The sequence below is a fragment of the Armatimonadota bacterium genome, from assembly GCA_013359125.1.
In the GTDB taxonomy this organism is placed as follows: domain Bacteria; phylum Armatimonadota; class Fimbriimonadia; order Fimbriimonadales; family GBS-DC; genus JABWCR01.
This window is the reverse complement of the sequence record JABWCR010000015.1, coordinates 1-57,671: the sequence shown is the minus strand read 5'-3', so window position 1 is coordinate 57,671 and position 57,671 is coordinate 1. Positions and strand designations below refer to the sequence as shown.

43 protein-coding genes and 1 tRNA gene (1 of these 44 running past the window's edge) are annotated in these 57,671 nt (G+C 58.5%); 19 read left to right on the top strand and 25 right to left on the bottom strand.

What is annotated here, in order from left to right; translation table 11 throughout:
- The 7 genes from HUU60_08310 to HUU60_08280 form a co-directional block, all read right to left on the bottom strand.
- Positions 1-1,136, bottom strand: partial view of a PQQ-dependent sugar dehydrogenase gene (locus tag HUU60_08310; protein ID NUL82706.1) — the 5' portion only. It extends 472 nt beyond the left edge of the window; 1,136 of the gene's 1,608 nt are visible here — the first part of the coding sequence; the start codon lies at positions 1,134-1,136; its stop codon lies off the left edge, out of view.
- A gap of 195 nt (positions 1,137-1,331) precedes the next feature.
- Entirely contained in the window at positions 1,332-3,008 is a 1,677-nt protein-coding gene (locus HUU60_08305) for a PQQ-dependent sugar dehydrogenase (GenBank protein ID NUL82705.1), read from the bottom strand.
- 74 nt (positions 3,009-3,082) lie between these two features.
- Entirely contained in the window at positions 3,083-4,762 is a 1,680-nt protein-coding gene (locus tag HUU60_08300) for a PQQ-dependent sugar dehydrogenase (protein NUL82704.1), read from the bottom strand.
- Positions 4,763-4,774: 12 nt separating this feature from the next.
- Complete coding sequence (locus HUU60_08295) at positions 4,775-6,472, bottom strand: PQQ-dependent sugar dehydrogenase (protein ID NUL82703.1); 1,698 nt, start codon at positions 6,470-6,472, stop codon at positions 4,775-4,777.
- A gap of 68 nt (positions 6,473-6,540) precedes the next feature.
- A complete protein-coding gene (locus HUU60_08290; GenBank protein NUL82702.1) occupies positions 6,541-8,220 on the bottom strand; it encodes a PQQ-dependent sugar dehydrogenase in 1,680 nt (559 codons plus the stop codon).
- 13 nt (positions 8,221-8,233) lie between these two features.
- A complete protein-coding gene (locus HUU60_08285) occupies positions 8,234-9,079 on the bottom strand; it encodes a methyltransferase domain-containing protein (GenBank protein NUL82701.1) in 846 nt (281 codons plus the stop codon).
- Positions 9,080-9,140: 61 nt separating this feature from the next.
- Positions 9,141-15,437, bottom strand: a complete 6,297-nt coding sequence (locus tag HUU60_08280; GenBank protein NUL82700.1) for an Ig-like domain repeat protein — start codon at positions 15,435-15,437, stop codon at positions 9,141-9,143.
- Positions 15,438-15,541: 104 nt separating this feature from the next.
- On the opposite strand from HUU60_08280, the gene HUU60_08275 reads away from it, so the two are divergent.
- From HUU60_08275 to HUU60_08235, 9 genes are read left to right on the top strand one after another with little or no spacing between them, the layout of a single operon-like run.
- Positions 15,542-16,765 (top strand): hypothetical protein, encoded by a 1,224-nt coding sequence (locus tag HUU60_08275; protein NUL82699.1) that lies wholly within the window; start codon positions 15,542-15,544, stop codon positions 16,763-16,765.
- Positions 16,766-18,421 (top strand): GAF domain-containing protein, encoded by a 1,656-nt coding sequence (locus HUU60_08270; protein ID NUL82698.1) that lies wholly within the window; start codon positions 16,766-16,768, stop codon positions 18,419-18,421.
- A gap of 57 nt (positions 18,422-18,478) precedes the next feature.
- Positions 18,479-19,687: a Gfo/Idh/MocA family oxidoreductase gene (locus tag HUU60_08265; GenBank protein NUL82697.1), complete on the top strand. Its 1,209-nt coding sequence runs from the start codon at positions 18,479-18,481 to the stop codon at positions 19,685-19,687.
- Between the two features lie 16 nt (positions 19,688-19,703).
- Positions 19,704-20,951, top strand: a complete 1,248-nt coding sequence (locus HUU60_08260) for a Gfo/Idh/MocA family oxidoreductase (GenBank protein NUL82696.1) — start codon at positions 19,704-19,706, stop codon at positions 20,949-20,951.
- Between the two features lie 16 nt (positions 20,952-20,967).
- Positions 20,968-21,630 (top strand): DUF1080 domain-containing protein, encoded by a 663-nt coding sequence (locus HUU60_08255; GenBank protein NUL82695.1) that lies wholly within the window; start codon positions 20,968-20,970, stop codon positions 21,628-21,630.
- Between the two features lie 3 nt (positions 21,631-21,633).
- On the top strand, positions 21,634-21,954 hold the full coding sequence (locus tag HUU60_08250; GenBank protein NUL82694.1) for a hypothetical protein: 321 nt from the start codon (positions 21,634-21,636) through the stop codon (positions 21,952-21,954).
- Positions 21,955-21,957: 3 nt separating this feature from the next.
- Positions 21,958-23,094 carry a Re/Si-specific NAD(P)(+) transhydrogenase subunit alpha gene (locus tag HUU60_08245; GenBank protein ID NUL82693.1) on the top strand — a complete coding sequence of 379 codons (1,137 nt, stop codon included), beginning with the start codon at positions 21,958-21,960 and terminating at the stop codon, positions 23,092-23,094.
- Positions 23,091-23,375, top strand: coding sequence for an NAD(P) transhydrogenase subunit alpha (locus HUU60_08240; GenBank protein ID NUL82692.1), 285 nt, complete (start codon positions 23,091-23,093; stop codon positions 23,373-23,375). The genes HUU60_08245 and HUU60_08240 overlap by 4 nt, the downstream gene beginning before the upstream one ends.
- A gap of 1 nt (position 23,376) precedes the next feature.
- A complete protein-coding gene (locus HUU60_08235) occupies positions 23,377-24,756 on the top strand; it encodes an NAD(P)(+) transhydrogenase (Re/Si-specific) subunit beta (GenBank protein NUL82691.1) in 1,380 nt (459 codons plus the stop codon).
- On the opposite strand, the gene HUU60_08230 is transcribed toward HUU60_08235, so the two are convergent.
- On the bottom strand, positions 24,750-25,565 hold the full coding sequence (locus HUU60_08230) for a hypothetical protein (GenBank protein NUL82690.1): 816 nt from the start codon (positions 25,563-25,565) through the stop codon (positions 24,750-24,752). The two genes, HUU60_08235 and HUU60_08230, sit on opposite strands and share 7 nt — an antisense overlap.
- 49 nt (positions 25,566-25,614) lie before the next feature.
- Positions 25,615-28,026 carry a DUF1929 domain-containing protein gene (locus HUU60_08225; GenBank protein ID NUL82689.1) on the bottom strand — a complete coding sequence of 804 codons (2,412 nt, stop codon included), beginning with the start codon at positions 28,024-28,026 and terminating at the stop codon, positions 25,615-25,617.
- 83 nt (positions 28,027-28,109) lie between these two features.
- Here HUU60_08225 and glmU point away from each other — a divergent pair, with 83 nt between their 5' ends.
- Both glmU and HUU60_08215 read left to right on the top strand, forming a co-directional pair.
- Positions 28,110-29,474: a bifunctional UDP-N-acetylglucosamine diphosphorylase/glucosamine-1-phosphate N-acetyltransferase GlmU gene (gene glmU / locus HUU60_08220; GenBank protein ID NUL82688.1), complete on the top strand. Its 1,365-nt coding sequence runs from the start codon at positions 28,110-28,112 to the stop codon at positions 29,472-29,474.
- The gene (locus tag HUU60_08215; protein ID NUL82687.1) at positions 29,474-30,529 is read left to right on the top strand and encodes an ABC transporter ATP-binding protein; all 1,056 of its coding nucleotides are present in this window, start codon (positions 29,474-29,476) and stop codon (positions 30,527-30,529) included. Before glmU ends, HUU60_08215 begins: the two co-directional genes overlap by 1 nt.
- Here the strand turns inward: HUU60_08215 and HUU60_08210 are convergent.
- From HUU60_08210 to aroQ, 3 genes are read right to left on the bottom strand one after another with little or no spacing between them, the layout of a single operon-like run.
- Positions 30,526-32,865, bottom strand: coding sequence for a CocE/NonD family hydrolase (locus tag HUU60_08210; GenBank protein ID NUL82686.1), 2,340 nt, complete (start codon positions 32,863-32,865; stop codon positions 30,526-30,528). The genes HUU60_08215 and HUU60_08210 overlap by 4 nt on opposite strands.
- A gap of 16 nt (positions 32,866-32,881) precedes the next feature.
- Entirely contained in the window at positions 32,882-33,970 is a 1,089-nt protein-coding gene (locus HUU60_08205; GenBank protein ID NUL82685.1) for an aminopeptidase P family protein, read from the bottom strand.
- A gap of 3 nt (positions 33,971-33,973) precedes the next feature.
- On the bottom strand, positions 33,974-34,429 hold the full coding sequence (gene aroQ / locus HUU60_08200; protein NUL82684.1) for a type II 3-dehydroquinate dehydratase: 456 nt from the start codon (positions 34,427-34,429) through the stop codon (positions 33,974-33,976).
- Positions 34,430-34,512: 83 nt separating this feature from the next.
- Between aroQ and HUU60_08195 the strand changes: the two genes are divergently transcribed.
- From HUU60_08195 to HUU60_08175, 5 genes are all read left to right on the top strand, one after another.
- Positions 34,513-35,097, top strand: a complete 585-nt coding sequence (locus HUU60_08195) for a hypothetical protein (protein NUL82683.1) — start codon at positions 34,513-34,515, stop codon at positions 35,095-35,097.
- A gap of 2 nt (positions 35,098-35,099) precedes the next feature.
- Positions 35,100-37,358 carry a cadmium-translocating P-type ATPase gene (gene cadA, locus HUU60_08190; GenBank protein ID NUL82682.1) on the top strand — a complete coding sequence of 753 codons (2,259 nt, stop codon included), beginning with the start codon at positions 35,100-35,102 and terminating at the stop codon, positions 37,356-37,358.
- Positions 37,359-37,599: 241 nt separating this feature from the next.
- Positions 37,600-39,507, top strand: coding sequence for an alkaline phosphatase family protein (locus HUU60_08185; GenBank protein NUL82681.1), 1,908 nt, complete (start codon positions 37,600-37,602; stop codon positions 39,505-39,507).
- A gap of 2 nt (positions 39,508-39,509) precedes the next feature.
- On the top strand, positions 39,510-41,090 hold the full coding sequence (locus HUU60_08180; GenBank protein ID NUL82680.1) for a M28 family peptidase: 1,581 nt from the start codon (positions 39,510-39,512) through the stop codon (positions 41,088-41,090).
- 3 nt (positions 41,091-41,093) lie between these two features.
- Positions 41,094-41,858, top strand: a complete 765-nt coding sequence (locus HUU60_08175) for a sulfite exporter TauE/SafE family protein (GenBank protein NUL82679.1) — start codon at positions 41,094-41,096, stop codon at positions 41,856-41,858.
- A gap of 37 nt (positions 41,859-41,895) precedes the next feature.
- Here the strand turns inward: HUU60_08175 and HUU60_08170 are convergent, their stop codons facing one another.
- The 4 genes from HUU60_08170 to mqnC form a co-directional block, all read right to left on the bottom strand.
- On the bottom strand, positions 41,896-43,017 hold the full coding sequence (locus HUU60_08170; protein NUL82678.1) for a hypothetical protein: 1,122 nt from the start codon (positions 43,015-43,017) through the stop codon (positions 41,896-41,898).
- A gap of 78 nt (positions 43,018-43,095) precedes the next feature.
- A complete protein-coding gene (gene pfkA / locus HUU60_08165) occupies positions 43,096-44,058 on the bottom strand; it encodes a 6-phosphofructokinase (protein NUL82677.1) in 963 nt (320 codons plus the stop codon).
- Positions 44,055-45,050, bottom strand: a complete 996-nt coding sequence (locus HUU60_08160; protein NUL82676.1) for an ATP-binding cassette domain-containing protein — start codon at positions 45,048-45,050, stop codon at positions 44,055-44,057. Before HUU60_08160 ends, pfkA begins: the two co-directional genes overlap by 4 nt.
- Before the next feature lie 6 nt (positions 45,051-45,056).
- Positions 45,057-46,205 carry a dehypoxanthine futalosine cyclase gene (mqnC, locus tag HUU60_08155; GenBank protein NUL82675.1) on the bottom strand — a complete coding sequence of 383 codons (1,149 nt, stop codon included), beginning with the start codon at positions 46,203-46,205 and terminating at the stop codon, positions 45,057-45,059.
- A gap of 54 nt (positions 46,206-46,259) precedes the next feature.
- Here mqnC and HUU60_08150 point away from each other — a divergent pair, with 54 nt between their 5' ends.
- Positions 46,260-47,294 (top strand): peptide chain release factor 2, encoded by a 1,035-nt coding sequence (locus HUU60_08150; GenBank protein NUL82674.1) that lies wholly within the window; start codon positions 46,260-46,262, stop codon positions 47,292-47,294.
- Between the two features lie 6 nt (positions 47,295-47,300).
- Here HUU60_08150 and prfA read toward each other — a convergent pair whose 3' ends face one another.
- From prfA to HUU60_08125, 5 genes are all read right to left on the bottom strand, one after another.
- Entirely contained in the window at positions 47,301-48,383 is a 1,083-nt protein-coding gene (prfA, locus tag HUU60_08145) for a peptide chain release factor 1 (GenBank protein NUL82673.1), read from the bottom strand.
- On the bottom strand, positions 48,380-49,105 hold the full coding sequence (locus HUU60_08140) for a C40 family peptidase (protein ID NUL82672.1): 726 nt from the start codon (positions 49,103-49,105) through the stop codon (positions 48,380-48,382). Before HUU60_08140 ends, prfA begins: the two co-directional genes overlap by 4 nt.
- A complete protein-coding gene (locus HUU60_08135; protein NUL82671.1) occupies positions 49,105-50,085 on the bottom strand; it encodes a C39 family peptidase in 981 nt (326 codons plus the stop codon). Before HUU60_08135 ends, HUU60_08140 begins: the two co-directional genes overlap by 1 nt.
- The gene (locus HUU60_08130; protein ID NUL82670.1) at positions 50,082-51,317 is read right to left on the bottom strand and encodes a 2,3-bisphosphoglycerate-independent phosphoglycerate mutase; all 1,236 of its coding nucleotides are present in this window, start codon (positions 51,315-51,317) and stop codon (positions 50,082-50,084) included. Before HUU60_08130 ends, HUU60_08135 begins: the two co-directional genes overlap by 4 nt.
- A 310-nt stretch (positions 51,318-51,627) precedes the next feature.
- Positions 51,628-51,702: transfer RNA gene (locus HUU60_08125), tRNA-Thr, on the bottom strand.
- Positions 51,703-51,721: 19 nt separating this feature from the next.
- On the opposite strand from HUU60_08125, the gene HUU60_08120 reads away from it, so the two are divergent.
- Together HUU60_08120 and trpS are read left to right on the top strand one after the other, a co-directional pair.
- Complete coding sequence (locus HUU60_08120; GenBank protein ID NUL82669.1) at positions 51,722-52,363, top strand: site-2 protease family protein; 642 nt, start codon at positions 51,722-51,724, stop codon at positions 52,361-52,363.
- A gap of 22 nt (positions 52,364-52,385) precedes the next feature.
- Positions 52,386-53,369, top strand: a complete 984-nt coding sequence (gene trpS / locus HUU60_08115) for a tryptophan--tRNA ligase (GenBank protein ID NUL82668.1) — start codon at positions 52,386-52,388, stop codon at positions 53,367-53,369.
- Here trpS and HUU60_08110 read toward each other — a convergent pair.
- From HUU60_08110 to HUU60_08095, 4 genes are all read right to left on the bottom strand, one after another.
- The gene (locus tag HUU60_08110; GenBank protein ID NUL82667.1) at positions 53,366-54,181 is read right to left on the bottom strand and encodes a carbohydrate ABC transporter permease; all 816 of its coding nucleotides are present in this window, start codon (positions 54,179-54,181) and stop codon (positions 53,366-53,368) included. The genes trpS and HUU60_08110 overlap by 4 nt on opposite strands.
- Positions 54,178-55,200, bottom strand: coding sequence for an XdhC family protein (locus HUU60_08105; protein ID NUL82666.1), 1,023 nt, complete (start codon positions 55,198-55,200; stop codon positions 54,178-54,180). The genes HUU60_08110 and HUU60_08105 overlap by 4 nt, the downstream gene beginning before the upstream one ends.
- A 19-nt stretch (positions 55,201-55,219) precedes the next feature.
- Positions 55,220-55,951 (bottom strand): hypothetical protein, encoded by a 732-nt coding sequence (locus HUU60_08100; GenBank protein ID NUL82665.1) that lies wholly within the window; start codon positions 55,949-55,951, stop codon positions 55,220-55,222.
- Between the two features lie 184 nt (positions 55,952-56,135).
- Positions 56,136-57,590: a hypothetical protein gene (locus HUU60_08095; GenBank protein ID NUL82664.1), complete on the bottom strand. Its 1,455-nt coding sequence runs from the start codon at positions 57,588-57,590 to the stop codon at positions 56,136-56,138.
- Positions 57,591-57,671 lie beyond the last annotated feature (81 nt).

The window sequence follows — 57,671 nt, the reverse complement described above, 5'->3', positions numbered from 1 at the left end:
CCGTGCGCATGTCCTAGCAGGTACATGAAGCCGTCCGCTCCAAACTTGACGTCGGTGATCGTCCAGAACGTCGATCCTATGCGATTCATCTCGCGTTCTGCCAGGTTGTCGGCAACTTGGTCGCTAAGAGGGCCGTCAAGCAGAAAACCCTTGCGGTCTGGCCTCATCTTGAAGAGATAAAGGCCAGCTGTGTTGGTATCGGTCATGAAGAGGTTTTCCGACCAATCGCCCGAGAAGCGGGCGCTCGTGATGAATTTACATGCAATGGGGCCGATCGTGTTATACCAGCTGAACACAGGGTCTTGGTAGTAACTGTTTGGCAAGTTGACCAGGTTCGAGGCGTTAAATGCGGTCTGGTTGTTCTCGGGGTATCGGGCATCGCGGCTATCGGGCCCCATGATCAGGAGCCAGCCGCTGTTCATGCCGCCGCGCTCCACATAATTGATCTCGTCCCAAAAGTCGGGGCCGTTCTCCGTGTACCAGAGGATGCCAGTGCGCGGATCAAATTCGATGCCAAAGGAGTTGCGCAGACCGTATGTCCACATGCGGCGAATAGACTCCGCTGAGTGGCTGACAAACGGGTTGTCGCTTGGGGTTGTGCCGTCGTCGTTAAGCCTAAGGATGCCGCCAACGCCCGATGGAAGGGTTGCGTGAGTATTCTGCTCGATTCGACCGGCCCAGATGCGTCCTCGGTGGAGGTCGCCTGTTACGATATAGAGTTTGCGATCGGGGCCGAACGCCATGACGCCGCCCTGGTGCCAGTTGCCGTTGGGCTGGTTGGGATCGGTAAAGGTCTCCCAGATGAGCAGGGGGTTGATGAACTCGTCTCCGGTCCACTCAAATCGCACGACTCGATTAGAGAGCCAATCGGCGCCTTCGCCTGAGGGCGATGTCGAATAGTAGAGATAGACCCAACGATTCTGCTCAAAGTCGGGATGCTTGACGATACCGAGCAGCCCGCGGTCGGTGCTGTTTGAGACTTGCAGGTCTAGCACAATCCGGACGGTTCCGTTGAAGATGTGCTTTACGCGCCCGGTGTTCTTTTCCGTTACCCACATTTCGGTCGGGTTCTTGTCGCTGACGAACTCAAAGTTGATGGGGTTGGATAGGCCGGTTACAACGTTTTCCCAAGTCATCGATGTATCGACAAGGGTTTGAGAATTTGCGAGCAATGCGCCAGTTAGCAAAGCGAGCGCCGACATTCGGCGTAGAGCAATCCAAGCACGGGCTGTTGATGCACCCATAATCAGCACGACCTCCTTTTTTCAACATCATCGGACCAGGGGCAGAGCCCGCCGTCCGACTTTACTCAATCCCGCCGTTGCGGGAAATCAGTCCTCGCCTTGCAGTCCGAAGGCTTCGAGCACGATGCTCAAGTCCGTGTCGTCCACGATACCGTCGCCGTTTAGGTCTGCCGCGGCGTTGTCTGTGCCAAAGGCCTCCAACACAGCCCCCAGGTCGCTATCGTCCACGATGTTGTCTCCGTTGACGTCGCCGTTGGAGCCGCTGGCAAACTTGAGGTAAGCATAGCCGCCGGATGTGAGGCTAACGCCGAGAATCTTGTTGGCGAGCCATTTGGATGGCTTCACATAGGCCGTGTAGTTGCCCGGCGCTGCCACTCGCACAGAAAACTTGCCCCAGACATCGAGGGTTGTATTGAGCGTTTCGACGACCGTCTGCCCTTGGCGCAGTTCGATCGTCAAGGGTACGCCGATCATCGAGCCGACGTAGTTAGTTAATTCGATGCGGCCATTGATAACCGTTGGCGGATTGACAGGGCGCAGGCGGATAACGCGACCGTGCGCTAACGAGAGCAAGTAGGCGTATCCATCCGCCCCAATCTCGCTATCGGTGCACGTCCAGAAACCCGTACCGACTTTGAGCAGGAGCCTTTCTCCCCCATGGTCGGCCACCTTGTCGGCCAAGCCGCCAGTTAGCGCAAAGCCGTCGCGCTCATTGTTCATCAGGAGCCGATAGAGCTCGCTGTGGTTGCTGTCGTCAAAGATCGCATGGTCCCGCCAGTTGGCGTCGAATCGCTGGCTTCTTAGAAAGAGCATAGTGATCGGGCCGATCGGCTCAACCCAGCTGAACTCTGGATCGCGATAGATCGCTCCGGGCAGCATGGTCAGGTCGGCAGCGTTGTAGGCGGTGTTGTTATTTTCAAAGTATATCGCGTTACGGCTGTCGGGGCCGACGATTTTGAGCCATCCGCTGTTAAGCCCCTTGCGCGCGATATTGATCTCGTCGTACTTGTCTGGGCCGTTTTCAGTAAACCAGAGCAAGCCGGTAAGCGAATCAAACGCCATGCCGAAGCAGTTTCTAAGCCCATAGACCCACATGCGTCGGATCGCTTCGTTGGCGTGGTCGGCGAACGGGTTGTCGTCCGGCGTCGTGCCGTCCGGGTTAAGGCGCAAGATGCCGCCTACGCCCGCAACTGCCGAACCGTGCGTGTTTTGCTCGATTCGACCGTTGTCAAGCCGACCGCGATGCAGGTCGCCGGTGGGGAAGTACAGTTTTCTGTCGGGGCCGAACAAAAGCACGCCGCCCTGATGCCAATCGCCATTCGGCTGGCTGGGGTCGAACGGAGTCGACCAGATGATAACCGGGTCGACCATTGCTGTCCCGTTCCACGTATATCGTTCGATGCGGTTTTCGATCCAGGCGCCGCCATCGGCGATCGCGAAGGAGTAGAAGACGAAGACGTGTCCGGTCTGGTTAAAGTCGGGCGATTTGACCAAGCTCAGCAGACCGCGGTCTGCGGCGGTTGCAACGGGAAGGTCGAGCACGGTGTTTCCTATAACGCCGTTGCGAACGTGTCGAACCCTGCCGGTGTTCTTTTCGGTAACCCAAAACTCGTTAGGGTTGCTTTCGTCGATGAACTCGAAGGAGGTCGGCAAACTGAGGCCCGTAACGACGTTCTCCCACGTCATCGTGGCGTCGTCTAGTGTTTGGGCGACTGCCGTCAGGCAGATCAAAGCCGATAGAACTGCCGCGCAGGTCGTTTTCATAGGCTCTCCTTAAAGATCAATCGTTCCCTCGTTGAACAGATTATACAGCAAGTTTCGTTCCACGAAATCCCCGCTCATTCGCCCGAAAGTCCAAAGTTCTCCAGCAACAACGCCAAGTCTGTGTCGTCCACGATCCCGTCGCCGTTGAGGTCTGAGGCGGATTCTTCTGTACCGAAGTCGGTAAGAAGTTGGGCCAAATCGCTATCGTCAATGATGTTGTCGCCGTTAACGTCTCCGTTTACATCCATGTTGAAGCGCAGATAGGCCCAGCCCCCGTTGGAGAGCGAGACGCTGTTTTGTCTCTTGGATAGCCACGTGCCTGCTTTGGCGACTACGGAGTAAGAACCTGGAGTCTGTACGCGAACCGAGAACTTGCCATAGGCGTCGAGCGTCGTGTCGATCGTTTCGACGGTCGTATTTCCGTTCATCAACTTTAGGGTCAGCGGCACGCCCAGAGGGTAGGGGGTCCAGTTGGAAAGTTTGGCCCGACCGTTGAGCACGGTGGGCGGATTTTGCGGCCGTATTCTCCAGATGCGTTCGATCCAAAGCGCCGTCGTGTAGATGTTGCCGTCTGGTCCGATCTTGCAATCGGTCGGCGCGCTGCCTGAGTTTAGAAACGCTATCGTGTCGCCCTCTGCATTGGTGTCGGCGACGGTGTCTTCCAAGACGCCGGACAGTACGAAGCCGTCCCTCGCTTCGTTCATCAACAGTTTGTATTGCCTTCCATTGCCGTTGCTTTGGCCAATTAGCGTATGATCGCGCAGATTCGGCTCGAACCGGGCCGAGCGCACGAAACAGATGGTTGTGATGCCGATAGGGATCAGGAAGCTGAACTTTGGGTCTTCGTAGTAGGCACCTGGCAGATAGGTCAGATCCGAGGCGTTGAAAACGCGCAGATTGTTCTCTCCATAGGAGGCGTCGCGGCTGTCGGGCCCCATGATCTTGAGCCATCCGCCGTTGTAGCCCTTGCGCACTAGATTGACCTCGTCGTAGACAGAGGGACCGTTGTCGGTCATCCAGAGATGTCCGGTCAAAGGATCGAACTGGATGCCAAAGGTATTGCGCAATCCATAGGCATACAAGCGCTGGATCGATGGATGGGGATGGCTGACCCATGGATTATCGGCTGGGATGCTTCCGTCCGGGTTTAGACGGAAGATGCCGCCCGTGCCGGCCACGGCGGTCGTGCTGGTATTTTGCTCGATGCGCGGGTTACTGAATCGGCCTCGATGCATATCGCCGCACATACCGTACAGTTTGCCGTCCGGTCCAAAGACCATCGGGCCGGAGTTGTGCCGGTCGGCCAGAATCTGGCTCGGATCGAGGGGGAACGATAGAATGAGGGTTGGATTCACCAGTTGAGCGCCGTTCCAGGTGTACCGCTCCACCCGGTTGTCGGTCCATGTGCCTCCGTCTACGTCCGCATGAGAGTAGTAGACGTAGAGGTGGCCGGTCTCGTCGAAATCGGGCGATTTGACCATGCCGAGAAAGCCGCGCTCGGCGACGTTAGAGACGTTTACGTCCAGAACAGTCGCCACGACCGTGCCGTTCTGCACCCATTTGACCTTTCCGGTCAGCCACTCTCCCACTAGAACGTCGGAGATGCGGTCTTCGTGCAGGAACTCGAAACAGATCGGTCTTTGAACGCCTCCCACGAAGTGGGATTCGATCACAAAGCCCGATTCGGTAAAAGTTTGCGCATGGGCGCTTAAGGCGATCAGCGCGCCGAGTGTTAAGGATAGAAGTTTAGTCATAGTTTCCCTCTGTTAGGGCGATTCGCCCGATAGACCGAAATTCATGAGCAATACGCTCAGGTCAACGTCGTCTACGATTCCATCGCCGTTGAAGTCTGTCGTTGGCAGATTGGTGCCAAACGCTTCAAGAAGCATGGCAAGGTCGCTGTCGTCGATCAGATTGTCGTTGTTGGCATCTCCCAGGATATCGAAATCGATCAGCACATAGGCATAGCCGCCGCTGGGCAGCGTTACGCCCGTCAACCGCTTTGAAAGGGCTTGTGGAGACTTAGCGACGATTGTGTAGTTGCCGGGCGCGGCTGGACGAGTAGAGAACTTTCCGAACGCATCCGCCTCGACAACGATCGTCTCTACCAGCGTTGTGCCGTTAAAGAGGTCTAGTGTAACGGGAATGCCGAGTCGTTCTCCCAGGTAGCCGAGCCACCTGCATTCTCCGTTTAACACGGTTGGCGGATTGATCGGTCGAAGCCGATAGACCGCTCCATTCGAGAGCGAAGTCATGTACATGTATCCGTCTGCGCCGATGTCCATGTCGGTGATGACGCCCCAGCCCGTGCCCCATCGGTTCAGGTTGCGCTCGGTCGAGCTATCGGCCACTCGATCGGCCACGCCGCCCGTCAGAATCAGATCGTCTCGGTTCGCGTTGACGTCGAACTTGTAAAGGTTGCCCAGGTTGGCGTCCCCTGCCAGGGCAGCGTCACGAATGTTGGTCTCGTATCGCGCGCTGCGCAGAAAGTTGATGGACGTTACCCCGATCGGCGATCGCCAGGAATAGAGAGGATCGTAGTATTGGGAGTTGGGCAGGATGGTCAGTTGGTCGGCGTTGTAGGCAACGTTTCCGTTTTCGGTATAGGTCGCGTTGCGGCTGTCCGGGCCCATGATCTTGAGCCAACCGCTGTTCATGCCTTTGTGCGCGATATTGATCTCGTCGAACAGATTGGGCCCGTTCTCGGTAAACCAGAGCCGGCCAGTCAGCGAATCGAACATCATGCCGAAGCTGTTGCGGATACCGTAGGCCCAGAGGCGCCGCAACTGCGACGCTGTTTGAGCAAAAAACGGGTTGTCGGCAGGTATCGTCGAGTTGGTATTGATTCGAAAGATCCCGCCCACGTTGGCATACCGTCCGCTGGTGGCAGAGGCCGTGTTCTGTTCGATGCGGGTGTTGGTCAAAAATCCTCGATTGAGATCGCCGGTGATGCCGTACAGTTTGCCATCCGGGCCGAACTGGATGATACCGCCGTCGTGATTGGGACCGTTGTTTTGGGTCGTATCGCTAGGGAAACTGATAATCAAGGTCTCGCCGGTCAGCGTTGAGGCGCTCGGATTCCAAGTGAATCTAGACACTCGATTGTCGAGCCAGGTTCCACCGTCCGACGTAGAGCGCGAGTAGTAAATGTATACGTATCGATTGGTATCGAAGGCTGGGTCCATGGCAATGCCGAGCAGGCCCCGCTCGCTGTTGTTGGCTACGGGCAGATCGAGCGCGATGGCTTCGACGCTGCCGTTTCGAACGAGCTTGACTTGGCCGGATGCCTTTTCTCCTACCAGAAATTCGTTGGGATTGCCTCGGACGTGAAACAGAAGGCAGGTCGGCTGGCTGAGACCGGTTATCACGATATCGACCGTTAAGTTGGGGTCGGTAGTGGTCTGCGACCAGGCAAAAGTAACTGCGCACAACGCGGCAACAAAGGCTCGTTTCAGATAACTCATCCTTTAACCTCCGGCGATAGACGCCCGCTTATCTATTCCGCGAGCAACGCTATAGTATAACACGGGGCTTACTCCTGGCCAGCCTGGCCGAAGTTGGTCAAAACGATGCTCAGGTCGACGTCGTCAACGAGACCGTCGCCATTTTGATCGATGTCGTCGTCCTGGACTCCGAAAGCGGTAAGAATTAAGCTCAGGTCGGTGTCGTCGATTGTATTGTCGCCGTTGACATCGCCGTTATAGGCAAAGTTAAGCTTCAAGTAGATGTGTCCGCCGCTAGAAAGCGCGAGCGAATCGCGCGCTACCGATAGCCAGTGAGACGGTTTGGCAACGACCTTGATAGCGCCGGTCGTTTGAGCCCGCACCGAGAACTTTCCGAAGGCGTCTAGCTGCGTATCGATGGTTTCGACCAAGGCATCGTTCTGATAAATGTCGAGGCGCAAGGGCACGTTGAGCGGATGGGCGCCAAAGTCTGCCAAGGATGCCTCTCCGTTGATGACGGTCGGCGAATTGACCGGTCGAATGCGAACGACCAGCCCGTTGATATAATTGACGCAGTAGATATAACCGTCTGCGCCGATGTCCATGTCGGTCGAAGTGCGCCATCCCGTGCCCCAAAGCGACAAGTCGCGTTCGGCAGCCCCGTCGGCCACCAGATCGGCCAATGGGCCGGTCAGATTGAAGCCGTTGCGCTGGGCGTTCATAGGGAACAGATAAAGCGCGCTGTTGTTCCAGTCTCCCACGATGGCTTCGTCGATTACTCCCGGATCGTATCGGGCGCTGCGCGCAAAGGCGATGGAAGTTACGGCCGGCACGGGGTTGGTCCAAGAGAACTTCGGGTCGCCGTAATAGCTTCCCGGAAGGTGGACAAGTTCGTGCGCGTCCCAGTTTCGCTGTCCGTTTTCGCTGTAGGCCGCGTTGCGCGCGTCCGGCCCCATGATTTTAATCCACCCGCTGTTAAAGCCCTTGTCGATCAGATTAATTTCGTCGTAGTTGACGGGGCTGTTTTCCGTCTGCCAGAGGCGCCCTGTGAGCGGATCGAACGCAAGACCGAAGCTATTGCGAATTCCGTACGCAAACAGTCTTTGTATGTGCGGCGAGGAATGATCGACGAACGGGTTGTCGCCCGGGATGGAGCCGTCGTCGTTATAGCGAAAAATGCCTCCGACGCCGGACGGGTTGTTCGGGTCGGAGTTTTGTTCTATTCGAGGATTGGAGAACTTGCCGCGGTTCAGATCGCCCGTAACCCCATAAAGTTTGCGGTCTGGTCCAAAAAGCAAGATGCCGCCATGATGGATCGGACCGTTGGCTTGATTGGGATCGGGCAACACGTCCAAAATGATCAGTTCGTCTACCAGCGCCGTGCCGTTCCATCGAAAGCGCGAGACCCGGTTGCCCATCCATGGGCCGCCATCGTGCGTCGAAGGAGAATAAAAGAGGTAGATGAAGCCGTTCGTTTCAAAGTCTGGGTGCTTGGTCATGCCTAGAAGCCCCCGCTCGGTCTCGGTGTTCACCGCCAAATCCAGCACAATGCCCGCGACCGCGCCGTTGCGAACGAGTTTTACGCGGCCTGAAAATCGCTCGGTTACAAAGAACTCGCTGACCGAATCGTTTCGAAGAAACTCCATCGCGATAGGGAGCGCGAGGTTTCTAATGACCACATCGACCGTTAAATTAGGATCGACCACGGTTTGTGCGGGGGATAGTGGGACGGCAAAGAGCAGCGTTGCGGCGAGCAGGGCTTTCTTCATAGGGTCTCTCCTTTCACTTAGTCGCTACTAACTTAACGCTGATTCGCTTGCGGATTGGTTCCCATCGAGAGACCTTTTTTCGAAGTTTGAGCGGCAGCGCCAACAAGAAGCCTTCGAGAATCGAGTAGACCCAGAGCGGCGCGAGGATCAGCCGACCTTTAGCGCCGACGACGGGCTGCACCTTGCTAAAACCGGCTTGCCGCATCATTCGGCCTAACTCGGTCATGGAGTACTCCTTCATGTGGAAGCCTGTCGGCGTCTCGTCAAAGTACATGGAGACGTCGTATGGGCCCGAGATGCCGTTGGGCGTGATACAGACATACTGGCCGCCTGGCGCCAGCGCATCGCACACCTGCTTCAGATGATCTTTTGCGTCTTCTACATGGAGATGCTCGATCAGCTGATTGCTATAGGCGAGCGTGGCCGTGCCGTTGGGCACGGGAATGCTGCTGCCGTCCGAAAGCGCGAGTTCAAAGTTCTCCGGCGTCTGTTTGTTCTGCGTTACCTCGGCGGAAACCTCGACGGCGATCGCTTTCTTGGCGGTCTTGGCGACCTCGAACGTCAAGGCGCAATCGCCCGCGCCGATCTCTAGGAAAACGGTTTCAGGCGTAATAAAGTGTCGGAGCAGCTGCATTTGAAACGCTACGACCTTGCCCTGTTCGTCGCTGTCGGCCTTTCGAGAGAGCTGCGGATGGTGGGGCAGTCGGCGAAACAGTTCGTCGTACAGTTCGCTGTAAAGCCGAGCACGGTCCTGCTTGGGCGCTGCGCGCAATCGATCCGCGAGCTCCTTCTCGACCTCGTAATGCTCTCTCAGTTGTTCGGGCGTCCGCTTTTCGGACGCGGGCACAGGCCAGGGCATGGGTTCCTCCGTTCGCCAGGTTAGATATTATTCCCTACCGGCGAACGGAAGGCAAACTTCGTTAGCATCCCATGCCGAATTGGCCGAGCACGATGGCCAGGTCGGTATCGTCCACAATGCCGTCCTGATTGAGGTCGCCGCTTGGAGTCGTTCCTCCAAACTCGCCTAAGACGATGGCCAGATCGATGTCGTCCACGCAGCCGTCTCCGTTAGCATCGCCCTGGAATCTCGACACAAGCCTGACTTTAGCCATGTCGCTGATGAAGTTGAGCGCGTTGCGAGTGCGATACCAAAGTTCGGTCGTGCCTCGCACCGACGGCGTAAAGGTCAAGTTGGGCGGCGTGCCGCCCAATGCGCCGCCGCTTGGCAATCGCATAATATCGAATGTAAGCGGCGGGCTGATGGCGGTGAATCCTTTGAGCAAGACGTTGGCGGACTGGCCGACCCAGCAATTGACCGTGTCGATGTTAGCGCCCGACACTCGCCATACGAATGTGCCAAGGAGCAAGGCTTCGGGATTGTTTCCCGAACCATCGATCAGCGTCCCATCGCCTCGATCTTCCATCCGCCAAAGCCCCTTAAGACCTGGTTCGTTGCCGCGCAGTACGGCTCGCCAGTCGCGGGCGATCTCCTGCGCGGTTCGAGCGCGATTCCAGATTCTGACTTCGTCGATTTGACCTCGATAGCGGCCTAGCGCGTCCAAAGTCTGTCGCCAGCCGATGCGGAAGTCGTTCTGGGCTGGGGCAATGTCGCCGATGTTGCCAACACCCAGGCGCGTGTGCACGAGTTGGCCGTTTGCATAGAACCGTATCTGGCCGGCAGCGACATCGTACGTCAGCGCGATGTGCGTCCACTCTCCAGCGGGTGCGAAGTAACCGGTCGAGATCCATGCCCATCCCGGGTTGGAGTTGGCCAGAGCATATCGGATCGTTCCATCCCAGAACCGAGCAATCTCGTACTCGCCTTCTCGATTGACGATAATGCCGTACTCGTTGATATTCAATAGAGGCTGTGGGTTGATCCAAGCCTCTATGGTTAAGGCGTTCGTCATTTTTAGCGCATTGGAAGAGCCGACGTTCGCGTAGGCTCCTGCGGCGAGGTCGATGCTCAATCCGGCCAACGTTGCGGAAGGCACGCCGCCGTCAAAGTCGAAGATGGCGCCTGCCGCGGGGCTTTCGTTCATGCCATCGTTGGCCTTGAACTGGAACGGCGAAGTGCCGGATACGCCGTCCGGCGGAGTAAACGTAAACGAGGTCGGTCCGCCGTAGACTGATCCAAGGCCTGGCGGCGATGCGATGCCAAAGGACAGGGGGTCGTCGTTCACATCGAAGCCGGCAAACTTGACCGAGCGCGGCGCGTTGGCATGGGCGACCGCGCGATTGATAGTCGCACCGGAGAGTTGGAACCTGGGCGAACCGACGAACATCGCCGTGCGTCCGTTGCCGCTGGAGTCGGTCAGCGTATTGCCGTTCAGAGAATCGTCCATCCGCCAGTAGCCGATCAAGCCAGGTTCTGTGCCCTTCAAGGGCTGTCGGTAGCCTCGCTGGATTTCGAACTGTTCGCGCGCATAGTTCCAAACGCGAACGTCGTCCAATTCACCCAAGAATCCCGAACCGCCGATGAGCAGCGGCATATTGAGGTTTGCAAAAGGCGTCATACCGACCTTCTGGGCCTCAAGAACCCCGTTGCGGTAGATGCGCATGAAGTTGCCGTTTTGGCTGACGACCATGGCAAAGTGCTGCCACGTGCCGACGACGCTTTGGGGCGGGGTATAAGCGAGCCGCCCGCCGGTGAAGATGTTGCCGAAGTCCCAATAGACGACGCCATCGCTCCAAGGCGAGTGGATGACGATGCGGTTGGTGTTCGATCCGCCGTTCAAGGTGATTGGCGCTTGCTGGCGCACGGAGTCGGCCAATTGCCAGAACTCGATGGTCATTTCGGTCGTGGGTACGACCGTCCCGAAACCAGCAACTTCTGCCCGGTCGTTGATCCCCGGCGACCGAAAAGATTTTCCGGCCAGGCGAGCGATAGGCGGCGTGTTGTTGACGATGAAGGTTGTTTGGCTCGTTGCCGCATGGAAGTTCGCAGTGCCCGCGAATTCGGCCTTTAGCGAGTAGGTGGCTGCAGCCACGCCCGGGGGAACTGTATAGTTGAGCGTCGCCCAGCCATCCGCATCGGTAACGCCGCTGCCGACGATCGTATCGGCAATCTTAAACGAGATCGAATGGCCAGGCATCGGCGCATTGTTGGTGTTCAGCGTCAGCCTCGCTCTTAGTTGGACAGGAAGCCCCGATTCGGTGGCCACCGATTGAGGCGTAACGGTCGGTTGAGTGCGCAGAACGGTGAGGGTTCGAGCCAGCGTCGTGCCCGCATAGCCTCTAAATCCCGGAAATTCCATGTCGAGCGGGTAGTTTCCGACGTTCATGTTCATGGGGGCGGTGTATTGAACTGTCGCCTGGCCGATAACGTTGGTCGTACCCGAATCGATGGATTGGCCGTTCACAAAGAAGTGAACAGGCTGGTTGGCGATTGGAGTCTGGAGCGGACCGTATAGAAACGCGGACAGCGCCGCCGTACCGCCAATGTACACGGAATTATTGCCAGCGCTGAGCTGAGTCGCGGCGAAGGCGTTGATCTCGTCCGCGCCGACATCGACCGCAAGCCCAAAGAAGCGATCGTTGCCCTCGGCGTCTACAGGAATGATCAGCGCGTCTGGGCTGAATCCGCGATCGAAACAGGGCGATCCAGGCTGGATTCTAAAGTCGCCCAAAGATACGTTGACGTACAGCGGGTCGTCGGCAAAGTCAGAGGCTCCGGCGGCTTGGTTTCGATAGTTGGGCGAGGCGCCTCGCACCAGATTGTTGCGCAAGACGAACGCGGCCGTACCAACATTTTTGCGATCGATGTTCGGCCCGCCCGAGTGGTTGGTGAAGATGTTGTTGGCAAGCAAGATATTGGTGTTGTCGGATGCGAAGATCGCGGCTCCCGTCGGGGCATTCGTGCTCGTGTTGCCGTGTATGGTGTTATTGATGTACTGCGCGCCCGAACTGACGTTATAGATCACAGAGTGCGTGCTGGTGTTGGCATGGATGATGTTGTTCAGCACCTTGGGGTTGCCGGTGTTGACGTAGATGGCGGCGCCGATCGTCGCCCCGGTCGTGCCATTGTTGCGGATGACGTTGTTCGAGATGACGGGCGATCCGATAGTGATGTTGATGCCCGAGCCGTTAGCCGCCAATCCGTTGCGAATCGTAAAGCCGTCGATCATCGTTTCGGGCGTTGCTCCGGACGGCGAGGTAACGACCGATCCGCCCGCTTGTCCGTCCAGAATCGAGACGTTGGAGACGAGATTGCGCTGCCACAGGCTCGTCTCGTTGCCCGCGAAGCCGCCGAAGACTCGAACGCCCGATTTGAGCGTGATGCGCTCGTTGTAGGTGCCGTGCCGCACCCAGACTTGCTGCCCGGCAACGGCTGTGTTAATCCCGGCTTGGACGGTGCGCTTTGCGTTCTGCCAAGTATTGCCGGAAAAGGCATCGTTTCCCGTCGGCGAGACGTAGATCGTCGTCGCTTCGGAGATGGTAAACGGCAACCCGTTCGAATACTCGCTCGGGTAGTTCTGAACTTGAACATTGGCCATTCCGGGGTAGTTGAGATCGGCTGCCGGGATGCTGGCGTCGACTCTTGTACTGTTGACAAAGGTCGTGTTGCGCGGCTGGCCGTTCCAATAGACTCGGGCGCTGCTTTCGAAGCCGCTTCCCGTTACGATCAGGGTGAATGCGCTACTGTAGGCTTGCCGAGTGTTCGGGGTCAGGGTTGATATAGTTGGCTTAGGGTTGCGCACGGTGAACCACTCTTCGTTCGACCATTCGACCGCGCCTGTCGGTTGCAAGACTTGGATGACAACGGGCAGCACCGCGCCGTTAGTCATGTGGGAGGTGTTGGCGGTAAACCGAATTTCGTTAGGCGAAATAAACTGGTAGGCGTGCGAGAAGTTGTTGAAGAAGAGGGTCGTGTCGTTGCGGAATCCCTTTCCATACACTCTAACAGTCAGCGGGCCAGACGTGCCGCGAGGCACGATCGACGGATCGCAACGGTTGAGGAACGGTATGCCTTTGAGAACTCGGAAGGTCTGGCCAGAAGTGAATATGAACCCATCGCCAAGCAGGTTTGGCCCACGGATAACGACTTCCGCGTCGCCGATGACGTCCAATTGACTGGCAGGAATTACGGCATGGAGCTTGCCCGCATGTTCAAAGACGGTTTCCAGCGCCACGAACGATCCGGCGCCGGGCTTTTTGAACATCACCGTTGTCCGCGTTTCCGGCGTATGGCCGTTGACGAATCCGTTGCCTTGGACCGTAATCGTAAGGCCGTCGTCCCCAACGCTGCGCCCGGATGTCGGATTGAGGCGGTTGCTGGCGCTTTCGTGCCATTGCGGGCTGGGATAGCGGACAAATACTTGCTTGGGGTTCGATACTCCGCCGCCCGGCAGAGGCGTGCGCACAGTAACCCATATTTGGCCGCCAATGTTCAGAATCTCCTTAGGCACCGTTGCGTGCAAAACCGAGCCGGTAAAGGGCTGGGGATAGGTCGTCGGTATTGGCTGCTCGTTCCAATAGACGACTGATAAGCCATCTGAGTAAGTGTTTCCAGGGCTACTGACCTCTAGCTGCAGATCGACGTTCGTTGAGCCGATGTCGTACGTCGTGAACTCGATTCCGCCGTTTTTCAGTTGATCGATGATCGGAAGCTTATAACCCACTTCGAACTTGAGTATGTTCGAATCAGGGAAACCGGGCCTCTTGACCTGCACGTCGAAGCCGCTGAGGTTCAGCGTGTTCAGAATCGCATTGTGGGTCGGTCTCGTGAGCGTGCACTCTACGTAATTGTTCGTTGAATTGAACGTTGTGGCTATGGCGGTGTTGTTGACATAGATGACCGAGTTGGAGCCGAGGTAGCCCAATGGACGGCCTTCCAGCCGGATCGTCGCGCTGTTGTCGCCGAATCGAGCAAAGGTATCGCCTGGAAAGTTGACGCTATAGAATACGGCCGGGTCTGGGCTGGTGTTCGCACGGACGGGCATCGCCGTCGTCTGGGGAGTGTTGAAGCCTGCCAGCATGAACTGCCTGTCAAAAAGTTTGAACGGTATGGACGACTCTAACGCATAGGGGTCGAGCGGCTGTAGGTTGAAGCCGCCCAATGAAAAGGGACCGATCGATCCGCCGGCGTAGAACTCCATGGGGATAAAGTAGAGGCCCCCACCCAGAGTGAGAGACATGGTCGTCTTAAAGTCGTTGTCGAAGTAGATAATCGCTCGGATGTCCGCAGCGCCGGAAGTCGGCATCGTGAACGTGAGATTTTGACCTATGGGCCCCTCCGCCAAAAATGTGCCGCTCGCCAGCTCCAATCGAATCCTGGGCCTGGGCAAAAACTCCACGTCCTTCTGAAAACCTACCACGCCGCGAGCCTCCGCGCGCAACAAACTGTAGCCTGCTGCAAAGGTGTACGCGGGGGATTTTGGCGGAAAACTGACCGACTGATCCAGGAAGTTGAACGGCGGAGAACCGACCGCTGTTTGGAGAAGGTAGATCACTGCAGCGGTGATATTGCCCGTCAGCGTGAAAATACGGTCGCGAGCCTTGCCCCTCAGGTCCCGAATTAGACCGTTGGAGTCGGTTAGCGACTGTGTGATGTTGATCACCGGCCAGTGGAGGTCGGCGCGAAGCAAGTTCGGATAGGTCGGGAAGATGTCGATGCTGACGTCGCTGGAACCGGGGAAGACGTAATTGCGAAGATTAAAGAGTTGAACGTTTAGGTCGATGTTTCGAACCGAGTTGGAGAGCGCTTGACCGCTAAAGAGGGTCTCGCCGCTCAGTTTTCCAGTCATGGTTACGCTGGGCTGAGCTTTGAAGAAGCCCTCGGCAATGACGTTCGCATCGGGAGAGCGCGTAACCATGGACGCGGTACCGCTCCGAACGTAGCTTGTGGTGATGACGACCGGACCGCCCGGCACTAGGAAGTCTCTTTCGGGAATGCCGATTTCTATCTTGACGGGGTAAGCGATATCGACCGATCCGCCGTCGGCAAAAGCAGAGAAGCGAAGCCCGGTCTGTCCTGTGATCGATGCGTTGCCGGCGACGCCCGTCTCGCCAAAGAAGTTGAAGTAGCCGTTGTAGCTGTCGGAACTGCTAAACGAGGTGCCAAGAAACTTGGTGTAGTCGATACGGCCGGTGCCGGGCGCCCATAAGCTTTGGTTGGTGGCCTTCAGCTCGTAGCTGAACTGATGGTAGGTGCGTTGCGAGAACGAAGCGACGACGAAAACGAGCAGGGCAACAAACACGGCTGAGCGATAGAGCATGGTCCAAAGACCTCCCCAAAACAGTAGTACTGAATGTAAATACGCCTTTAGTCAGACAGATTCCTTCCCGAGAGGGCTATAATTATTTTAGGGGGGAACAGGATTTGGACTTGCAGAAGTGGGAATGGAAGCTCAAGCATCCTTCCGAGCGCAGGATGTTGCGCAAGGCGTTTCTCGATTCGAGGAACGCCGAGGATGCGAGCGATCACGCGATCGCGGTCGGTCGCGTCTGTCTGCCCTGGCTGGTCGATTGGCTAGACCATAGCCGGGCGAAAGTTCGCCAAGCCGCGTTGCGCTCATTGCAGCGTTTTGCCGAAGTCGAGACGAATCAGGAAGCGATTTGCGACATGATAGTGCAGAAAATGGCCTCGCTTAAGGTCGGTCGCGCCGAGCCGCCTCACAGCCCGCGATTGTTCGCCTTAGCGGAGGGCGCTGAACTTTTGGCCGCGATGAACGATTATCGCGCAAGGCCGATACTATACGAGCACCTGGAAGGGCCGAGCGCGGCGCTCGCGGCCAGTGCCGCCGCACAACTGGCGGCATTGAAAGAAACCCGCGCGGCAAACGCTATCGGTTCGACGCTGATCGATTGGGAAAAGGCGGCCGAACAGCCCTGGAGGCGGTCGATGTGGCCTATCTTGTTGTCGATCGGCGGGATTTATCTGCTGTTCAGCGGCATTCAGTGGTCCCCCCAAAATGCGGCGGGCAACAGCGTCGACGATCCCGCCGCCATCATTTTTAGAAACGCGGCCTTCTGCCTGCTGATCGCTTGGATCGCGCGAAATCTTATCAAATCTTGGGGGCACTCCAGCGTTCGCCAATGGCCCAACACTCGCACCAAGTTCACCTCGGCGCTGCTTTCGCTCGATACGACTCTGGCCATCGGTCCTTTGGCGCTTTGTACCGAGCAAACCGCCTTGCGCGAGATGGCTATTGCGTCGTTGGAGCCGCTGTTGACTAGAGTCAAGCGCCCCGAGGACGCGGCCTTGACCGCGGAACAGTCAAAAGCGCTATCGAAACTATTGGATGTCGAGAACGACGGCTTTCGTCGCGCGCTGATCAATGCGCTGGCATTCATCGGCGACGAGCAGTCGTTGGCAGCCCTCAAGCGGTTTGCCAAGGACAAGCGCCGCCCCGAAGGGATGAAAGAGTTGGCCGCTCAGGCGGCGGCGGCGCTTCAATTGAGGCTTTCGGGCCGATCCGACGAGCGGGTGCTTCTGCGCGCGACCGACCCGGAGCACGAGCAGGAAACGCTATTGCGCAGCGCCGACGGCGACTATGAGTTTCCATCGGATCAACTTCTGCGCCAGGCCAACCCGGAGTCCTAAATGGCCGAAAGCCAAGAAGCCACTATAGCGCAGCTTAAGGCTCAGATCGCCGATCAGGAGGCCGAGATCGAGGCTTTGAGGCGCATTTCGGAGGCGACCGGTTCGGCGCTCGCCACGCCTCAGATACTGCAATCCATCGCAGAGATCGCTATGCGCATCACCGATACCGAGGTTTGCCACGTCTTTCTATTCAACGAAACCAAGGACGAACTCGTGCTGCGGGCGGCGACCGGGGACGATCAAGTGTTCGTCGACAATGTGCGCCTCAAGGTGGGCGAGGGCATTACCGGCTGGGTGGCGGAGAAACGGCAGCACGTTGCCGTGCCCGATCAAGCCAACACCGATCCGAGGTTCAAAGAGAACCCCTATCTGCAAGAACAGAACTATCGCAGCATGCTCTCGGTGCCGTTGGAAGCCAAAGGCGAGGCCATCGGCGTCATCAACGTCCGCACGCGAGAGCCTCACGAATACAGCATGAATCATGTGCGGTTGCTGTCCGGCATTGCAAACCATCTAGCCGGAGCGATCGACCACTTGCGGCAAATGCGCCGATTGCGACAACAGGCCATGCAGATCGTAACCCTGTCTGAAGTGAGCCGCAGCATCACTTCTCAGGTCTATCTGGAAGAGATTCTGCAGCTTTTGGTCAACATGACCGCCCAGACGATGGGTTACAAGGTCGTCAACGTTCGGATCGTCGATGAGGAGAGCCGCGAACTGATCCTAAAGGCGACTCAGGCGGTCAGCCCTGAATATCGCGCCAAGCCGCCGGGCAAACTGGGCGAGAGCATCGCTGGGCAAGCGGTCGCCGAGAACCGGGCAATAACCGTGCTGGACGTGCGCGAGCACCCTGAGTACCGTTTTCCGGAGATCGCAAGGCGCGAGGGATTGGTCTCCGTAGCCTGCGTTCCGATCCGAGGCAGAGAGTCGGCGGTCGGGGTGCTGAGCTGTTATACCGAGCGCCCTCACGTCTTTGGCGAGGACGAAATTGCGACTTTGGAGGCCGTCGCCAATCAGGCAGCATTGGCCATCGAGCACGCCAAACTGATGATGCGGAGCGCGATCCTGCAAGAGATGCATCATCGCGTCAAGAACAACCTTCAGCAGATCGCGAGCCTTTTGCGCCTGCAATTAGGTTCAATGTCCGCTAAGAACGCCGAAGAGGTGATCAACGATTGCCTGCGCCGCATCTTGGCCATCGCGTCGGTGCACGAACTCTTGTCGAGAGAGGACCTGGATACCGTCAGCGCGCGCAAGGTCGCATCGAGCATCCTCTACAACGTTCATCAGGCGCTTGCGTCCGAAGGCAGCCAGTTTAAAACGAGCGTTGTGGGCGACGATGCGCTGTTGCCCACTCAACAGGCCACTGCAGTGGCCCTGATACTGAACGAGTTGATCCAGAACGCTATGGAGCATGGGTTTGGCGATGCATCGACAGGATCGATCGAAGTGGCGATCAAAAACAGCGGAGGCCGCATCGTGATCGACGTGGTCAATGATGGTCGAGAAGTGGGGCAGGTCGATCCGACGGAGTTAAAAACGCTGGGACTGCGAATAGTGGACAACCTTGCCCGAGGCACCCTGGGCGGGCGATTCTTGCTGACTGCAGAGAACGGAAAGACTCGAGCCTCTCTTGATTTTCCAAAATCTGCCTAACCATGCAGGGATTGCGGCGCCCGACGTAGAAATAAGGCGGCACAGGAGACTGATCCGATGAGCAATGAAACGAAAAGCAACATGGCCTTGCCCTCTAATGCGCACGTTTTTGGCTCCGATGTGATTCGCGTCGGGCTGGTGGGCTGCGGCGGAAGGGGCACAGGCGCAGCGTCCAACGCGGTCGAAGCGGCAGAGGGCGTCGAAATCTATGCGATGGGCGATCTGTTCAAAGATCGGCTCGATTCCAGCCGAGAGAATCTGAAGGGACTAGGAGCGCGATTCAACGTTACCGACGACCGATGCTTTGTCGGCTTTGACGCCTACAAAAAGGTCATCGCGTCCGACGTGCACTATGTCTTGTTCGCCACCCCGCCCGGGTTCCGACCGATCCAAGCAAGAGCAGCGATCGAGGCCGGCAAGCACATCTTTGTCGAAAAGCCGGTAGCCGTCTGTCCCACTGGCATCCGCCACTTTATCGAGACCTCGAAGATGGCCTCGGCCAAGGGCTTAGGCGTCTTGGCGGGCACTCAATATCGCCACGATCCTAGGTTTGTCGAAACGATCAAGCGGATTCACGACGGCGCGATCGGCGACATTCTGGCGGGACAGATCTACTACCTGACAGGGGAGCTTTGGCACCATGGCCGCAAGCCCGACTGGACGGACGCCGAGTTCCAGATTCGAAACTGGCTCTACTTCAATTGGCTGGCGGGCGACCACATCATCGAACAGCACGTGCACAACATCGACGTGATGTGCTGGGTGATGAACGGCCATCCCGAAAAAGCCCTGGCTATGGGCGGTCGGCAAAAGCGCGTCGATCCCAAGTACGGTCATATCTACGACCACTTTACAACTCTGTACGACTATCCAAACAATGTGAAGTGGGTCAGCATGTGCCGACAGATGGACAATACCCAATCCCGCGTTACCGACCATGTGGTCGGTACAAAGGGCACGTCCTGTCCGTGGGGATGGATACGAGGCGAAACAAACTGGCGGTTCCAAGGCCCGCACAACATGTACGTCCAAGAACATGCCGACTTTATCGCAAGCCTTCGAGCGGGCAAACCCCTGAACGAGGGCGTCCAAGTGGCCGAGAGCACGCTGACCGGCATCATGGGCCGAATGTCGGCCTATACCGGCCAAGAAGTAACTTGGGAGCAGGCGATGAACTCCCAACTGAACCTGATGAGAGACGTAAACGCATTTGGTCCGATCGATTCCGAGCCGATAGCCATCCCTGGCAAGACGGCGCTGGTATAGGCGGAGAGGTGAGAAGATGAACAGAGAGATCAGTCGTCGAGAGTTTGTCCGGGGCGCTGCGACCGTTGCCGCCTTGTCGGTTATTCCTTTGGGGGTTCATGCCCAGCCGACCTCGCAGCTCAAAGTAGGCTTGATTGGATCGGGCGGGCGCGGAACCGGCGCCGCGAGAGACATTATCGAGGCCGATTCGGGCACGATCATCTGGTCGGTCGGCGACCTGTTTGCCGACCGAATGCGCGGCGCGCTGGGCAATCTGGCCGACTTGGGCGCACGGGTCAATGTGCCTGCCAGCCGTCAGTTCGTCGGGTTCGATGCCTATAAACAGGTGATCAACTCGGGCGTAGACATTGTGATCTTGGCCGCTCCTCCTGGATTCCGACCGGAGCATTTTAAGGCTGCGGTCGAGGCCGGAAAGCACGTGTTCATGGAGAAGCCTGTAGCGGTCTGTCCAACCGGCGTGCGGATGGTTTTGGCGGCGTCAGAGATGGCCGCTCAGAAGAAGTTGGGCGTGGTGGCCGGCACTCAGCGACGGCACCAACGCTCCTACCTTGAGACGATGAAGCGCGTGCACGACGGCGCAATCGGAAAGATCGCATCCGCTCAATGCTATTGGAACCAGGGCGGACTTTGGCATCATGGCCGCAAGCCCGAATGGAGCGACACGGAGTATCAAATCCGAAACTGGCTCTACTTCGCTTGGCTTTCGGGAGACCATATCGTCGAGCAGCACATCCACAACATCGACGTGATCAACTGGGCGATGAACGGCCACCCGGTCAAGTGCATCGGCTCGGGAGGCCGACAGGCCAGAACGGACGAAAAGTACGGCCATATCTACGATCACTTCACCATAGAGTACGAATATGCCGATGGCATGAGGATGTTGAGCACGTGCCGGCAGATCGATAACTGTGCCAGCCGCGTCAGCGAGTTTCTGATCGGCGACAAGGGCGTTTGCGATCCGGGCGGCTCGATTCGCGGCGAAAACTCGTGGCGGTTCCAGGGCGACAACCCCAACCCTTACGTTCAAGAGCACAAGGACTTGGTCGCCAGCATCCGTTCGGGCAGTCCGCTCAACGAAGGTCGAACGGTGGCCGAAAGCACTCTGACCGCGATCATGGGAAGAATGGCGGCCTATACCGGCAAAGAGATCGCTTGGGAACAGGCGCTTAACTCGAAGCTCGATCTCACCAAGAACGGTTTAGCGTTTGGCCCGATGCCTGTCGAGGCCGTTGCGATACCTGGCGTAACTCAATTGACCTAACCCGGAGGGAAAGGCGATGAAAAAGGCGATATGGGCAGTCGTGGCACTGTTGGCCGTTGGCTCTATGGCGCAAACAGACCCGCGCGTTGGCCCCAAGACGAAACTGTTCAACGGAAAGGACATGGCCGGATGGAACTTCCTCCTGTCAGACAAGAACTTGAAGATGGAAGATGTCTGGTCGGTCGATCCACAGCAGGGCATCATTGTCTGCAAGGGTACGCCGGCAGGCTACATCTACACCAACCAAAACTACACGAGTTTTATCTTGACTCTGGAGTGGCGCTGGAGCCCGGTTACCAAGCACGAAGGCAATAGCGGCGTGTTGCTGAGGGTTCAAGAACCGCACAAGATCTGGCCGAAAAGCATCGAGGCTCAGCTCTATAGCAAGCACGCGGGCGATTTCTGGCTCATTGACGGGGCGAAACTGGAGACCGACGAAGGCCGCATCAACAAAGGCGCGCCCAACAATCGAGTCCGCATGAAGACCAACGAAAAGGCGGCGGGCGAGTGGAACCACTACGAAATCATCGTAGACGGCGACAAGGTAACGCTGAAGGTGAACGGCGAACTGGTGAACGAAGGCAAGGGCGCCGAAGTCATCCCGGGCAAAATTGCGCTCCAGTCCGAAGGCGCCGAGATCCACTTCCGCAACATCGAGATTCGACCCATCAGGAACTAAGCTATGAGCCGGATACAGTTTGTAACGTTGGCGGCGCTGACCTCGCTCTTTGCATTCTTGGGCGGTTTTGCAGCCGTTCGTTTGGCGCCCTCGGCGGTGGACGCGCAAGGCAAGCGCGAGAAGATCGTCAGCGCCAACAAGTTTGTCTTGGAAGACAAGGATGGCGCTGTTCGCGCCGAGTTGAGCAACTCGTTTGGCGATCCCATCCTCTTTTTCTTTGATAAGGAAAAGAAAGCCCGCGCCTGGTGGACGCTGAACGAGAAAGGCGAGCCGCATATCGTGTTCGTCGATCCGTACGACAAGCCGACCTGGAAGGCGCCTTAAAGAGTGATCGTCGGCGCAGCGAAGGAGAACCGTCCTGGCGAGCGGCGAGCCGCGCTAACGCCAGAAGGGGTTCGCTCGCTCGTCGGCAAGGGCTTCGAAGTCGTCATAGAGCCTGGATTGGGCGAAGAAGCCGGATTTGAAGATGAACTATACATCGGGGCCGGCGCCAATCTGGCCGATTCGATCTGGCCCATTGCCGACTTGGCGCTCAAAGTCAACGAGCCGACGCCGGAAGAAGCGCAGCTGCTCAAACCGAGAGCCTCGACGGTTTCGTTTCAACTGCCTTTGTCCAACCTCAGTTCGATCAAGGCGCTGGCCGATGCGGGCGCCACGGTCTTCTCGATGTCTTTGGTGCCGCGCATCTCTCGCGCGCAGAGCATGGACGCGCTCAGTTCGATGAGCAGTGCGGCGGGCTATCGCGCGGCGCTGTTGGCGGCCAACCACCTGCCCAAGTTCTTTCCGATGCTGATGACGGCGGCGGGCAGCATCGCCCCGGCAAGGGTGTTCGTGATAGGCGCGGGAGTGGCCGGGCTCCAAGCCATCGCGACCTGCCGCAGATTGGGCGCGGTTGTCGAGGCGTTCGACGTTCGTCCGATAGTGAAGGAACAGGTCGAGAGTTTGGGCGCCAGGTTTGTCGATTTGGGTTTGTCGCCCGAAGAGTCCGAAGACGCAGGCGGCTACGCAAAGGAGGTCTCTACGGACACGCATCGTCGCGAGTTGGAGGCGATCGCGCAACGACTGCCCAAGACCGACGCCCTCATTACGACGGCGCTGGTGCCGGACAGGCCCGCGCCGGTGCTGATAACGGCCGAGATGGTGAAGCTGATGCCAAAGGGCAGCCTGATCGTCGACGTAGCGGCGGTGAACGGAGGCAATTGCGAGTTGACAAGGCCGGGAGAGAGCATCGTTGCGGAGGGCGTCAGCATCCTGGGGCCGACCAACCTCCCGAGCGAACTGGCACACCATTCGACTCAAATGTACTCGCGAAACGTGGTCAGTTTTGTACTGCACGTGTTCAAATTGGACGCTTCCGAGCTTGATTTAGAGGACCCGATCGTGCGCGATTCGATGGCCATCCGCCAGGGCAAGCCCGTGCACGAGGCCACACGCATCGCGTTAGAAAGAGGAGGCAGAGCGTGAGCCTGATCGCGATCCTTGCTATTTTCATTTTGGCGGTGGCTGTAGGACTGGAGTTGATCTCCAAAGTGCCGCCCACCCTGCACACGCCGTTGATGTCGGCCACGAACGCCATTCATGGCGTGATTTTGGTCGGTGCAATGATCGTGCTGGGAGAGGCGAAAGAGCCTGTCTGGATCGCGGTCGGCGCGGTTGCGGTCTTCTTCGGCGCATTGAACGTGGTCGGCGGCTTTGCAGTTACCGACCGGATGCTCGAAATGTTCAAAAAGGGGCCGGGTAAATAGGATGCCGCAAGTCCCGATCTGGATCGATTTGACCTATCTCCTATCGGCCGTTTGCTTCATCCTCGGCATCAAGTTTCTTAACGCGCCTAAACGGGCGCGACTGGGCAACCAAGTGGCGGCCTTTGGCATGACGGCGGCGGTCGTGGCCACGATATTCCATCCGAGAATCGAAACCTATGCCTGGATCGGAGCGGCTCTGGGAGCAGGCGCCGCGGTCGGTTGGATCTCGGCCAGGCGCGTGCAAATGACCGCTATGCCGCAAATGGTCGCCTTGTTTAACGGCGTGGGCGGCGGCGCGGTGGCCTTGGTGGCCATTATGGAGTTTGCGTCTGCGGTCGAAGCCAGCGCCCTGCACACCGTTACGGGCGTCCTCAGCGCCATCATTGGCGGGGTCTCGTTCTCGGGCAATTTGGTCGCGTTTGCCAAACTTCAAGAGCTGATGACCGGTCGCCCCATCTTCCTGCCGGGCCAAAAACTGATCAATCTTGGGTTGTTGATGGCCACCGGGGCTATCGCCGTCCAGATCGCGGTCGGTATAGGCAATCTTCCACTCTTTCTTTGGCTAACAGGAGCCGCGCTGGCGATGGGCGTTACGTTTGTGCTGCCGGTGGGCGGCGCAGACATGCCGGTCGTCATCTCCTTGCTCAATTCCTTCACCGGTTTGGCAGCAGGCCTGGCGGGCTTCATGTTAGAGAACAACGCCTTGCTCATCGGCGGCGCGCTGGTTGGCGCGAGCGGACTGATCCTAACCCTTCAGATGTGCGCCGCAATGAATCGCTCTCTGGAGAACGTCTTTTTTGGCGCTTTGGGTGCTGGCCCCGCTGCCGAGCAAGCCAAGGCGGTCGAGCGAGCCGTGCGCAGTTACGGCGCCGAAGACGTGGCCTTGATGCTTGCGAACGCCAACAAAGTGATCGTCATCCCAGGCTACGGCATGGCGACGGCGCAAGCGCAACATGCTGTAAAAGAGCTGGCCAACAAACTGGCAAAGCGGGGCGTGGTTGTCAAGTACGCCATTCATCCCGTTGCCGGGCGAATGCCAGGACATATGAACGTACTGTTGGCCGAAGCAGGAACCCCATACGAGCAATTGGCCGACTTGGAAGAGATCAACCCCGAGTTTCCCGAAACCGATGTCGCGCTGGTGATCGGCGCCAACGACGTGGTCAACCCGGCCGCGCGGCACGACCAGAGCAGCCCGCTCTACGGGATGCCAATCTTGGATGCCGACAAAGCGCGAGCGTGCGTGATCTGCAAGCGCGGCATGGGCACGGGCTATGCGGGCGTCGATAACGAACTCTACTACGCGCCCAACACGATCATGCTGTTTGGGGATGCCAAGGCCAGCATTACGGCGCTGGCCTCGGCCATCGACGACTATTGAATGTGATTCGACTTCGGCCAGCCGACGATTAGGTAGCTGAACTTGCCGTTCGACTTGCCTTTGCCTAACTCAACGACGGTAAATCCGCTCGTGCCCGTTTCAGTAACGGCCAAGCCGTTGCAGTCCGGGTCTTGAGATTGTAGAAACACGTGGTAGGTCTTGTTCGGATCGACATACTGAGGCTTGCGACTGTCGAACTGGATGCGCGCGGTACCGCCGACCAGCGCATCTTCGCCCGCCTCCACGGTCATGCCCGAGCTAATCATCCCACCGACTGCCACTGCGCCGCCCGCCTGGCTGGAGGCCGATCCGCTTGTCTGAACGCCTCCGCTGGCGCGTCCAGAAACAGAGATCGACCCGCTGGTTTGTCCGCTACCGGTTTTCGAAGTGGTCGTCTCCACGATTTGGATGTTGCCGTCTTTATCGACAACCTCGTGCCTAGTCGTGAACCCGTCGCTATTTGCCAAGATCGTCGGCTTGATCCGGTCGGGCAAGGCTGTATAGGCCTGATTGCTGCCGCTGGGCCGCACCGCCACCTCGATCCATTGGCCGCGAGGTCTATATCGACTAAACTCTTCCGGCCAGTCGAACGAATATTGCCCGTTGGCAACCCGCATGCCCGGCTTGAAACTCTCGGCCAGCATCTCGCCGCCGGTCTTCAATGCAAAAAGTCGCAGTCGAAAGTCGAACGTCCCGTTCGCGGGTCGCCCGCCGTCGGTCAACTGGCCTCTGATCGTCAGCCGTTCATTTTGCATGGTCGCAATGCCCGCCATGACGGCGAGCAACGTTGTGAGCGCGATTAGCCTCATTGATTTGCCTCCCTGTGCTTAAGATTCTGACGCGCGGCGGCAATCTTAGTTACCTCCCAATCTGATTTAACATGAGCTGCACATCGCCGTCGTTGACCGAACCGTCGCGGTCCAAGTCTTCTATCAAGTCTTGGCCGACCAGCCCATACGCCTCCAGAACCATCGCTAAATCGAGGTCGTCGATCTGGCCGTCCTTATTGACGTCGCCCGGTATCAGTTCGACATCGATCTGATCCCCGTGGATCGTTCCCGTGCCTGCATACGCGCCAAAAGCCGTTGCGCGAACTTCAATCTCGCCGGTCGGCAATCCAATTTGGACCTTCGCCCGAGCGTTGCCGTTGGAGAAGAGCAGGGCGGGCAGTTTGGTTCGATGTAAGGGTTTATCAGAACCCTTTTCAAACAGTGCGAGTTCGATCCCTTTCAACTCCGCGCCCTCGCGCAGTCCGGGCACATCTAGATTGATCGACATGAGCGATGAATTGGCTAGTCGGACCCAACCGGCGGTGGATGGAACGTTGTCCGTGTCGATCAAGAACATCATGTACCAGCCCGGAGGCGCGATATAGTTCGACCAGGGCGCTGTAACGTCCAGCCGTTCGCCCGCTTGTTTGAAGGAACATCGCACCAATCGCTGTTCGAAGTTGCTCGAGTGCGTGCCGGCGCCGGGACGCATCAAGATGACCGACTTGATTTTTCGTGCGGGCGGCGCATAATAGCCGACCTCGAAAACCTCGCCGTAATCGATCGGATCGAACTCGGTTTGACCGACGATCGCCGGGCGGTCCGATGCATCGCGCAACTTGCCCTTGTCGTTGTACAGGTAGGGCGGATTGTAGACGAGCGGGTGGCGGTTGATGATCTTGGACGGCCCGCCGGGCGGGCCGAAAAGGTCGGTTCCGACGGAGAGCACCCGTGCGTCGGGCAATAGAATGGCGGACGAATGCTCGATCCGCACCCCATCAGGCGTGCCATAGCCCGGGTCGCCCGGCAGGTCGTGCTCCACATTTGGAAGCGACTTGGCCGGCGCCCAATGGCCAAACTGGTAGTTTCCGGCGGCATCCGGCTTCAGCAGATAAGCAGAAAAGAGCATGTCGTTGATGCTCCAAGGGCAGCCGTTTTCGCTGGCATTCATGCCGCCGGTCAGCAAGACCGATCCATCGGGCAAGATCGTGCTGTTGATATATCGGCGACCAGGCGTGAGCGAAGGACCATGCTGAAAGTTAACGCCCGATGGGCCAAAAGTGAGCAAGGTCGAGTAATCCGAACCGGAGTAGAGATGACACCCGTTCGATCCACCGTGCACGATCATCTGGTTAAGGGTTTGGTCCGCAATGCCGGACGGATTGAGCGCGTCGCTATCGTTTCGAGGCAGCAACACCGCATTGCCATGACCGCGATAAGTGCGAAACTGAATTGCAGGCGTGGTTTGTCGCGACCAGCCCAACTCAGGTCTGTCGGGGTCGAGCAAATAAACACGGTAATCCGGCCCGACCCGCGCGATCTGTCCGACCGCTTCGCTGCCGTTCGGCCAACTGATCAAGGACATTCGCGGGTACTGCTTTCCCAAATCGGGCCGCTGATCGGCCGATTGGAAGTTGCCGTTTACGCAGGGCAGCACGACCAGATCGTAGGGCGTGAAGAGCATAGTAGCGGGATCGAAAATTTCGTACTTGTGGGTGTAGGTGTGCAAATTGTAATCGTCGTTGCAGGCATAGGGGCCGTAGTCGGTCTTGGTGCCTCCTGCGGCCAGAATCTTGCCGTTGGGTAGCATCAGGGTTGTAACGTAGCGGCGAAACTCGTTCATTCCGGAGCCGTTTTCGCCCAATGGCCCCGCCCAGCCATAGTCTGGGCCTTGGTTCCAGCGCTCTGGATTGAACAGATAAGAGCCGCGCAAGGCATCGACGAGAGCGCCGCCAATGGAGTAGCTTCCGCCCATGGCGACTAGTTTGCCGTCCTCTAAAACGCACATGCCCGAGCCAAAGAGGTTGCTGTCGCGAAGCTTTCGAAAATCGGTGGTCAACGGATCGGGATCGGGCACAAAACTGGTGAATCCGTAAGAGCGTCGGCCTGCGGGCGCATCGCTAGGGTTGAAGGAAGGGTGCCACATCAAGGTCGTAACGTAGTTGAGCGAGTTGTTGGGCTGCATGCCCAATCCCCAGGTGAGTATTACGCCTCTCGGCAGACGTTCGTTGGCGTTGAGCTGCCATTCGATCGGTAATAGGGTCGTGTTGATGCCATATGAGTTGCGAAGGTTGTTGCCCGAACCATCGTATGGGGTTAGAAAATCTGGCTCGCCAAAGGGATGCGAGGCGCCGCCGACGCGAAAGTCTCGCCAGCGCACCGGACGGTTTTCCAACCCTGACCATAGGAAATGCCAGTCGCCTTGGACCTGCGGCTGGGCCATCGAATCGATAGTAAATAGAGACAAGACAATGCCCAAAGAGAAGAATCGAAATCCCATAGTTGCCTCCCGAGATATTATAGAGCGCTTCAGCCATTTTTGAAGCCGTAGGTATAATTTGAGCCTCAAACGTGGAGGGCGACATGGCGACGATTGGCATAGTGATGGCCGCGGGCAAAGGCACACGCATGAAGTCAGACCTTCCTAAAGCCCTTCATTCTGTTTGCGGACGCCCCATGCTCGGATATGTTCTCAAAGCGCTCGAAGGCGCCGGAGCAGCCCCTTGCATCATCGTCGTCGGGCACAAAGAGGAACTCGTCCGATCGGCGTTCGGCGACCAATATTTCTATGCGCGACAAGAACAGCAATTGGGCACCGGCGATGCCGCGCGCCAGGCCGTCCCGCACTTGCCCGAATCGGGCACAGTCTTGATCGCTCCGGGCGATGCGCCGCTCATCACTAGCGAAGCGATCCAAGAAATGCTGGGCAAGCACCGGACGGAAAACGCATCGTTGACGTTGGCTGCCGTAACTTTGGAGAATCCGACCGGATATGGGCGAGTCGTTCAAGAACCAGGCCGACTGAGAATTGTTGAAGAAAAGGACGCTACCCCGGAGGAACGGCAGATTACCCATTGCGCGGCATCGTTCTATGCGGTCGAGGCATCGGCGCTCAGGGTCGGCTTGTCCAAGCTGAGCGATGACAACGCGGCGCGAGAGTTCTATCTGACCGACATCGTTGCCATTCTGTCCCAAATGGGAGAAAAAGTTGTAACATGGGACTGCCGCCATCCAGAGTTGCTGATGGGCGTCAACGACCGATGGGAACTAGCACAAGCGACCAAGACCCTCTATCGCCGCATTGCCAAGCGCCATGCGATCAACGGCGCTACGATCATCGATCCAGATACGGCCTACATAGAAGATGACATCGAGATCGGCGCGGACACCGTTATCTATCCCAACTCGCACCTGCGCCAAGGCGTTCGGATCGGCGCTCGATGCGAGATCGGGCCGGACGTGGTGATCGCCAAAGCGCGCATCGGCGACGACTGCCGCGTTCAGCGGTCGAACGTGATCGATAGCGAGCTGGAATCGGACGTTTGGGTCGGGCCGTTTTCCAACGTCCGGCCGGGCTGTCTGCTCAAATCCGGTTCTAGAATAGGCGCGTTTGTCGAAGTCAATCGTTCTGTGATCGGTCGTGGCGCAAAGGCCGTGCACTTGGCTTATTTGGGCGATGCGATCTTGGGCGAAGGCGTTAACATCGGCGCGGGCACGATTACCTGCAACTTTGACGGCAAGCATAAGAATCAAACGCACATTGGCGACGACGCTTTTGTCGGTTCCAACTCGACTTTAATCGCGCCGGTCAACATCGCCCCTAATTCCTACATCGCGGCGGGCAGCGCGATCACCGACGATGTGCCCGAGGGCGCGCTCGGTATCGGCCGAGGCCGGCAGGTGAACAAAGAGGGCTGGGTGCAGAAGCGCAATAGGAGCGACGAGTAATGGCCGGCGTCAGCATTCGGAGCGTGTCCATTACCTATGGAAAGTCGGTCGCGGTGTCCGATGTTTCGCTCGAGATAGCCGACGGCGAGTATTGCGTTCTGCTCGGTCCGTCGGGCTGCGGCAAGACCTCGCTCTTGCGCTCCATCGCTGGATTAGTCAATCCCAGTCAGGGTCGCATCTATGTCGGAGAGAAAGATGTAACCGATCTTTATCCGGGCGACCGAGGCGTAGCGCTGGTGTTTCAAAACTATGCGCTCTATCCGCACCATACCGTTCGAGGCAACCTGGCTTTTCCTCTGAGAGCCGCCAAACGACCGGCCAGCGAAATCGAGAAGCAAGTGCAAGAAGTCGCTGCGCTGTTGCACTTGGACCCGTTCTTGGATAGGCTGCCGCGCCAATTATCGGGCGGCCAACAACAGCGCGTCGCGGTCGGCAGGGCGCTCATCCGCCAGCCTCGAGTTCTTCTTTTGGACGAGCCGCTGGGCAATCTGGACGCCGCTCTGAGAATCGAGATGCGGGAGCTTCTGCGCGAGTTGCAACAGTCCCGGAAGATCACTACTGTGCACGTAACGCACGACCAGTTGGAGGCGCAGGCAGTGGCCGACCGGATCGTTGTGATGGATGTGGGTCAAGTCTGCCAAGTCGGCTCGCCCGTAGAGATCTATTCAAAACCTGAGACGCTCTTTGTGGCCAAGTTCATCGGCACGCCCGCTATTAACCTCCTGCCGGCCAAAGTAGAAAACGGATCGCTCGTTACCGAATTGGCCGTCCTCCCCAACCCAAGCCCAAGCGCGAGCGGCGAACTTCTCTTAGGCATTCGCCCAGAGGACCTGACCATCGACGAGCAGGGACCGATCAAAGCGACCGTCTCGGTTGTCGAGCCTCAAGGCAGCGAATGGATTCTGAAGCTAAATGCCGGCGGCCTGTCGTTGCATCTGCGCAAGGGTCGAGACGCTATGCCCAATCCTCCGGGCGTGGGCCAAGAGACGCGCGTCAGCGCCAATATGGAGCGCGCGCGCCTCTTCGACGCACAGACGGGCCGCCTGATTGCCTAACGCTTGGGCAACAGGTGAAACCGGATTTGGCTGGGCCGCTCAGCATCGTGATAGATCGTCTGGTGCGCCGCGATCATCTTCACCGCATCCTTTAACGGCTCGCCCGTGTTGAGGTTCCTTGCATACATCGGGAACATGTCGCTCATGATCACGACGCCCAATCGGTGCCCTTTCTTGAAGCGATGCGCCACGTCCCAGTGCGGAATGACCGCCTTGTAAACCTTGCCCGGTTCTATCAGCTTCGGCTCGTCCCAACTCGATACAAATCGGGCGCTGATCTTGCCCGGAAGGCCGATCAAGCGGGGCTCGTCTTTCTCATCAAAGTCCGCCAGCACCCAAAAGAAGTCCGTATCCTTGGCCGAGCTTGAGAAGTAAAGTTCGAGTTCGGCCGAGCCGCTGATCTCCAAGTCTTCCTCAAGCACGGGAGTCTTAAAGATCAGGAAGTCGTCCTTTTCCTTGCTCAAATTGAGCTTGGTCGAAGTTTGATAGTCCTTCATCTCCTTCAGTTCTTCTGGTATGGTCGCGCTCGCAGGGTTGTAAGTGTAGCGGCTCGGCTCTTCGTTGCCTGGTTTGGCTTCGACTAGGCGTCCTTGACCCTTTATGCCATTCGCCGGAGCGTCGCTGCTCAAGTAGAGCGTCTTTTGAGGGCCGGGCGGCCAATCAGAAAACTCTCGCCACTCGTTGGCGCCTGTTACAAAGATCCTCGCCTTTGGCTGCTCCTTCCAGGCAACGTCTTTGCCTTTCAGATGCTGGTCAAAAAAGCGCAGATAGACGCTGTTCAGCTCTAGCACGGCCTCTGGGCCGTAATCCACGTCGCCCGTTTGAGTGGAGGTGTTGAACGCGTGCGACCAAGGACCATAGATGACCCACTGATCCTTGTGGCCCAACGATCGCAGCCTCTCCCAGTTGAGTTTGGTTCCGATGCCGTCCCCGTCCCACCAACCGCTGATATGAAGCACAGGAATCTTCACCTTGTCCATGAGGTCAAGAAAGTTGGCCTTGCCGAACGAAGAGTGACGGTCCATCTCCAGCCACTTGTTGTAAAACGGCACGTCCTCTTCTAGCATTTCGTCGTCCAACTTGCTGAGCGGCAATGTGTAGAACTTATCCATCTTGTCGCTCAGTAGCTTCGGGCCGCCCTCTGGCACCGATTTGCCCTTGACGTAATTGGCCCACCAAACCGCGCCGTACATCATGAAGACGCCATGATCCCACGGAATGTTGAAAAAGAGATCGGGCGGCGAAACTTGAGGGATGATCGCCTTGAGCGCAGGATGGCCGGTAACGGCAACTTGCCATTGAACGAATCCTAGGTAGCTGCCGCCGATCATCCCAATGTTTCCATCGCACCAGGGTTGAGCGACGATCCAGTTCAGCGTGTCGTATCCGTCCTCGCGCTCGTTGAGGAACGGCTCCCACTCGCCGTCGCTGTCGTCCCGACCGCGCACGTCCTGTGTAATGTATACAAACCCGCGCTTAGCCCACCAATCGCCTTCCAAAGCTGACATCTTTCGATTGTAGGGCGTTCTGACGAGAATGGCCGGAAACTTGCCTTCCGAATCGGGTCGAGCGACTGTCGCCGCCAGCTCTACCCCATCCCGCATCTTGATCTTGACCAGAGTCTCCGTCTTGACTGGGTGTTGGGGCTGGCTAAGCTCTTTGAACTTGGTCGTTGGGTCGACCATGAGGTCTTCGTAGCCTGCAAACACGTACTGCACGCGCTGGCTGGGCACGTCCCAAGCCAATACCTCGCCCTTCTCGTCGGCGTAGAAGTCGATCTCTACGCCCGAGCTAAACCGCGCTAAGTAATGTTCCGCGGTCTGACGGCCTTTCGGCCCTTCAAACGTCTTGACCGGACGACGCGAAAGCTTGACCTTTGTCTTGACGGCGCCGTCGGTTACAAAAATGTCGAGTTCCTGCGTCTCGGGTCCCTGCTTGTCGTACTGCTTGATGATCGAACTGACCATCCACGGATGAAGGTTGGCCATATACGCAGCAGGCGCATCATAGTCGCGGGTCGTCGCGTCTTTCTTGCCCTTTACCTGGATCGTCAGCTTTTTGCCTTTAGCGGTCAAAGTCGCCTCGCCGTCTTGGCTTTTCTCGACCTGCTTGTATTCAATCAGCTTGCCGTCTTTGATCTTGCCGGATGCCGAGCTCTCCATCTTGATGTTCGCAATTTGGAGCATCCCGCTAGAAGCGAACGAACCGTCTCGCTTCAGTTCGTAGCGACAGAATCCAGCGTCGTTGCCTGCAAAGGTGATCTTGGCCTCGCGCTTCTGTGCGCTGACCGGCGCAAGAGCGATGAGCAAGAGCGCCCCGATCAGTAACTTCTTCATCTGTTCCCCCTTGGTGTTACAGTTTTCCCGTCCAGTCCATCTCTAACAGGCCGCGCTCGGACCGGGTCAGTTGCTCGCAGCCCGTTTCTGTGATTAAAACGTCCTCTTCGATCCTTACCCCGCCAAATCCGGGCAGATAGATGCCCGGCTCGACCGTTACGACCATGCCTGCTTGAAGCACGTTCTCCTCTCTGCGCGAGAACCCCGGTCCGTCATGCACCGTCAGCCCGATGGAGTGTCCCAAGCCGTGGCCAAAGTAATCGCCAAAACCGGCTTCCTCAATCGCGCCTCGCGCAATGCCGTCGATCTCTTTGCCCGAACGACCGGGCTTGATGCCGTCGATCGCGCTCTCCAAAGCTTTCAGGACAGTGAAATAAATCTCCTTGTGCCGATCGCTCGCCTTTCCAATGACCACCGTGCGCGTGATATCCGAGCAATAGCCGTCCACCCGTGCGCCAAAGTCCATCGTTACAAAATCGCCTAACTGAAACCGCCTCTCGCCCGGTTTGCCGTGTGGCTTGGCGCTGTTTTCTCCCGAAACCGCGATCGTATCAAATGCGTTGAACGCGCCGTTGCGGCGAAAGAAGAAATCGATCTCCATCGCAATGTCCCACTCGACCGCCTCGGGCCGAAGCAACCGTTGAATGTGCTCGAAGCAAGCATCCGCTAGAGCGCAGGCCTTGCGCAGGATAGCAATCTCGTTTGCGTCCTTAATCAAACGAAGCGATTCCACGGCGTCGTCTACAGGAACCAGTTCGATCCCTTCCAACTTGTCTCGCCATGTTTGAAGAGTTTTGGCCAATACAGAGCCGTTCTCAAACCCGAGCCTCTTGATGCCGTGCTCGTTGAGCGCCTCTTTCAACGTCTCCATCGGATCGGTCAGTGAAACTTGACGGACGGGCAAGTCGGGCGCTTCCTGCGAGATCTGGTTCGTGTAGATGCCGCTGGTCAGTGCAAACGGACCGGCAGAAGTCAACACCAACTGAACGTACGAGCCTGTGAATCCGGTCAGATATCGAGCGTTGACCGTGTTTGTGATGAGCAGGGCATCGATGCCGTGCTTTTCCAGCGTCGGCATCAGTTTGGCGCGGCGTTCTGCGTGCATGGCTTACTCCTTTATAGCAAATAGATCGCTCATGGCCTGCAAGGCTAACAGGTAGCTTTGAGCCCCAAACCCTGCGATGCTGCCGACGCACACCGGCGCAATCATCGAGACTTTCCGGAATCGCTCCCGCGCTTGCGTATTGCTCAGATGAACCTCGATCGTTGGCAACCTTGCGCCCGCGATCGCGTCGCGCAGCGCAATGCTGGTGTGCGTCAGCGCGCCCGCATTGATGATAATCCCCTCGGCCCACGCTTGATGCTCCTCGATCAGGTCGATCAAAGCACCCTCGTGATTGGATTGATGAATGCGGACGTCTAACTTCAGTTCGTTTGCGCGGTGGTAGATAAGGCTGTCGATGTCGGCGAGAGAGAGCGAGCCGTAGATTTCAGGCTCTCGGCGGCCCAACGAAGCGAGATTGGGACCGTGCAATACCAGAACGCTGCCAGACACGCCGATAATTATACCAAGCAAGCGCGCGCGATCAATTCGTGGTATAATCAGTTCGGCCAAGCGCCGGATGTTGTGGCGCCTGCCCTTTGAAAATGCTAAATAGAGAACGCTTCGCCTTAGACACGAAGCAGGCTCAGGCCGTGGAGCGCTTTCGTTCCGGCGACTTTTCGGGCGCTATCGCCGCATGGAACGATGTGCTGAGCGACCTGGATCGCCGCGCCGTTGGCCGCTTGCCCTATGCGCTCTGCCTCTTCAATATTGGCGCTTCCTACCTTCGCATGAACATGGCCAGCAATGCCGCCGAGCAGTTCGAAACCGCCCTCGAGATCATGGCCAAGGACAAGCGATCTCCGCACGATGAGCGACTGCGTCTTCGTGCAGAATGCACCTACGCGCTGGCCCAGGCCGAGCAAATGCGCGAGGATTTCGATGAAGCGGATTTTAACTACCACGACGCCTGCCACGACTTTGGCGACGCCAACGAGCCGCGCCGGCGAATAGAAGCCCTTTTGCGGTGGGGACAGATGCATGCGCAGGAAGGCGACCTGGTAACGGGCGTCAACCTGCTCAGCAAGGCGCGCAAGGAAGCCCGCGCCAGCATCGCGCTCGTCGATCTCGAATTGGAGGCGGATCAAGCGGTCTTGACAGCGCTTGAGCGCTTTGAAGAGGCCGACTAAACGTGGAGGCGCCGTCCCAGATCCTCGACTTGAGGGTCCGATCTCCCATCTTGCTCCGTTGCGCCCCGTGCAGCGAGCGATTTTGCGACCGGCTGACCAAGCGCGAAGGCATTCAAGACATCCAGATCGATCCGGGCCGCGCTCGCGTGCGCCTGATTTACGATCCGGCCTCGCAATCGGCCGAACGACTTGAGGCCATCGTACAAGAGGCTTGCGACGCCCTAGAGCGCGAGTTTGACCACCAGACCTATGAAATTGCAGGCATGGACTGCCCGGATTGCGCGATCACGGTTCAAAGGGCCGTCTCCAACTTGCCGGGCGCATTGTGGGTGGATGTCGATTTTGCCGCCAGCCGCCTTAGCATGGAATACGATCCAAAGGCGCTCGCGCTCAATCGCGTAACCAGCGCGGTGCGCCACGCAGGCTACCGTGCGATTGTGCCCGGACAAGTTCAAAAAAGCCGAGACTTGGCTACCTGGGGTCTGCTGGCTTTGGGCGGAGCCGGTCTGCTTCTATCGTTCTTGGCGACGGTTGGGCCCTGGCTGGCTTGGCTGATCGTTGCCGGATACGGAGCGCCGATCGTCTTGGCCGCTGTCCGAAGTCTGGCTCTGCGCCGCATCACCATGCACACGCTGATGACCCTCGCGATCATCGGCGCGCTCAGCATCGGCGAGCATTTGGAAGCCGCGATGCTCGTCTGGCTCTTTGCGCTGGGTTCGGCGGTTCAGAACCGCGCGCTGCTCAAAACCCGCAGCGCATTAGCCTCGCTGCTCGAGTTGGCGCCGCCCGTCGCCCGAGCCATCATCGACGGGCAAGAACGGGAGATCCCCGTGTCCGAACTCGAAATCGGCATGCTGATTGAAGTTCGCCCCGGCGAGCGATGCCCCATCGACGGAACCGTGATCAGCGGCGAAACCAGCATGAACGAGTCCGCGCTGACCGGCGAAAGCCTGCCTGTGGACAAGCGATTGGGCTCCCTGGTACTAGCCGGCAGCCTTAATGGGCAAGGCATCATCCGCGTCGAGGTCGCCAAACCGTACGCCGATACTACTCTCGCCAAGATGATCGAGGCGGCGCAAGGTTCAGGATCGAGCAAGAGCGAAACGCACCAAGCCATCGACCGATTCGCCGCTTGGTATACCCCTGCCGTGATCGGATTGGCCGCTTTGGTGGCGTTGGGAGGTTCGCAGATTTTTGGTCTCCCCATGCCGGATGCTTTGCATCGCGCGCTCTGGCTGCTGGTCGTCGCTTGCCCGTGCGCATTGGTGATTGCGACGCCGGTCGCCATTGTCGCCGCCTTGGGTTCGGCATCCAAACAGGGAGCGATGGTGAAGGGCGGCGATGTGTTAGAGCGTCTCGCCAAAATCGACCGCGTTGCGCTGGACAAGACCGGCACGCTCACTTACTCCTCGGTTCAACTAGCCGATCATTGCTTTGTAAACGACGCCGCTTCCGCTATTGCGGGGTCGCTAGCGGCGCTGAACGACCATCCTCTCTCTCGCGCGACGGCCTTGCGATTGACCGATCGCCTTCCTGTCGAATCGTACGCGCTCTACTCGGGTCAAGGCGTCGAAGGATCGGTCAATGGCCAATCCTATCGCTTCGGTTCGCTCGAATTTGCAACCAATGAGAGGCAAGTCCCGGCGGCCATCGCGCAGTTCATCGAGACGAACAAGGGCGCCTCGGTCGCCGCGCTATCCGATCGGACGAGCGTGATCGCCGCATTCGCCTTCGCCGATACCGTCCGGCCAGACGCGAAAGATGCCGTAACGGAGCTGCTCGACATGGGCGTCCGCGTAACCGCGCTCAGCGGCGATCAGCCCGAAGCCGTGGAGAGGGTTGCCAAAGAGATGAGCGTAACCGACTGGCGCGCAGGTCTAACGCCGCAACAGAAGCGGGAACTGATCGAGCAGTCGCCCCATGTCGCCATGATCGGCGATGGGATCAACGACGTGCTGGCGCTTCAATCGGCATCGGTCGGTATCGCGATGGGAGCAGCCGGCTCGGACGCCGCTGTCGAGGCAGCCGACGCCGCGCTCATGCGGGACGACCTGCGAGCCGTGCCCAAGTTGATCCGGCTGGCGCGCCGGACTTCGTCCGTGATCCGTCAGAACATCCTCATCTCGGTCGTTACCAAGGCTTTGTTGATCGGCTTGGGCATTGCGATGCCGATCGGCCTTTGGGCGGCGGTTCTGGGCGATACGGGCGTCTCTCTGTTGGTAACGCTGAACGCCGCCCGCCTGCTTCGAACCCCGCGATAGCGTTGCGTTTCAGAGTTCGATTCGAACTCAAAATTGTGCTACATTTTGAAAAAATCCCGTTCGGCGCGACAGGCCAGGCGGGGACGCTCGCCCTCCCGATTGTCGCTCGCGGCGGTTTGCCCCCTCCGGCCTCTCCGTAGGCGGAGAGGTGGCTGTGCCAGGCAGAAGCCTGGCGTTCCAGAGGGACTCTAAGCGCGTTCCAAAGGCGTTCCAACCGGCGTCGTGTAATATCTTGGGCAATATGAAACGCCTCGCAATTGCCCTCGTTCTCATCTTTTCATTTACTGCTCACGCTCAGCCGCCACGAGTCGTCATTGTCTCATGGGACGGCGCGGCTGATTGGGTAATGGATCGCCTTCTTAAGGAAGGCAAACTGCCCAATGTCGCCCGTTTGCTGCAAATGGGAGCGCAGGCCGAGTACTGCATCCCGGCCGATCCCTCCGTTACCGCCACCGGACACGCCTCCATCTGGACCGGCGCATGGCCCGACATCCACGGCATCACGGGCAATCGAGCGCCTTTGCTGCCCCAATCGGAGCACACGGCGCTCGATAATCAGAGCGGTTTCAGTTCGCTCGCGCTACTGGCGGAGCCGATCTACATGACCGCTGCCAAGCAGGGCAAGAAGGTCGTCGTCCTATCGGGCACGCACGCCTACCCGCCCGAACCGCATGTGGACGCGCTCAAGCAAGCAGGCGTCGATCCGAACAACACAACGCTATTGAGCGGCTTTGAGTACACCGTTTCGCCTCGGCAAGTTGTTACTGAGCGCGCATTGAAACCGGCGGGCGATTGGCCGGACGCGCCGCCGTTCGTTGGCAAAAGGCTAGAAGCTGAGATCAAAGCAGGCGAAGCCACTTTCTATTTACTGGCGTTCGACGATCCTCAGCATCCCGCGCAAGGGCTCGATTCGATGCTGATTCGGCAAGGCTCGCGCTCTGGGCCGGCCAACATCATCCGTGCTGCGGATGCGCAAGACAACGTAGACCACTTTAGCGGTCCGTTTAAGGTTGGCAAGGAGGGGCGGTACGGTTTCGTCTACTTTCGGCTGTTTCGCCTAAGTCCCGATGGCTCCCAAATGCTGCTGTACATGCGCGAGGCGAATGCGATCCAGGGCTGGGGGCCGCCGGGCGAGGTCGAAAAGTACGTCGATATGGTGGGCGGCTTTCACGATCTGCCTTTTAACGAGTATGAGCGAGGTTCGTTCGGCAAGACTCTGGTAGACGGGGGCGACGGTCTGGCCGAGAGGCGATTGATGGAGCTGATCCGGTTCGACATGGAACTTCTCAAGCGAGGCTCGACTTATGCCATCGAGCAATGGCGACCGGACTTGCTGATGAGCTACACGCCCGCATCGGACAGCGCGGGTCATTGCTGGATGGGCGTTCTGGATCCCGATGCGCACGATTACGATCCCGCGTTGGCGGCCAAGATATGGCCGTTCTACACTCAGGTTTATCAGCTTCAAGATGAATGGCTGGGCACGATTTTGGACGCCTCGCGGCGCAATACGGTCGTTGCGCTGGTCAGCGATCATGGGATGGAGGCAGCGCGCAAGTCGTTCTCGGCCAACAAAGCGCTGGAGGAGGCGGGCTTGTTGTTTCGCGATCGGCAGGGGCGGATCGATCTGGCTCGCACCAAGGCGATGCAGCCGCCTTGGGGCGGCCGATTCGTGATCGTCAACGGCGTCGAACGCAAGGGCGGAATTGTGCCAACGAATGAGCGCGAGAGCGTATTGAAAGCCGTCGAAGCCGCGCTTCTGGCCGTGCGCGATTCTGAAACAGGTTTGCCCGTCGTTATTGGCGTCAAGCGGCCCGAGACGCAGGTCGGCCTTGGCATGGGCGGCCCGGCAGGCGGCGACTTGTATTTCGAGACTCGCGCCGGATACAAGGCTTATGGCAACTTGGCCACCGGCACCATCGAGACGGCGCGATCCAAATTAGGCTGCGGCGATCATGGCGGCAACCCTTTCCGACCCAAGCTACAGGCGATTTTCTATCTGGGCGGTACGGGCGTTGCCAAAGGAACTCGCCTGCCGGGCGTTCGTCAGATCGATATCGCGCCGACGCTTTGTTATCTGATGGGCATTCGCCTGCCTGCTCAATCGCAGGGCAGGGCAATCTTAGAGGCCGTCGAAAGGAGACCCTAACCATGAGACTCTCGCTATCCCTTGTTGTCTTTATCGTCGCTTTCAACCTGGCCGGTTCTGGCGAGAACGCCAAGGCCGTGCTCTTGACCCCCTCGAATCGAACTGCGCTGAGCGCCATAAGCGCGGAGACCATTCGGGCGCACATTCGTTTCTTGTCCGACGACTCGTTGAGAGGTCGGGATACCGGCTCGGACGGCTATCACATTGCCGCCCGCTATGCCGCCGCACAGTTCGAGCGCGTCGGCGCGAAGCCTGCCGGCGAGAACGGCACGTACTTTCAGAGCGTCTGGGTCTATCGAACCAGCGCCAATCCTCGTTCCAGCGTTAAATTGACGGCGGGCGATCAGGAAGGGCAGTGGGTTTTTGGCAAAGATTTTGCCTGCGCTGCCGCGGCCAACACAGCGCCCCTCATTTCGGCCGAAACCGTTTTCGTAGGCTACGGCATCAAGAGCAACGATCGAGACGACTACGAAGGCATCGATGCCAAAGCGAAAGTCGTGGTGATGCTGGACGGTGCTCCCGAGGGTATGCCCGCTACGGCTGGCCGCATGATGTCGAAGACTCGAGCGGCTCGAGACGCAGGCGCGGTGGGGATCGTCGTGGTGGTCGATAGCAAGGATTGGACGGCTTGGTCGGAGTACTATTCTCGTCCGAGAGCGGCGTTGAAGCGCGGCGAGCCGCCGCAGACCGGGCGCACCGGTTCGTTGCCCACGATTATCGCGAACGCACAATCTGCCGCCCCAATTGCAAAGGCCGGAAGTTCCGCCAAGATCGAGATCGATCTGCTGCCGGGCGTTGTGGAGGAGATCGACAGTCCCAACGTCATCGCCAAGGTGGAAGGCAGCGATCCTAAACTGAAGAACGAGTATGTGATTTACACGGCGCACTTGGATCACATCGGCCTCTCGACCCCGGTCGACGGCGATCACATCTGCAACGGCGCATTGGACAATGCGTCCGGAACGGCGGTCTTGCTTTCTGTCGCCGAGGCTTACGCCAAACTCAAGCCCGCGCCCAAACGCACGATGGTCTTTTTGCTGGTGATGGGCGAAGAGAGGGGCTTTTGGGGCAGCAATCACTACGTTCGCAACCCCATTTTCCCCTTGTCTAAGACGACCGCCAACATCAATATCGACATGCCCGCTGCTTGGAAGATGTCGCGCAGCATGATCGTCAACGGCTCGGAGCGCTCGTCTCTCAAAGCGCCGGTCGAACTGGGTTTGCAGGCGGTCGATTTGGTCGTCGATAAGGATCCTTGGCCCAGCAAGCGTTATTTTTATCGTTCCGATCAGATCGTCTTTGCCCGCGCAGGCGTGCCCGCGTTCTACATGGAGCCGGGCTTCAAATGGGTCGGAATGGCCGAAAAGGCCGCTATGGACGAGTTTGAAGAATGGGAGCGCGCGCGCTATCATCAGGTGGGCGACGAGATGCTGCCCCATTGGGACTATCAGGCGTTTCGCAAGGTTGCCGATGCGGCGTTCATCATCGGGCAGAGCATCAATCGCGATACGAAACTGGCATCGTGGAACGAGGGCGACGAGTTTGAGAAGGCGCGCAAGGAGTCGATCGCGCAGGGTAAATAGTCGTTGGAACTGACGCCGCTTCAGTGGGGTCTGGGCGCTGGAGCGGCGTTTCTGATAGGTTTCTCCAAGACCGCCGTGCCGGGCCTTGGAATCATGACCGTGCCGTTGCTAGCCGCGGCGTTTGGCGGTCGCACATCCGTCGGCGTTATGCTCCCGATGTTAGTTTTTGCGGACTTGTTCGCAGCGGGATGGTATCGGCGCCATGCGCGGTGGGACGAGCTTCGGCGCATCTCGCCCGGCGTCGTGCTTGGATTGGGTTTGGGCGCTGCGGCGCTTTGGGCGTTTGGAGCGATGCCCGGCGAGGTCGATATTATGGCCAAGGCGATTGGCTGGCTGGCCCTGTTGATGGTGGCGGCGCACCTCGTTCGCAGCCGTATCAGCCCAGGTCAGCTTTCAAAGCTCAGCGTGGCGATCTTGGGCGCCACCGCAGGGTTTGCCACCACGGTCGCTAACGCCGCCGGGCCCGTAATGACCATCTACTTGACGGCTCAGCGGTTGCCCAAAGAGCAGTTTATGGGCACACACGCCTGGTATTTCTTAATCTTCAACCTAGTCAAACTGCCGATCTACGGCGCGATCACTCTGTTGACGCCCAATCAGCCTTTGTTCTCGAGTTTCTCGATCTTGTTCAATCTCTACATGGCGCCGGTGATCGTGGTCGGCGCGCTGTTGGGCAGGCAGCTCTTTCCGCGGATTCCGAAGAAGATGTTTGAGAACTTGGCTTTGGGATTTGCGGCGATCGCGTCGGTCTACTTGATAGCAAAGTAAGGAGGCGCGAAAGTCTCGCGCCTCCAATTGATGGGAATTAACAGCCCGCGCCGAACTGTGTCAGCACGATCGCCAGGTCGATATCGTCTATGATGCCGTCCTTGTTGATGTCCTCTGGGCAATCGACGCAAACCGCGCCAAACGCCGTAAGCACTCGAGCCAGGTCGGTGTCGTCAACGCAACCGTCGCCGTCGATGTCGCCTAGAACCCGGCTGCCGCCGATCACCACTACATCGGTGTAGTTGGTGTATCGGAGCGAACTGCTCGTGCGGTTGCTGGCGGCTAATGTGGCATCTGCCCCATACTGGTTGCCGTGCGGAAAGCGAAGAGCGACATGCTTCACTCCGCGTACGGCCATTGCGGTCAGATCGACGATCGAGTAGTAGCGGTCGTTGGTCGGATCGAGCCAGAACTGCGTGTTGGTCAGGTGGTCCAGCAGCGCTGCGCTGCACTCGCCAAACGTGTTGTTCGTGCCAGGATTCCACTCGCAAGTGTTCGGGATGGTGCCGTTGGCCTTCGAGAGCGTGCCGACCAGCGTCCAGTTGGCATCGCCGTTGGGGTCGTTGGCCATGTTCGGATCGTCCGAGGCGACATAGACTTGAATGGTCTGCGGGGCCGCCGTGTCGGAGAACGATGCGACTTTGGTCCCCGACGCCTTGTGGATCACATCGCGAATGTCCCAGGCAAAGATCTTGACCTGATGCACGGCCCATCCGTTTGCGTTGGGTGCCAGATCGTACTTGATCCAGGTCGGGCCCAGCACCGAATGGTCGCCGTTGGCGCTGCGATTGCTATAGACGCCGCCCTGACGGAAAAGGTAGTTGGGCACCTGAAATGTGGCCGGCCAACCGCGAGAAACGAGAGAATCAACGGTCGTAATCGTTACCGGATCGTTGGGAAAATCGAACCAGCCCCAACCGAACGGGTCGTCGATGGTGTTGGAGATTGTGTAGCTGGGCCAGAAGCCGAACACCATGCCGGTCGTAGCGTCTTGAAAGTCTCGGCGGCTCCACTGCATCTCGAGCTCGCTAAGTCCGACCTCGGAAAGGGCATTAACGGCTCGGACATTGCCGGCGCCGCCGCCTAAGAGCTGGGTAGTGTCTGCGAAAACGCCTGACGCCAAGACGGCGGCAAGCGCAACAAGAAACGGTCGCTTCATTGGGACGTCTCCTCCTTTGCTTTTATTTTATTGGCTCTTAAGTTTACCAGCGATTCGATTAACGCGCCGTTAAGACCCTCAGAGCGCCATCGATTCGACCAACCTGACCCGATCTGGATCGACCGGTTTCGAGCCCGACTGCACATAGCTGATGGGAACCGAACAGAGATGCGAGCCAGCGATGCCGGCCATCTCGTTCGAATGGCCTTCGATAAGCCTTGAAACGGCGTAAGCGCCGAGGCGAGTAGCCAGCGAGCGGTCGAACGCGGTCGGACTGCCGCCTCTTTGCGTATATCCCAATACCACGGCGCGGACGTCGCACCCCGTTGTGGAGCGCAAGAACTTCTCAACGTCGGTCGCTCGATGCGCGCCTTCGGCAACGACAACGATACAAGATCGTTTGCCCCTCTTCTGCCACTCGTCCAGCTTGACCGAAAGGCCCGCCATATCCAATTCTATTTCGGGGATGAGAGCGGCTTCGGCGCCGCCCGAGATCGCCACCTCGATCGCGATGTGTCCGTTGTTGCGTCCCATCACCTCGATCACAAAGACGCGCTCGTGGGAGTGGGCCGTATCTCTAATTCGGTCGATCGCGCCCAATGCGGTGTTGATCGCAGTGTCAAAGCCGATGCTGTAGTCCGTGCCCGGTATGTCGTTGTCGATCGTGCCAGGCAGGCCCGCCACTTTGATTCCGGTCAGTTCGTTTAACGCGCAAGCCCCTCGCATCGAGCCGTCGCCCCCAATGACGATCAGGGCGTCGATTTCGTGTTTCGTCAAAATCTCAGCAGCGGCCTTCTGACCTTCCGGCGTCTTGAACCGTTCGCAGCGCGAAGTCCTCAGAATGGTCCCGCCCCGATTGATGATGCCGCTGACGCTGAGCGTGCTCATCGGTTCGATCTCGCCGTTGATCAAGCCCTCGTAGCCGCGATAGACGGCATAGGGAGCGATATCGTTACCGAGCGCTGTGCGCGCCACTGCCCGAATCGCCGCATTCATGCCGGGCGCGTCTCCGCCCGATGTCAGGATGGCCAACCGCTTCATGCCGGTGCCCTCTCGGCCGAACTGCGCGAGAACACGTCCCGCACGATCTCTTCGATGTCTATCTCGGAGATAGCGATGTCGGCGATGGGGAATTGGGCCAGCAGTCGGGCCGCGGTCTGCGTGATCTGCTCTCTCGGCGCCTCGATGCAGGCCTGCAAGCCCTCGAATCTGATTACCTGGCCGTAGGGCTCCAAATCGGCGCGATCCACGGCTTCTGTAAAAGTGAGATTGAGCGCCCTGTTCGGGCTGAATCGCTCTGCCAACTTGGTCAGCGTGTCGTCAAAGATCAACTCGCCGTGATCGATGATGATCACCCGCTCGGAAAGCTCCTGCACGTCCTGCATATAGTGGCTCGTCAGCAGGATGGTCGCGTTGTTGCGCCGATTGTGCTCTTTCAGAAAGTCTCGAATGCGCTTCTGCGAGACCACGTCCAACCCAATGGTCGGTTCGTCCAAAAAAACGACTTTGGGCATGTGAATGAGCGCGGCGATCAGCTCGCACTTCATCCGCTCGCCCAATGACATGCGCCGCACCTGCGTATGAATAAGCTTCTCGACCTCTAACATCTCGGCCATTTCGTTCACGCGCTTCTCAAACACGTCGTCCGGCACGTCGTACAGCGCCTTCAGCAAGACAAACGATTCGTAGGCCGGCAGATCCCACCAGAGTTGCATCTTTTGCCCGACGACCAAAGAGATCTGCCTTTGCATCTCGGGCCGGTGATCCCACGGCACATAGCCGAGGACTTCTGCGCGGCCCTCGGTTGGAAAGATGATGCCTGCCAGCATCTTCAGCGTCGTGGTCTTGCCTGCGCCGTTGGGACCCAAGAACCCGACCAGTTCCCCCTCTTCGATGCTAAAGTTGATGCTTTTGACCGCAGGCTTTGCCTCTTTCTCCCTTTTGAAAAGGCTGACGATGGCGCCGCCGACCCCCGGTTGGCGCTTGTGGGTGAAATAGGTCTTGCTGAGGTTCTCGACCCGTATAACGGCCATGGGCGATCAGTCGAGCAGCTCGTATCGAGTGTTTCGACAGCGCGGCTCGAAGCCTGCGTCTCGAACCAGCCGCTCAATCTCCTGCTCGGTCAAGATGAACTTGCTCCCTTGCGCCGAAACGACGTTCTCTTCGATCATGGTCGAACCCAGGTCATCCACGCCATAACGGAGCGACAGTTGGGCGATTTTCGGCCCCTGCGTCAAGATGCTGGCCTGAAGATGGGGCACATTGTCCAACATCAATCGCGCAACGGCCACTGTCCTCAGATAGTCAAAGGAAGTCGCCTTCTTTTCGATAGGTAGATCGGTGCCCTCAGGCTGAAAGTTCCAGCACACGAACGCCGTGAAGCCGCCTGTCTTATCCTGAAGTTCGCGCACCTTGATCAGATGCTCCAGGCGATCTTCGATCGTCTCCACATGGCCGAACATCATGCTGGCCGTGCTCTTCATCCCTTGGTCATGGCACTCCTCCATAAAGTCCAGCCACTCTTGCGCGGTGTCCTTGTACGGGGCGATCTGCTGCCGAACCCGATCGACCAGAATCTCGCCTCCGGCGCCCGGAACCGAGTTCATGCCGGCTGCCTTCAGCCGTTGGAGGGCCTCGGGCACGCTCAATTTGGAGATGTGGGCGACGTAGAGAATCTCAGCGGGCGAAAGTCCATGAATGAGCACAGACGGATAGGCAGATTTAATCTGACTGAAGAGGTCTTCATAGTAGTCGATCTTCAGCTTCGGGTTCAGCCCGCCTTGAATCAGGCACTCGGTGCCGTTTCGCTCGACCAGTTCGCCGATCTTGGCCAGAATCTCCTCATTGCTCAGCGTATAGCCTTCGCCATGCTTGGGCGGTCGATAGAACGAGCAAAACTTGCAGCGCACCCAGCAAACGTTGGTATAGTTGATGATTCGCCCGATGACATAGGTAACGACCGGCTGGGGGTTGAGCGCCATTCGCCGGTGGTGCGCCAGCGACGACAAATCGATCAGATTCGGATGGCTAAACAGTGCCAAACCATCGTCAAAAGACAGGCGCTGGCCGGCTAGGACCTTCTCGGCGATGGCTTCTATCTGCGAGGGCGGCGACAGGGTTGCGGACACGCCGAGATTATACCCGCGCTCGATTTGGTATAATTTTGAACAGCATGATCGAAGTCGCATCCCTTGCAGAACCCCTTTCGGAGGCTCGCCGACGCCTGAGCGCGATCGGGGAGCATCTTTGACGTCCCCCGCCTGAAAGCCGAAATCGAGCGACTCGAAGCCGAATCGCAGTCCGCAGACTTTTGGTCCGATGCCGCCGATGCCCAGAAGAAAATGCAGGAGCTTTCCCGGCTCAGGGCGATCTTGGAGCCGTGGGAGCGCCTATCCGCACAGGGGCAAGAACTGACGGACTGGATCGAACTGCTCCAAGCCGAAGACCAGCCCGAGATGGCTCAAGAAGTCGCCGAGCAGGCCCAGGCCTTTAGCAGGGAAGTCGATCGAGTGGACGCCCTGACGTTGCTGAGCGGAGAGTACGACCGATCGAACGCATTGGTCGAGATCAACGCGGGCGCAGGCGGCACGGAGGCCTGCGACTGGGCGCAGATGCTGTTGCGCATCTACCTTCGATGGGCGCAGCGCAACGGTTATCGCGCCGAGATCGTGGACGAATCGCCGGGCGACGTAACCGGGTACCGCAGCGTCGGCATCCTGATAGAAGGCAACTTGGCCTATGGCTATCTGAAGTCGGAGCACGGCGTACACCGTTTAGTCCGCATTTCGCCTTACGACGCCAATAGCCGTCGCCATACCTCTTTCGTCAAGGTCGAGGTGATGCCGCAGGTCGAAGAGAGCGACGTTGCGATCAACCCCGACGACTTGAAGATCGATACCTACCGAGCGGGCGGCGCGGGCGGCCAGCACGTCAACAAGACCGATTCGGCGGTCCGAATCACGCACGTGCCGACCGGCATCATCGCGACCTCTCAGAGCGAGCGCAGCCAGCATCAGAATAAGGTCGTCGCCATGCGCGTGTTGGCCTCTAGGCTGGCCGAGCATCAGCGTCGCGAACAGGAAGCCAAGATGGCGCAGATCAAGGGCGAGAACGTATCGGCCGAATGGGGACACCAGATTCGATCTTACGTCATGCAGCCTTACACGCTGGTAAAAGATCATCGTACCGACTACGAGACAGGCAATGTGTTGGCCGTGCTTGATGGCGAGATCGACGACTTTATCGAGAGCTATCTGCGCTGGAGCGCGCGAAAGTAGGCCGATTTACGCGATCTCGTCCAGCCGCTTGGCCTGCTCGTCCTGACGAAGCGCGTCCAACAAAGGCTGAATCGCGCCGTCCATCACGCCGTCCAGGTCGTGGAGCGTAACGCCAACTCGATGATCGGTAACGCGACGGTCGGGAAAGTTGTACGTCCGAATCTTTTCGCTCCGGTCGCCGCTCCCCACTTGGCTTTTTCTTGAGGCGGCTCGCTCCTCTTGCTGCTGGCGCTGTTGCATCTCGTATAGGCGAGATCGCAGCATCCGCATCGCCCGCTCGCGGTTCTGAAGCTGACTGCGCTCGTCTTGGCACGTTACGACCAGGCCAGTTGGCTTATGGAGAATGCGAATGGCCGTCTCGTTCTTCTGCACGCTCTGTCCGCCAGCGCCCGAAGAGCGGTAGGTATCGATCTCCAGATCGTCCGGGTGAATCGTAACGTCCACCTCTTCTGCTTCGGGCAGTACGGCGACCGTCGCAGCAGACGTGTGAATGCGCCCGCTGCTCTCTGTGGCCGGCACTCTCTGGACGCGATGCACGCCCGATTCATGCTTCAATTCGCTATAGGCGCCCTGGCCCGCAACGCCTAAGATAACCTCTTTGAAGCCGTTCAGGTCGCTCGCGACGGCCTCCAACACCTCGGGTTTCCATCCGCGCCGCTCGGCATAGCGCATGTACATCCTCAGCAAATCTCCCGCAAAGATGCCCGCTTCTTCGCCGCCTGTGCCGGCGCGAATCTCGATCAGAACGTTCTTGTCGTCGTTCGGGTCCTTAGGCAGAAGCATTAGCTGAAGCTCGCGCATTAGCTCTTCGGCTCGCGGCGCCAACCGCTCTAGCTCCTCTTCGGCGAGCGCAGTTAGGTCCGGGTCGCTGCCCGATTCGACCAGCGCTTTCGCTTCTTCGATGCTTTTTTGGGCGGTTTGGTACTCCGAAAACTTCTGTACGATCGGCGCAAGCTCTGAATGCAACTTGCCCAAACGCTGAAGTTCGGCGGGATTAGTAGCGACCTCCGGCGTGCCGAGCTCCTTTTCTATCGCATAGAATCGATCGACCGTTTCCCGGAGCTTCTGTTCGAGTTTCTCCGCCTTCAACGCTTAACGACCACCAACGACCGACGATAGGTGGGGTGGCTCAAGTGATCGACCGAAACGCCGCCTCGGCTTCGAGCGCTGTGCACAAAATAACCGTCCCCAATGTAGATGCCCGTGTGATCGATCTCGCCGCGCTTGACCGCAAAGTAAACTCGGTCGCCTGGGCGCATGTCTTCGAAGCGATGGATCGTCGTGCCTTTCAATGCCTGCTGAGAGGCCTTGCGCGGAAGTTGGATCCCCTGTTGTTCGAAAATAAGCTTAACAAACCCAGAGCAATCAAGCCCGGTGGCCGGATTGTTGCCGCCCCAGCGATACTTGACCCCGGCGTATTGATTGGCCAATCGGGTGATGTGGTTCGGATCGACGCCTCTTGGCAAATTGTAGGTAACTTCGTATCCGGTCATCCGAAGGTGCGAAGTCGGCGTCCAGCCCAGGCGTCCGTCAGCCATCACCACGCCATGCCAGCCCGAAACCGTTTGCTTGATAAAGAGATTGTAGTTCTTGGCAACCCGGCAATAGACTCGCGAACCGGGGTTTCGCTTGGCTAAGATCGGCGTCTCCCGAACCGTTTCGCCCAGCCGACCGATCACATGCGTCGTATAGCCGCTGTTGTTGCTTGGAACGTTCAACGAAGTGCGGTCTGCCGAGCGCGAGGATGGGTTGGCGCCTGCGCCAAAGCGATAATTTTCCTGCCGATTTTGCTGCATGATCCTAAGATTCATTATTGCACATCGGGCCGGATCGCGTAGACCGTGTGCTTGCTTGCGCCCCAACCCGACAAAAGCGCTTTTCGAGGGATTGTTCGCCGACCGTTTTCGCCCTTGTCGCGGTCAAACCAGGGATCGTGTATGATCGCATCGCCTTTTTCGTCAAAACCCACCAGCATTACTAAATGGCCGCTCTGATCCGGCGCGTCTCCACCCTTCAAGAGCCGATAATTGACCGATAGAACAATCGGCCGGCCTTGCAAGATGGAATCTTCCAACTCTTTGATGCTGCTGAGACGATGCACGTAGGCGCTCATTCCAGGCAGGGAACCGGCAAAGGCCGTATTGAAAGGCCAGTTGCCCGTGCCGTCCCAAACGGGATCGTGCACGGCCTTGGCGATCTCCGGCACATCGATATTGAGCGCGGGCCGATCCAGCTTCTTTGCCCAGTAGCCCAGCGCCATCGAGACGCAGGTTGGACTGCACCACACCCGTCCGCCCTCATAATCGGTCTGACGTTTGATCGGGGCCTCGATAACCTTTCCCCACGCTTCTCGATTCGAAGATTCGGCGTCAAAAGCCGCCCGACTATTGAAGAACGAAAGCCAAAGACCCTTGATGCTCGCCTCGCCGGTCGCCGTAATCCGTACCCGCGCCTTGCGAGCGGGGCGTTTAAGGACTAAGACATCCGTATCGACCCGGCCCATCTCGTTATCCTGATTCTTGACGCTCTCGCGCGGATGTTGCAAGGGATCGTGCGACCAGCGGCCCATTACAAACCAGCGAGGCTCTTGTCCGTCGATGTGCGGCGCAACTTCTATCGACAGACCGGCGCCATCGCCCAGAGTCGCATTCCACGAGACGATCAGTTCGTCCCACTCGATGCCTGCGTCGATCTCGTTCGAAGTCCAATTCGCTTTGGCGTCCGGCACATGCGCCAGCATCGAGCGGATAGGCTGCGCGAGCTCCAAAATCATCGCCAGGACGAAGATCATGCGCCAAACTTCTCCGCAAAGCCCATCAGCTGCATCATCATGGGCACAATGTCCGCGCCCCGAATCCGACCGATAGACCCTTTCGCACAGGCTCGCTCGTGATAGGCCGTGCAATCGTCGCCGCGCAAATCGGGCCCCCAAAGCGCAAACGCCACCGGATCGCCCGAATGGTCGCCCACGCTGCACGGGGTCGAGTGATCGGCCGTCAGACAGATGTAAATCCGACCCTTTGACCGCTCCATGATCGCCTTCAACATCGCATCCATGCGCTCAATCATCTCAACTTTCTTTTCGGGTTGGTTGTCGTGTCCGCACAAGTCGGGGCCCTTCACGTTGCACAGCACAAAGTCGTGCCGATCCAGCGCGTCGTTGACTGCGGTCGCCATGCTCATAAGGTCGGAATCGAGCCCGCCTGTCGTGCCCGGTGCGTGATACGTCTCCATCCCTACAAACCGCGCAATGCCACGGATGAGACCGGTTTCGACCACAGCCGCCGCCTTGACGCCGTGCAATTGTCCGAAATCCTGAATGCTCGGCGCGACGCCCGCCCCCCTCGGCAAAATCACGTTGGCCGGTCGCAATCCAGCCTCAATTCTCTTTCTGTTTACGGGATGATCTCTTAACCGTTCGATAGATGCCTGCACAAAGGCATTGATGACTCGGGCAGTTTTGTCAGCCCCCGGCGCAAGAGGTTCGCAAGAACTGACCGCCAATCCCTCTTGGTGCGGGTCGGCATCGCTGACTGCCGGACTGAGACCCTCGCCGCGCAAAGCCAGCGCGCCCCTGTGCGCGACCGACTCTTTGAAGAAGCACTCGACGCCCTCGATCGTCAATCCGTCCATGGCGGCCGCCAGTTCCGCAGTCCCTTCCTCGATCCGTCCGGCGCGCCGATCGATCACAATGCCGTTCTCGTCGATCGTGCTGAAATTGCATCGAAAGGCCACGTCGCCGCCCTTCACGTCCAATCCGATCCCCAACGCCTCGAACGGGCCCCGACCTGTGTAGACGGCTCGGGCATCGTAACCCAAGAGCGCCAGGTGCCCAGTGTCCGATCCGACCCGAATGCCCGGCGAAATGGGATCCATCAATCCGCATTCGCCTTCCCGTGCCAATCGATCCATGTGGGGAGCGATAGCGGCTTCGAGCGGTGTCTTGCCGCCAAGGGATTCGATGGGGCGGTCGCTCATTCCGTCGCCGATAAGGAGCAGTCCTTTGCGCTTGATCGCGGTCATGGCTACAAAGATACCCAAAGAAAAAAGGGGAGCGCCGGTCTCGCATCCGACGCCCCCCGAGGGAGGTGTGATCCTATCGCTTGCTTACGTTTTTGCTCTTCCAGGAGGCGGAAGGCTTGCCGTTTGCTTCCGACCGTTACGGTCGGTTGCGTCTCGCATAATACTTAGAGCGACGATCGTGCCGAAAGGTTCCGCAGATTTTCGGGATTTTCAGCAATTCCTCGCTCATGCTTCTATGGATGCCCAAATCAGGCTCGATGTAGCCGCGTCGCAGGTATAATCGCCGTGATGTTTTGGGGGAGGAGCAGCATGGAGCCGGCGAGGGGATTCGAACCCCTGACCTCCCGCTTACAAGGCGGATGCTCTACCACTGAGCTACGCCGGCGCGACGCGATTTTACCCCGATGAGCGAGTTGACCTACTTTGTCATCAATTTTGCCGTCGTGATCCTCAGCATCACAATCCACGAGTATGCCCATGCCAAATCGGCCGATGCCGCGGGCGACCCGACGCCGCGAGCGCACGGACGAGTAACGCTGAATCCAGTTTCTCACTTCGACCCGCTTGGATTTATGATGATTCTGATGACCAGTTTTGCCGGCTTCGGCTTTGGCTGGGGTAAACCGGTGCCCGTCAACCCTGGGCGCATGAAGAACCCTCGAACGGACAACATCGTTGTAACCGCATGGGGGCCGTTCTCCAATCTGCTCATCGCCATCGTCTGCGCCTTGGTTTTTCGCGCTTTTCCGTCAGGATCGCTTGCCATAGAAACGGCGCTGGTCGTTGCGGTCTATATCAATCTAAGCCTCTGCGTCTTCAACCTGATCCCCCTCTTTCCACTGGACGGCTCGCACATCTTTGCCGGGCTGTTCCTTCGCGATTGGACCGACTTTCGATATTGGAACTGGCAACGGCAGTTCGGACCGTTGCTACTGATGGCCTCGATCGCTATCTTGCCCATTGTAACCGGAATAAGCCCTATCCGCATGATCATCCGACCGGCAGTTACCGCGATCGCCAAGTTTCTCTTTGGCGTTGGGCTATAGGCAAGGGGTATAATCGCCGCCCATGTCTAAACCGCGCCTTCTAAGCGGCATGCAACCCACAGGCAGAGCGCTCCATCTGGGCAATTACGAAGGGGCGCTGAAGAACTGGGTGCGCCTGCAAGACGAGTACGAACTGTTCTGCTGCATCGTCGATTGGCACGCCTTGACGACGATGGCGGAAGAGACTGCCTCTATCGCAGACGACAGCCGCCAAATAGCGATCGACTACCTATCTGCAGGCTTAGACCCCGACAAGTGCGCGATCTTCATCCAATCTCACGTCAAAGAGCACGCCGAACTGCATCTTCTGCTCTCAATGGTTACGCCTCTGGGCTGGCTGGAGCGCGTACCGACATGGAAAGAGAAGCGCGAGCAGCTTCACATCGTAAGCCCTTCCTACGGTTTGCTCGGTTATCCGGTGCTTCAAGCCGCCGACATTCTCCTTTATCGTCCAAAAGGCGTGCCGGTCGGAAAAGACCAGTCGGCTCATTTGGAGTTGACCCGCGAGATATGCCGCCGATTTAACCATCTTTATGGTGAAGTGTTCCCAGAGCCAGAGACCATCCTGACCGAGGTGCCGATCCTGCCCGGCATCGATGGGCGCAAAATGAGCAAATCGTACGACAACGCGATCTATCTGATCGATAGCGAGGAGACGGTCAACGAGCGCGTTCGCCAGATGTTCACCGATCCCGAAAAGATCAAACTGAAAGACCCCGGCCACCCCGAACGCTGTCCCGTTTTCGCGCTCCATCAGATTTACAACGCTGAAGCCGCGCCGATCGTGGAAAGAGAGTGTCGCGGAGGCGATAGGGGATGCGTGGCCTGCAAGCGAGAACTGGCCGAGGCGATCAATCGTGCGCTAGAGCCTATTCGCCAGCGACGCGCCGAATACGAAGCCCATCCCGAAAAGGTCGAAGCCATACTGGAGCAAGGCGCGGCAAAGGCGCGCAAAGTCGCGCAAGAAACGATGGACTTAGCGCGTGCGGCCATCGGACTGCGCTAACGGGCGCCAAAGCTCATGCCGCGCACCAAGTGATTGCGCACCAAGAACGCAAAGATCAGCGGCGGCGCCATAAAGATCACCGCCGCGGCCGACATCTGACCCCAATCGACCCCAAAAAAGCGCTGAAAGTTGCTGATGGCCACCGGCCCCGTGGCCGCCTTGCTCGATGTGAGCAAGAGCGCCAAGAGAAACTCGTTGAGGCTCTGTATCAAACAAAATAGCCCAGCTGCCACCAAACCGCTGCGTGCCAAGGGCAAACTGACGCGCAAAAAAACCTGCAACGGCCGCCAACCCTCCACCTTCGCCGCTTCCTCGATCTCGGGCGGTATTTCATCGAAAAAACCCTTCAGAAGCCACACCGCAAAGGAAATGTTGAAGACCGAATAGATCACGATCAGCGCCAAATGAGTGTCCAACAACCCCAACGATCGTAGCGCAAGATAGTAAGGCACGACGACCGCGATGGGCGGCAACATGCGCAACGAAAGCACCCAAAAAAGCGCGTTGTCAGACCGTGGCAATGCTCGAGGATAACGGCTGAACGCAAACGCGCAGGGCGCCGCCACCGCCAGCGAGAACAGCGCGCTGAGCCCCGCGATGACGAAGCTATTGGCCATGTTGCTCATGAACTCCGAGGCGAACACAGCGCGATAGTTGTCCAGCGTCGGCGTAAAGAACACCTTGAGAGGGTTGTCGAAAACCTGCACGCGAGTCTTAAACGAAGTCAGCACGACCCAGACTAAGGGGAGCATGAACAGCGCCAGAATAGTGAATGCGACAATGTAGGAAGCCGCGCTTTTGACAATCTTCATGGTTTGATCGGCCTGGCATAGGCGCGGCGCGGCGAGCGGCGCGAGGCCCTTACTTGAGCCAATTCGGCGACTATCGAAAGCGCGATCTCTTCAACGGTTTCTGATCCAATGTCCAGTCCCATCGGGGAGCGCACCCGGTCAAAAGCCGCTTCGTCGCAGACCCCCTCTTCCAAGAACCTCCGTTTCATCACCTCGGCTTTGCGCCGACTGCCGATCATGCCCAAATAGGCGACCGGGTGGTGAATGAGCTCTCGCAGTACTTGCGCATCGTTCCGGTGTCCTCGTGTAACCAGCGTTACGAAGGTATCCGGGTCGTACTGAAGCGACTTTGCCGTCTCGACCGGATCGCCTAAGATCACTCGGTCGGCGAACGGCAGACGCTCCGAAGAGGCGAACGTTGGTCGGTCGTCCGTGATGATCACCTCAAAATCGAGCAGGGAAGCGAACCGAGCAATGGCCGCGCCCACATGCCCGGCGCCAAAGATAACGAGCCTCTCTCGCGGCAAAACGGGCTCGGCATAGACGAAGCCGTCGGGGCGCGCCTCGTACCGCTCTCGTCGGTCGAAAAGCGCATCGAATGCGATGCCCGCTTCGGGCTGCTGGAGCCACTCGACTGTGAGTTCGCCCTCTTCCATCCGCCAAATCAATGCGCCGGGATGGGTCGCCTCGACCGCCTTGGTGAAGGCTTCAAGATGCTTCTGCGGGGCTGGATCGATCAAGATGTGCGCGCGTCCGCCGCAGATCAGGCCGTCGTCCCAACCAAAGTCGCCGTCCAACTGAAGCTCGATTTGTCTCGGCGGATCGTCTGAAGAAAGCTCCAGCCCGATGCGCCGGCATTCGGCCTCCAGGCATCCGCCGCCAATGGTGCCGAACACGCGCCCGTCAAGAGCGAACAGCCCCTTTGCGCCGGGCGCCTGCGGCGTCGAGCCCGACTTGGCCACGACCACCGCCATCACAAAGGGCTTTTGATCCTGAATGAGATCGACCGCCTGGCGATAAAGATTGTCCCGCGCCTTCACAAGAGAGAGTATACCGACCCTACTCCATCAGCCGGACGACTTCTTCGGCTGCTTGCTCCACGATTGGCTCGGCAGCCTCGGCCTCTTCGATCGATTGCACAATGCGCGACATCATCTCTCGAATCTTTCGCTTGTCGTGCAAATACTGGCTTCGGGCGCTTCTCCAATAAACGCCATAAACCAAGAGAGCCGTGAGCGCCGCCAGCACAGCCTTGAACACGCCGAGAAAGTCGGTCAGCGTTGCAATCGCGCCGCCCGATGCGATCATGGCGAAGATCGTAACCACCAGACCGACGGAGACTGCGTCGTCGATGTAGTGCGATAGTCGCAAACGAAACTTGCCGCCCTTGACAGGGGACGCCGAAAAGTGCACCGAGCCTAATTCGTGCTTGTGATGCCACGTGTAGACATCGCCGATCTGCTCGCCCGCGTTGCTTTGACGATAAGTGTGGTTGAGCGCGGCGCGGATGGCATCCCAGGCCTTTGGCGTCATCGGCGCCCCGACCACGCGTTCGATGCTGTGCTCGGGCGGCGCGCCGAGCCACTTTTCTTGGCCTTTGGTTGCGCGCTGGTCTTGCTCCTGCAAGGCTTGATGGACGAAGGCGGGATCAATGCCGGCCTCTTGCGCAATCTCCAGCAGATTGTCTTCCGTCGCGCCTGCCGATCCGGACAGGGGCGCCTCCGATGCGGCCTGAAGCTCCGCCGCCCGCCGTAGAATCTTCTCCGCGTCCGATTCTGTGTACCGCTTCACCAATAAATGTTACCTAAGTTAACGGAACTCCCCCGCCTGTTTTGAAGTTTAAGTACCGCCGGCGTCCCCGCCGGCCTCTCTCGCGACCATTGCGCGAACGGGAATCTATCGAAATGTAGCACAAAAATGAGTACGAATCGGAACCCTGAACAGGCGACCTGTTCAGGGTTCGAAAAGGGAGCCGTTATCTCAGCAGGCTCAGCACTTGTTGGGGGATGCTGTTGGCCTGGGCCAGCACGCTCAGCCCGCTCTGCATCAATATCTGCTGCTTGGTCAGCGCCGTAACCTCGGCGGCAAAATCGGCGTCTCGGATCTGGCTTTCGCTGGCGGCCAGGTTCTCCTTGGCGATGTTCAGGCTTCGGATGTTGGTCTCCACAATGTTGCGCTGGAACGAACCCAGGTCGCCTCGCAGGCTCGACACCTGCATGATCGCCTCGTCCAGTATCGCCAGCGCCTGGTCCAGCTGGTTCACGTTCGTCACATCGATGGTCGCCACGCTTCGTCCGGCGGCGACGGTGGTGCCCAATCGGTTGGCGCGCGCGTCGAAGAGGCTGAAGCGCACCCAGTTTCCGGCGCTGGGTCCGACCTGGAACTGCAGATTGCCCGCGGTAACGACGGCCAGGTTGACGGTGCCTGTGGTCAGATTGCCCTGTTCGGTCAGCAGCAGGGAGTTGCCGTAGGCGTCTCGGAGCCGGAGTCCGCTGTCTCCGGTGGCTCGTCCTCCGGTAAAGAGGGTGGCGGCCGGGCCGTTGGCGGTCATGGCCTGGACGTTGGCGACGCCGTCCGTGCCGGCGTTGTTGACGCCGGTGCCCGCCGCGGAGATCGCGCCGAAGGCGTCGTGGAAGGAGATGGCGTGCTGGGATCCGAACTCTCGATGGGTCAGTTTGATCATTCCGGCCGTGCCCGTGGTGGTGGAGAACTGGGCGGAGACGCCGGTAACGGCGCCCGCGGCGTTGATCTTGTCCATGAGGGTCTGCACGGTGTCTCCGGCAGAGAAGGCGATCGTCTGCCCGTTCAGCACGATGCTGCCGGTCTGATTGATGGTGGAGGCCAGGCTGCCATAGGCGACGGTGCCGGTGTAGACGGCACGGGCGGCGGGCGTAACGACGCTGACGCTGACATAGCCCGAGGCGGTGGCGGCTCCGGCGAAGGTGCCGCCGATGTAGGCTCCGGCCAATCGAGAGGGATCGGTTACCTGGGCCGCGATGCCTCCGGTTCCGTCCAGCAGCTTTTTGCCGCCGAAGCTGGACTGGGTGGCGATTCGGTCGATGCTCTCGATAAGGGATCGGACCTGGGTCTGGTCGGCCTGGAGGGCGGTGGAATCGTTGACGCCGGTGTTTCCGGCATGGATGACCAGTTGCCGAATGGCGCGCAAAGCGTTATGGGTCTCGTCGAGGGCGGCCTCTGCGGTCTTGACCAGATTGGCCGCGTCCTGATTGTTGTTGACGGCCTGGGTGATGGAGCCGATGTAGCTGCGCAGGTTCTCGGAGATGATGAGCCCCGCGGGATCGTCGCCCGCGCGCACCACCCGCAAGCCCGACGAGAGGCGCTCGATGGTGCGCCCCACCGACTCGCCCGCTATGCCTAGATTGCGCAGGGCGTTCATCCCCGCGACGTTCGTATTGATCCTTAAACTCATCCGACCACCGCCTCGGCGTCTCGCCAACCCTGGCGATTGTGCCAGAAACGATTATCGGAAACCCCGCAAAAATCTGGAGCG

What these genes read in the sequence shown, in the direction of transcription:
- HUU60_08305 (NUL82705.1), bottom strand. Translation starts at nt 3,008, where the DNA reads ATGAAAACGACCTGCGCGGCAGTTCTATCGGCTTTGATCTGCCTGACG.
- HUU60_08300 (NUL82704.1), bottom strand. Translation starts at nt 4,762, where the DNA reads ATGACTAAACTTCTATCCTTAACACTCGGCGCGCTGATCGCCTTAAGC.
- HUU60_08295 (NUL82703.1), bottom strand. Translation starts at nt 6,472, where the DNA reads ATGAGTTATCTGAAACGAGCCTTTGTTGCCGCGTTGTGCGCAGTTACT.
- HUU60_08290 (NUL82702.1), bottom strand. Translation starts at nt 8,220, where the DNA reads ATGAAGAAAGCCCTGCTCGCCGCAACGCTGCTCTTTGCCGTCCCACTA.
- HUU60_08285 (NUL82701.1), bottom strand. Translation starts at nt 9,079, where the DNA reads ATGCCCTGGCCTGTGCCCGCGTCCGAAAAGCGGACGCCCGAACAACTG.
- HUU60_08280 (NUL82700.1), bottom strand. Translation starts at nt 15,437, where the DNA reads ATGCTCTATCGCTCAGCCGTGTTTGTTGCCCTGCTCGTTTTCGTCGTC.
- HUU60_08270 (NUL82698.1), top strand. Translation starts at nt 16,766, where the DNA reads ATGGCCGAAAGCCAAGAAGCCACTATAGCGCAGCTTAAGGCTCAGATC.
- HUU60_08265 (NUL82697.1), top strand. Translation starts at nt 18,479, where the DNA reads ATGAGCAATGAAACGAAAAGCAACATGGCCTTGCCCTCTAATGCGCAC.
- HUU60_08260 (NUL82696.1), top strand. Translation starts at nt 19,704, where the DNA reads ATGAACAGAGAGATCAGTCGTCGAGAGTTTGTCCGGGGCGCTGCGACC.
- HUU60_08255 (NUL82695.1), top strand. Translation starts at nt 20,968, where the DNA reads ATGAAAAAGGCGATATGGGCAGTCGTGGCACTGTTGGCCGTTGGCTCT.
- HUU60_08250 (NUL82694.1), top strand. Translation starts at nt 21,634, where the DNA reads ATGAGCCGGATACAGTTTGTAACGTTGGCGGCGCTGACCTCGCTCTTT.
- HUU60_08235 (NUL82691.1), top strand. Translation starts at nt 23,377, where the DNA reads ATGCCGCAAGTCCCGATCTGGATCGATTTGACCTATCTCCTATCGGCC.
- HUU60_08230 (NUL82690.1), bottom strand. Translation starts at nt 25,565, where the DNA reads ATGAGGCTAATCGCGCTCACAACGTTGCTCGCCGTCATGGCGGGCATT.
- HUU60_08225 (NUL82689.1), bottom strand. Translation starts at nt 28,026, where the DNA reads ATGGGATTTCGATTCTTCTCTTTGGGCATTGTCTTGTCTCTATTTACT.
- glmU (NUL82688.1), top strand. Translation starts at nt 28,110, where the DNA reads ATGGCGACGATTGGCATAGTGATGGCCGCGGGCAAAGGCACACGCATG.
- HUU60_08215 (NUL82687.1), top strand. Translation starts at nt 29,474, where the DNA reads ATGGCCGGCGTCAGCATTCGGAGCGTGTCCATTACCTATGGAAAGTCG.
- HUU60_08210 (NUL82686.1), bottom strand. Translation starts at nt 32,865, where the DNA reads ATGAAGAAGTTACTGATCGGGGCGCTCTTGCTCATCGCTCTTGCGCCG.
- HUU60_08205 (NUL82685.1), bottom strand. Translation starts at nt 33,970, where the DNA reads ATGCACGCAGAACGCCGCGCCAAACTGATGCCGACGCTGGAAAAGCAC.
- HUU60_08195 (NUL82683.1), top strand. Translation starts at nt 34,513, where the DNA reads ATGCTAAATAGAGAACGCTTCGCCTTAGACACGAAGCAGGCTCAGGCC.
- HUU60_08185 (NUL82681.1), top strand. Translation starts at nt 37,600, where the DNA reads ATGAAACGCCTCGCAATTGCCCTCGTTCTCATCTTTTCATTTACTGCT.
- HUU60_08180 (NUL82680.1), top strand. Translation starts at nt 39,510, where the DNA reads ATGAGACTCTCGCTATCCCTTGTTGTCTTTATCGTCGCTTTCAACCTG.
- HUU60_08170 (NUL82678.1), bottom strand. Translation starts at nt 43,017, where the DNA reads ATGAAGCGACCGTTTCTTGTTGCGCTTGCCGCCGTCTTGGCGTCAGGC.
- pfkA (NUL82677.1), bottom strand. Translation starts at nt 44,058, where the DNA reads ATGAAGCGGTTGGCCATCCTGACATCGGGCGGAGACGCGCCCGGCATG.
- HUU60_08160 (NUL82676.1), bottom strand. Translation starts at nt 45,050, where the DNA reads ATGGCCGTTATACGGGTCGAGAACCTCAGCAAGACCTATTTCACCCAC.
- mqnC (NUL82675.1), bottom strand. Translation starts at nt 46,205, where the DNA reads ATGCGACTTCGATCATGCTGTTCAAAATTATACCAAATCGAGCGCGGG.
- HUU60_08140 (NUL82672.1), bottom strand. Translation starts at nt 49,105, where the DNA reads ATGAATCTTAGGATCATGCAGCAAAATCGGCAGGAAAATTATCGCTTT.
- HUU60_08135 (NUL82671.1), bottom strand. Translation starts at nt 50,085, where the DNA reads ATGATCTTCGTCCTGGCGATGATTTTGGAGCTCGCGCAGCCTATCCGC.
- HUU60_08130 (NUL82670.1), bottom strand. Translation starts at nt 51,317, where the DNA reads ATGACCGCGATCAAGCGCAAAGGACTGCTCCTTATCGGCGACGGAATG.
- HUU60_08120 (NUL82669.1), top strand. Translation starts at nt 51,722, where the DNA reads ATGAGCGAGTTGACCTACTTTGTCATCAATTTTGCCGTCGTGATCCTC.
- trpS (NUL82668.1), top strand. Translation starts at nt 52,386, where the DNA reads ATGTCTAAACCGCGCCTTCTAAGCGGCATGCAACCCACAGGCAGAGCG.
- HUU60_08110 (NUL82667.1), bottom strand. Translation starts at nt 54,181, where the DNA reads ATGAAGATTGTCAAAAGCGCGGCTTCCTACATTGTCGCATTCACTATT.
- HUU60_08095 (NUL82664.1), bottom strand. Translation starts at nt 57,590, where the DNA reads ATGAGTTTAAGGATCAATACGAACGTCGCGGGGATGAACGCCCTGCGC.